This is a genomic window from Hyphomonas adhaerens MHS-3, from assembly GCF_000685235.1.
In the GTDB taxonomy this organism is placed as follows: Bacteria; Pseudomonadota; Alphaproteobacteria; order Caulobacterales; family Hyphomonadaceae; genus Hyphomonas; species Hyphomonas adhaerens.
On record NZ_ARYH01000001.1, the window covers coordinates 1,906,153 to 1,960,898 of the forward strand.

Here is a 54,746-nt window from a genome sequence, read left to right on the forward strand (position 1 = left end):
GCTTCCATGACGCCGCCAGAGGCCCCGAAGATCTGGGCGGCGCCGGTGCTTTCGCCGAGCGGGTTGTCGAAGCTGCCATCTTCATCCAGCGCGCCAAACGCGATGTCGCGGGACCGGATCATCCGGGCGAGTTCACGGGTGGTCAGAACATGATCCACGTCACCTGACATGCCCGGCCTTCGGGCCTCATCCTTTTTGGCCGTGCACGGCATGACGCTGACGACGTACGGCTCGGCCTTTCCGTCTGAGAACTCAGGTCCCAGCGAGCGCGCGAAATTACCTCGCTTGGTCATGGCGCCGTGCATCTGCTGGGGGGATTTCGTCGTGCTCAGATGCGCCAGCAGGTCGGGCCGGTTGAGTTCAATCCAGTTCACCCATCCCGGGCAGCAGGATGTGAACAAAGGCAGCCTTGTCCCGGCTTCGAGACGGGCCAGTAATTCCGACCCTTCCTCCATGATGGTGAGGTCGGCCGTGAAGTTGGTGTCGAACACATAATCGAACCCCAGCGCCCTCAGCGCATTGATCAGCCTGCCGGTGCTGACGGTTCCGGGCTTCATGCCGAATTCCTCGCTGATGGCGATGCGCGTGGCCGGTGCCACCTGGACCACGGAGACCCGTTTGCGGGAATCGAGGACATTCAGGACATCGTGCCAGTGAGGCGCTTCGATCAGGGCGCCGACCGGACAGACAAGCGTACACTGGCCGCAGGAAATGCAATTGGTTTCAGACAGGGGCGCGTCGAACACGGTGACAGGCAGCCGTTCATCGCCGCGTTCCGCAAATCCGATCACGTATTGCTGCTGGCCTGCTTCACCGCATGCTTCGGCACACAGGCCGCACTCGATGCATTTGGAAAGATCCCGCCAGATGCTGGGCGATGTGTGGTCAGACGAGACATGTTCGGGGTGGTCGCGAGACCCCGGCGGGACTTCCTCCCAGTGTTCCTCCCACTGGTTCTCGGCGACAAGGCGCTGCAGCCTGCATGTGCCGTTGACTTCACAGCGCATGCAGTCGTTCGGGTGCCGCGCCAGCAACCATTCCCCATTGCTGCGGCGGAACGCCCGGAGCGACTCCGAATCCGTTTCGACCACGTCGCCCTGTTTCGCCAGCGTGGTGCAGGCCGGTTGCGGTTTTTTCTCGCCTTCAACCTCGACCAGGCACATCCGGCAGACCGAATGAGATGGCAGGCCCGGATAGTGGCAAAGTGTCGGAACATGGATGCCCGCTTTCCGGGCGGCATCGAGCAGCGTCGCGCCTTCGGACAGTTCGACAGGACGTCCGTTGATCGTCAGTTCGATCATTCGAAGAAGGCCTCAAATGTCGCAGATGTCATATCGGCGAGTATAGGCGCGTGGTGCCGAATTAGACAGCCACAACTCAACGACGCATCAGAGGCCGTGCCGTTTTGCCGGGCCGCTTGTCCCGGCCGGCAGGGCTTTCGTGCAGGTTACGCCTCCACCCGCATGTCTTCCGCGTGCCAGCGCTGGGCGAGATCGTTGAGGCCTTCCAGAACGTCCTTCAGCTCAGCCCCGCGCGGGGTGAGCGAATAGGTGACGGCCGGCGGCACGGTCGGCTTGTAGTCCCGGTGGATGAGGCCAGCGCCTTCCAGCATGCGCAGCCGCTCGGTCAGCACTTTGGAGGAAATGCCGGGCATGCCGGCTTTCAGCTCACCGTAGCGTTGCGGCCCCTGAGAGCGCAGCAGCCACAGGATATAAGTCGTCCACGGCCCCATCAGCAGTTTCAGCAGGGAATCCATTGGGCAGGCCGTGTGATTTTCGTTCTGCGGTTTCGTTGTTCTGGTCATGGGGCACCTGTGAGCTGAGAAAAAGTCTGCCTGGCCCTTTAGTTACTATTTGGAACCTACTTTTTCAAGGGAACCGCTGACCTATATGGGCCAGGTCGGGCGCTATGAAGGGCCCCACGAAACACATAGCGGAGTAGGACACATGACAAAGATCGCAATCGTGTATTTCAGCGGCTACGGCCACACTCAGAAACAGGCGGAAGCCGTGCACGCCGGGGCCAGCTCGGTGGAGGGCGCCGACGTAAAACTGTTCCGGATCAATGAAGAAGGCGACCTCGGCGAAGGCGAATTCGAAGCGCTGGCCGGATATGACGCCATCATCTATGGCAGCCCGACCTATATGGGCGGCCCGGCCTGGCAGTTCAAAAAGTTCGCCGATGCCACGTCCAAGCCCTGGTTTACGCAGGAATGGAAAGACAAGATCGCCGGCGGCTTCACCAACTCCGCCTCTGTGAACGGCGACAAGAAGGCGACGCTCGACTATTTCTTCACCCTGTCGCAACAGCACGGGCAGGTCTGGGTCGGGACCGGCCTCCTGCCGGCGAACACCAAGGCCCACGGGCCGGACGATGTGAACTGGACCGGTGGATTCTCGGGCGCGATGGCCATTTCCCCGTCGGATGCTTCGCCCGAAGAAGCGCCGGGCAAGGGCGATCTCGAAACGGCCCGCCAATACGGTGTGCGGGTGGCGGAAGCCGCGAAACGCTGGGCACAATAAGCCATCGGGACGGGCGGCAGGTGCGATGCATCTGCCGCACTCCCATTTCTGCGCATTGCGCTCTATAAGACCCGCATGCGCGCACGCACTCGACGACTCTATACGTTTGGCATCGCCGCCGTCCTGCTGCTGGCCGCAGCGGGCCTTGCGTTCATGGCCCTGCGCCAGAATGCCAACCTGTTCTACACGCCTCACACGCTGGCCGAGAAAGGCCTGCCGAAAGAGGGACGTGAGGTGAAGGTCGGCGGCTGGGTCGAGCCTGGCTCCCTGACCTATTCGGCGGATGGCGCCACCATGATGTTTACCGTGATCGACAGCAGCGATGCCGACATCAAGGTGTCGTTCACCGGCATTGCGCCGGACCTGTTCCGCGAAGGGCAAGGCGTCGTCGCCATTGGCCAGTTCAATGCCGACCGGACATTCACCGCCCGCCAGATCCTCGCCAAGCATGACGAGAACTACCAGCCACGTGAATTGCGGCCCGAGGCAATCGGCGGATGATCGAAGCCGGGCACTTTGCGGCCTTTCTGGCGCTGGGCGCCGCGCTGGCGCAGACGGTCTTCGGCCTGAGGGGCGACCGCCGCTGGGCAGGCATGGCCGCCGTCACCGGTTTCGGCCTTATGGCGTTTTCCTTCCTGACGCTGGTGCATGCCTTTGCCGTGTCGGATTTTTCACTCAAATTGGTGGCCAGCAATTCCCACACGCTGAAGCCGATGCTCTACAAGATCGCCGGCACCTGGGGGAACCATGAAGGCTCCATGGCGCTCTGGGCGCTGGTGACATTTGCCTTCGGCGCCGCGGCGGCGGCCTTGATGAAGACCGGCCGGGAGCGTTTCGAGGCGCGTGCGCTCGGCGTGCAGGGCTTCCTGGCCGCGGGGGCGATGGGTTACCTGCTGTTTGCATCCTCGCCTTATCTGCGGCTGGATCCGGCACCGTTCCAGGGGGCGGGATTGAACCCGTTGTTGCAGGACCCTGCGCTGTCGTTCCACCCGCCGATGCTTTATCTGGGCTATGTCGGCTATTCCTTTGTCTTTGCGCTGGCCGCAGCGGGCATGATGGAAGGCCGGATCGACCGGGTGTGGGCCAAGGAGGCCCGGCGCTGGTCGCTTGCCGCCTTCGTACCGCTCACCTTCGGCATCGCGCTGGGATCATACTGGGCCTATTACGAGCTCGGCTGGGGCGGCTGGTGGTTCTGGGATCCGGTGGAGAATGCTTCGCTGATGCCCTGGCTGATCGGCGCCGCCTTGCTGCACTCCGTCATCGTCACGGAAAAGCGCGAGAACTTTTCCGCCTGGACCGCGCTGCTGGCCGTGCTGGCCTTCCTGTTCTCGATCATGGGCGCGTTCCTTGTGCGTTCGGGCGTGCTGACATCGGTTCACGCCTTTGCCGTCGATCCGGAACGCGGGATGGTCCTGTTGTTTGGACTGATGGTCTATGGCGTGCTCGCGCTCGGCCTGTTCGTCTGGCGCGGGCCGGTCCTGAAAGGCGCGAAGCCCTGGCTGGTCACCAGCCGGGAAGGCGCGCTGATGGCAAACAATATCGTGCTCATCGTGGCAGCGCTGACCGTCCTGCTGGGCACACTGTTCCCGCTGATGGCCGAAGCGGCGGGGCGTACAATGTCCGTTGGCGAACCATATTTCCGGCTGACCTTCGTGCCGATCCTGGCCATTCTCCTGATCCTGCTGCCCGTGGCGCAGAGCTGGGCCTGGGGCAAGGCCGACCTGAAACAATGGTCACGTTGGGCGATTGCAGGCGCCGCGCTGGTCGCCGTGTTCGCCGCGTTGGGCGTTGGTGTGTGGAATATCTCGCTGGGGGCAGCATTTGGGCTGGCCCTTGGCGTTTGGCTGATCGGCGGCGCCTTGTGGGAACTCCGGCGTCGCGCCGTCACGCTGAAGCGGGTGTTTCGTGTGTCACCGCGTGTCTGGGGCATGACGCTGGCGCATATGGGAATTGGCCTGTTCATCATCGGCGCCGTGATCGAGACGACCGGGCGCTACGAGACAACTGTCGCGCTGTCCGAAGGCGGGTCCGGCCAGGCGGCTGGCTGGACACTGACGCTGGATGATGTCGGCTCGATCGAAGGGCCGAACTGGTACGCCGACAAGGCCGTCCTGACAGCGGTGAAGGGCGGGGTGAAAACCGTACTGGAGCCGATGAAGCGTTACTATCCTGCCGCACGTATGCCGACGACGGAGACGGCAATCTACAAGACCGGCACGGGCGACCTCTATGCGGCGCTGGGCGAGCAACGCGTCGTGGACGGGCAGGCGCGCTGGGTGTTCCGGGTCTACTTCAATCCGCTGATCGATTTCGTATACTTCGGCGTGCTCCTGATTGGCCTTGGCGGCGCTCTCTGCATGGTGAAAGTGAAGCGATGAAAGCGCTGTTCCTGTCTCTCGTGATCGCACTGGCCGCCGACGTGCCGCTGGATAATCAAGCAGAGGAGGCGCGCGCGCAGGCCTTGATGCGGGAACTTCGCTGCGTGGCGTGCGAGAATGAGCCTGTGTCCCAGTCCGCGGCGCCGATTGCCGAAGACATGCGTATGCGCATCCGCGAAATGGTCGGGGAAGGATCTACCGACCAGGAAGTGCGTGACTGGTTCGAGAGCCGGTATGGCGAGTTTGTCCTGTTCCGTCCGAAGAGCAACAATCTCAGCGGCCTGTTGCTTTGGGTCGGCCCGTTCGTCCTGCTCGCCATTGGCGCGCTGATCGGTTTCCTCACCGCGCGGCGGAAACGGACGGTCGTGGACCAGATCGAACCGGAAGACGTCTGACTCCACCGTCCTGCCGAACGTCATCGCGAAATTGTGAGGGGTTGGGTTTGCCGGCGCCGACCCCCGTGGGAATAGCCGTCAGGCTGGGTGGGGACATTGCTTGACGTCTGAATGGGACTTCGCGTGCCACCTTGGCAGTAGGCAGGCAGTACGAAGTGGTGATTGACACCGGTAGGCCCGGGGATTGGGCCCTTCCAGCGCCGGCAACTGGCGTGAGGCGAAGGCGCGACGATGCAACTGCCTGTCAGGCATGCGGTTAATCAAGCGCACAAATCAGCCCCTTCTGATCTATAGTGAAGACTAGTATGTCTCGCAAACTGTAGTAATTCAAGGGCTTTTTCCATTTCTTGATGCACGCGGTATGAATAACCAAGAATACCCTTGGGGGTTTCAGATATCGTGCCGGAGGCCGGCTCTACCCGACCGAGAAGATGCTTTTTCCGCAAGGATACGACCTGGGCCATCGTCCCTGCCGACCCGCCTCTGACACATCCGGACGGACCGGGTGAGCTGTCGGCCGGCTGTCGACCGATTATGAAGCAGAAGGCTGATCTCCTGATTCCATTCGACTTACTGTCTTTTAATGACCACATTGCCGCTCGTATGATTATGTAACGTTCGATCGTACAAACGGCGATATTTCAGAGAGTTGGAGAGAGAATTCATGAAACTTGGCATTTCTCGGCAGGCACTGGTTGCAGCGCTTTTTGGAGCGGCGGCGGTTGGGACCCTGTCGATCGCGCCTCAGATTCTCAGTCCCGAGGCAGGTGCCCAGCCGATCGCCATTCAGGCGCCCGCTGGCGCTCCGATGAGCTTTGCCGATCTGATTGAGCGAGTCGAACCCGCCGTGGTCAGCGTGAACGTGGTGTCCGAGCGCAAGGTCAACAACACGGGAGACATGGAGGAGTTCTTCGAGCAGTTCCGAGGTCTTCCGGGACTCGATGAATTTCTGCAACAGCGGCGCCAGCAAGAAGAAGAAGGCGCAGAGCCGCAGACCCGTGAAGCGCGGTCGCTTGGCTCAGGCTTCTTCATCTCGCAGGACGGCTACATTGTGACCAACAATCACGTCGTCGAGAATGCCGTCCAGATCGAAGTGGTCAACAAGGATGGCGACGAGATGGAAGCCGAACTGGTCGGCACCGATCCTGACACCGATCTCGCCGTCATCAAGGTGAAGGAAAAGGGGCATTACCCCTATGTCCGGTTCGGCAACTCCCACAATCTTCGCAAGGGCGACTGGGTTGTGGCCCTTGGTAATCCCTTCGGCTTCAGCGGCACGGCCACTGCCGGCATCCTTTCCGCGGATGGCCGGGAGCTCGGCAATGACAGCCCGTATACGGACTTTCTTCAGATCGACGCCGCAATCAACCGCGGCAATTCCGGCGGGCCGACCTTCGACCTGCACGGCAATGTCGTCGGGGTAAACACGCAGATCCTGTCGCCGACCGGCGGCTCGGTCGGTATCGGTTTTGCCATTCCCGCAGAACTGGCCCAGGAAGTGACGCAGGCCATCATCAAGAACGGCCACGTCTCCCGCGGCTGGCTGGGCGTGCAGATCCAGGACCTGACCGAGGACATGGCCGAAGCCCAGGGCATGCCCAACAATGACGGCTCCATCATCGCCGACGTCACCGAAGACAGCCCGGCAGACAAGGGCGGCCTGCAGCGCGGCGATATCATCCTGTCCGTGAACGGGCAGAAGGTCAGCGACGCAACCACCACAACCCGCCTGGTCGGGCGCCTGATTGCCAACACATCGAACAAGTTCGACATCATGCGCGGCGGCAAGCGCCAGACGATCAATGTCGTCGTCGGAGAGCGGGGCGACAATCTGAGCGCCCAGCGTATCCCGGCCTCGGCCCTGTCCGAAGGTTCCGGCGAGAATGCCGACGAAGCGACCATGGACTCGCTTGGCGTCACCTTTGTGCCGCTTGATGACGAGATGCGCCAGCGTCTCGGCCTCGACGAGGACGAAGCGGGCCTTGTCATCCTGGAAGTCGAGCCGGGCGGTGCGATCGAAGAAGCCGGGCTTCAGCGTGGCATGGTCATTCTGGAAGCCAATAATGAGCCGGTCTCAAGTGTCGAGGTTCTGAAGAAAGCCATCGATGCGGCCAAGAAGGCGAACCGGACCAAAGTGCTGATTGCCGTCCGCGTGGGCCAGATCACGACCTACCGCACCATCGACATCAGTGAAGACAAGTGAGGCGCAAATGTTAGACACAGTTCAGGAGGATCCGATGCGTGTGCTGGTGATCGAGGACGATGCTGAAATGGCCGGCTTCATCGAAAAGGTCCTCATCGAGGCCGGGCATTCGGTGGACAAGGCGGACGATGGCGAACGTGGACTGGCGAAAGCGCGGTCGGAAGATTTCGACGCCATGGTCGTTGACCGGATGTTGCCGGAAAAGGATGGCCTGACGCTGCTGAAGGAATTCCGCGATGCGGGCGGCACCACACCGGCGCTGTTCCTGTCGGCGCTGGGCGATGTACAGAACAAGGTGCAGGGCCTGAAGGCCGGCGCCGAGGATTACCTGGCCAAGCCTTTCGCGCCGGCCGAACTGGCGGCGCGGGTCGAGGCCCTCGGACGCCGCCAGCCGGGACAGGAACCCCCGGTGACGGTGCTCAAGGCGGGCGATCTTGAAATGAACCTGCTGACCCGCAAGGTCACACGGGCAGGCCAGAAGATCGACCTGCAGCCGCGCGAATTCCGCCTGCTGGAATACCTGATGCGCCACGCTGGCCAGGTTGTGACCCGCACCATGCTTCTGGAGAAGGTGTGGGACTATAATTTCGATCCGCAGACCAATGTGATCGATGTTCACGTCTCGCGCCTGCGCGCCAAGATCGACAAGGAATTCGACGAGCCGCTGCTGCACACGGTCCGCGGGGCCGGATATCGGCTGCAGGGCTAGACGGACGGGTAGGGCGCTGGCAGTAGCGAGCCATGAAATTCGCCCTCCCGACTTTCCTGCGAACCACCACATTCAAGCTGGCGTTGCTCTACAGCGCCATGTTCGCGGCGTTTTCGGCAGCGTTGCTGGTCTATCTCTACTACTCGACCGTCTATTACATCCGCGCGGAATCGGACCGGCGGATGGACCTGGAATTCGAACAGCTCGGCAATGCCTATTTCACCGGCGGGATGGAACGTCTCAGCGAGTCGGTGTTCGAGCGGATGACCCGCAACGGGTCGACCTTTTTCTACTACCTTGAAGATGCCTCGGGCCGCCGGATCGCCGGGCATTTTCAGCGCATGCCGGCGCACAATCCCGACCTCGACGTCCAGACGGTTTATTTCGAAGTCACGCTGACAGAGCCTGATGGATCGGAAGTCGTCCGCCCCGTCGCCGGACGTATCGTGCGCCTGCGCGACAATGGCGGGGCGTTGCTTGTTGCCTTCGACACCGCGCAGCAGACGGCGATTGTGGGGCGAATCCAGAACGCAATCTTTATTGCGGCGCCGATCGGACTCGTCCTGTCATTGCTGGGCGGGCTCCTGATCTCCCGCGGGGCAGCCCGGCGCGCCGACGAACTGGCGCGAACCGCCGAAATGGTCATGGGCGGTGAACTCGGAAGGCGTGTGCCCGTGCGCGGATCAGGTGATGAGTTCGACCGGCTGGGCCAGCGCATGAACGCCATGCTCGACCAGATCGAGAAACTGGTGGAATCGACCCGCAATACCGGCAACGCCATTGCCCACGATCTGCGGTCTCCGCTGTCCCGGTTGCGGAACCGTCTGGAAATCGCCCTGTCGGAGCCGATGTCGCGTGAGAGCGCTGAAGCGACGCTGGAAGAAACGGTTGAAGAAGTTGACCGCGTGCTCGGCACATTCAACGCAATCCTGCGTCTTGCCCGTCTGGAAGCGGGGGCCGAGGGCGAACGGGTGCGCATGGATGTCAGCGAGCTGGCGGAACAGCTCGCGGAACTGTTCGAGCCGGCCTGTGATGAGGCCGAGCAAACCTTCCGCAGCCAGATATCGAAGAACCTCATGGTGCTGGGCGACCGGGACCTGATCGGACAGGCCCTGTCGAACCTGCTGGACAACGCCATCAAGTACACGCCCGCGGGCGGTACGATCAGCCTGACCGTGGCGCGCGGACCGTCAGGCATGATCGACCTGACAGTTGTCGACACCGGGCCGGGGGTTCCGCCGGATGCACGCAAGCGAGTGGTTCAGCGGTTCCAGCGGATGGATTCGGCGCGGACCCATCCAGGCAGCGGTCTTGGCCTCGCGCTGGTCGTATCGGTTGCAGAAATGCATGGGGGTGAGCTGATCCTTTCAGATGGGAACGGCCCGGCGGAATCGCCCGGACTGAAAGCAACATTGAGGCTGCCGCGGGCATAAGCATGCTGAACGTAAGACCCATCGCGCAAACCCCTGAGGCGGCACTGGAGCTGGCCTGCGAACGGGCGCCCTATCTGCGGCGCCTGGCGGGCCGGGATCTGGAAGACCGGGACTGGCGGGAAGCGATCGAAACGGTCCGTATGCTGCCCAAGCTTGGGCAAAAACCGATTGAAGAGGCGATGCGCGTCCTGCGGCGCGCCAAGCAGGCAACCCACCTCTCGCTGGCGGGGGAAGACCTGTCGGGCACACTGGATGTGATGGACGTCACCATGGTGCTGACCGAGCTGGCCTGTGAATGTGTCGACACTGCCCTGAAAGTGGCGCTTGCGCATTACGGCCTGTCTGGGGACGGCATCTTCGCCATTGCGCTGGGAAAGATGGGGGCATTCGAACTCAACTATTCCAGCGATATCGATTTCTGTATTTTTTACGATCCGGACGTGTTCGACGGAGGCGACCGCTCGCCCGGCGAGGCGGCCCAGCGCGTTGCGCGTGACATCGTGCGCATGTTCGATGACATGACAGAAGACGGATACGTCTTCCGCACCGATTTACGTCTCCGGCCAGATCCGTCCTCGACGCCGCTCGCCGTCTCCACCGCCATGGCGGAGATCTATTACGAGAGTGTTGGCCAGAACTGGGAGCGGATGGTCTGGATCAAGGCGCGCCCCGCCGCCGGCGACATTGCCGCGGCGAAGCGCTTTCTGAAGGGTATGGAGCCATATGTGTGGCGCCGGAACCTCGACTATTGGGCCATTGGCGACATTCAGGCCATCAAGCGGATGATCAACACGAAGGCCAAGGCGCATGAGTTCAATATACCGAACCCGGACATCAAGCTTGGCCCGGGCGGCATTCGTGAGATCGAATTCTTCGTTCAGACCCAGCAATTGATCCTTGGCGGCCGGCGTCCGGAGTTGCGGGACAATACCACGCTGGGCGCGATGGAGGCCTTGCGCGCGGGCGGGGTGGTCGAGGACGATACGGCCCGCGACCTGACCGAAGCCTATCGCCAGTTGCGCAATGTCGAACATCGCATCCAGATGCGGAACGATGAGCAGACACATACCCTGCCGAAGGACCCTGAAGCCCGTGAAGCCGTCGCCTTTCTCAGCGGCTACGGCAATCTTGAGGACTTCGACCGGGACGTTCTGGAAACGCGCCGCCTCGTGCAGTCGGCCTATGATGCCCTGTTCGCGGCGGAAGACCGTGCGGCCGGGGAAACCCGGTCAGGCAATTTCGTCTTCACCGGCGTCGACGATGATCCGGGGACGGTTGAAACGCTGCAGGACCTCGGCTTCAGCGATCCGAGCGCGGCCATTGAGACCATTCGCAGCTGGCACCGCGGCCGCGTCCCGGCCACGCGCACAGGGCGCGGACGGGAATTGCTGACGGCCATCCTGCCGCGGCTGCTGGAAGACATGGGCAAGACGGGCGAGGCGGACGAGGCATTCCGCTGGTTTTCCCGCTTCTTCGGTGGTCTGTCGTCCGGTGTGCAGACGCTGGCCATGCTGCTCGCGGAGCCGGATCTGCTGGACGATCTGGTCGCGACGCTGGCGCTGGCGCCACGTCTGGCCGAGATCCTGTCGCGCCGTCCGGACCTGTTGGAGTCGCTGGTCAGCGGGCAGGCGCCTGTCCGCCCCGAGATCGGACCGGATACGAGCTTCGATGGTGCGCTGGATGCCTGGCGCCGCTATCACCGTGACCAGCACTTCCTGACGGGGCACCGCCTGTTGCATGGCCTGATCCCGGCCCGCGACGCAGCGGAATACTGGACAGCGCTGGCCGACGACACGATCAGGGAAATGGCCGCGGCGGCGAAGTGGGAAACCGAGCGGCGCAACGGACCGCAGCCAGGCCAATGGGGCGTATTCGCCATGGGCAAGCTGGGTGGCAGGGAACTCACCGCCGGATCCGATCTCGACATTCTCGTGATTTACGATGCCGATCCGATGGAAGCGCAGAAATGGTACACCCGCTTCACCCAGCGCCTCATCACGGCCCTGTCGGCACCGACAGCGGAAGGTGCGCTGTACGAAGTGGACATGCGCCTGCGCCCCTCTGGCCGGGCCGGGCCTGTCGCGGTCAGCCTGCCAGCGTTCAAATCCTATCAGCACAAGGAAGCCTGGACGTGGGAGCATATGGCGCTGACCCGGCTACGCCCCGTTGTGGGCGATGAGGGGCTCGGCCAGGCTGTCATGGACATTGCCATAGATGCGATCACGGAACGTGCACGGACCAACGCGGATACGATCCCGGCGGATATTACCGACATGCGCAACCGGCTGTACCGCGAAAAGCCGGGCAAGGGGCTGTGGGATTTGAAAACGGCCGCGGGCGGATTGATCGACGTGGAGTTCATCGTCCAGCAGGACATGCTTCTGGGTGGCCAGCCGGAAGCGATCTGCGCCTCCACACAGGAGGCAATCCAGTGTTCGACATTCAATATCGAGGAACGCCTTCTGCTCGCCGATGGCCTGGGTCTTCTCCAGGCGCTGCAGCAGGTTCAGCGCGTGGCCATCGGTACGGAAACACGTTCGGATGTCATGCCGGCGGGCCTGCGTGACCGGCTCTGCCGGGCGGTGGAAGCGTCCACATTCCGCGACCTGGAAACCGAATTATCTTCCATAAAATCAAGGCTGCACCAGTTTGCTGTCGAAAAACTGCATCTCGGTGCGACGGAAAGCTGACCTCCTCCCGTTCTATAAACACTGGCTGCCTGGACACAATGGCGGCCGCTAAAGAGAGGAGCTACCCCCTTATGAAACGGATTGTTCTCGCGACAGCATCCCTGGCTGCCATTGCAGCCATCGCCCTTCCGGCCGCCGCTTATGGTGGACGCGGCGACGGCATGCAGCGCCATTCAGACATGATGAAAATGCTCGACACGGACGGTGACGGCACGGTCTCCGAAGCGGAAATCAAGGCGCACAAGGCCCAGATGTTCCCCGCAATCGACACCAATGATGACGGCGTTCTTTCACAGGAAGAATTGTCCGCGCATCAGGATGTCATGCGCGCCCAGATGAAATCGAAATTCGAATCGCGCCGCGGCGACCGCGTGGACAACATGTTCGACCGGTACGACACCAACAAGGATGGGTCGATCACGCGTGACGAAGTCGCGGCCGTTCAGGCGGCGCGGACAGCCAAGTGGGAAGCGAAAAAAGCTGAGCGCCAGGCCCAATGGGCCGAGAAGAGCGCCGAGATGCAGGCCGCGCGCTTTGCGAAGATGGACACGGACGGCAATGGCACGATCAGCCAGGAAGAGTTCGAGTCCGCCCCGATGGGCCCCGGCGGCCCTGGCAAGCGCGGCAAATACCGCGGGATGGGTCCCGGAATGGGCTCCGGTATGGTCATGGATGACATGCCGGCGCCCCCGGAAGACGAATAGGACACCGGGCTCAGGCCTGGTGGGCGGCATCGCACGCATTCGACACGTCTCACCGTATTGAGTGCGTGCATCCCGCCTTCAACGGAGTAAGCTCGGTTCCGTGGCTTTCGTATCGGATCTCGACCAGATCACACGGGCGGCGGCGGGTGACCCGTCTGCCGTCTCGTGGCTGGTCGACCGGTACTCACCGGGTGTTCTCGGCCTGGCAACACGGATGCTGGGCGACCGGATGGAAGCAGAAGACGTGACACAGGAAACATTCCTCCGCGCATGGAAAGCGCTGCCGGGCTGGGAGCCGCGGGCGAAGTTCTCGACCTGGCTGCATCGTGTCGCGCTCAACCTCTGCTACGATATCCTGCGCAAGCGGCGGGAATCGCTGCCCGGTGAATTGCCGGAGATGACGGACCCGGAATTGACGCCGCCTGAACGCCTGCTGCAAACCGAGCGGGTGAAAGCGATCGAAACCGCTATCGCTGCCCTTCCGGAGCGCCAGGCCGCTGCCTTGACGCTCTGCGCCCTGCAGGGACACTCTCAGGTGGAGGCGGCGGAGATCATGGAAACAAGTGAAGAAGCGCTGGAAAGCCTTCTGGCGCGCGCACGGCGCAGCTTGAGGGCGACACTGGCCGAACGGAGCGTGGCATGAAGGACCCAAGGATGACACCGACCTTGTCTGACGAACGGATCCTCGATCTGATCGAGGCCTATGGCGCCGATCCCGTTGCCTTTCCGGAGGCAGAACGTGACGCCGCCGTGCGCCGCATGAACGAGGCGCCCAGCCTGTTTGCGAAGGCGCTGGATGAAGCCCGCCGTCTGGATCAGTTCCTGGACATTGTACCGGAGACCGAAGTGCCGGCATCTCTGCGTGACAGCCTGCTGGCCAGCGCTCCGAAACCCGCGCGGACCGCCCGGCCGGAGCGTGGCCTGTGGCGATTCCTGCCAGGCTGGCTGCCTGCGGGCGCCGTGGCCTCACTGGTCATGGGTTTGATGATTGGTGTGAATGTTTCGCTGCCCGCTTCGGTGGCCAGCGCCCAGACAACGGACGAGACCGACGCCGTGATGTACGCGGCCCTCGGCTTCGGGGACCTGGACCTGATGAGTGAGACCGCAGAATGAGTGACATGTCTGATACCCCCCGCAGGTGGCCGTTTTGGCTGATCGTTTCGCTGCTGGCAAACATGATCCTGGTGGGACTTCTGGCAGGCTTTCTGTTGCAGGCCGGTCCGAGAGGAAAACCGGATGGTCCGCCGGCCGAACGCATATCCTGGGGATCGCGCGATGATGGTAGCCGCGAAGTCATGAGACGTGTTTTCCGGGAAGCCTTCAGGGCTTCCGCGGAGGAACGGACGGCCCGTGCCGACGTGCGCAAGCGGCTGGCTGAAACCGTGTCGGCTGACCCTTATGACGCCGATGCGATGCGGGAAGCATTCAAGGAATTGAGATCGGCGGACGATGCCGTGAACGCGGCCACGCATGAGGCGATGGTGAATTTGTTCGCCACCATGTCCGTGGAAGAGCGCCAGCATATGGCCAGGATCCTGAGGCATGGGCCGGGGGACCGCAGGTCGCGGCACAAGCGCGGTCCGGACGGCCGCAGCGGACCGGCGGGTGACGGACCGCCCCCGCCGCCACCTGACGTCGAGCCCTGAGCAGGGTTTCCTTTCGGCGCTTGCCGTTCCACAGTGATGGCAAAACGGGAGGGCCGAATGAGAGAATACACTGATTATGATGGACTGGGTCTGGCGGAGCTGGTCCGCAGCAAACAGGTCAGCGCCGGAGAGCTGCTGGATGCGGCGGTCACACGGGCGGAAGCGGCGCAGGAAACGCTGAACTGTTTCACCGCGCTTTATCCGGACCTCGCCAAATCGCAGCTGGACTCAGGCATCGGCAGCGGTCCGTTCGCAGGCGTGCCGTTTGTCACAAAAGACCTTGCCGTTGAGGTGAAGGGCGCGCCGCTGACCAATGGCTCGGTTGCCTGGAAGGGTAATGTGGCCCAGCGGGATTCGGTGCTGACCGAACGCTATCGCCAGGCAGGGCTTGTCTTCTTCGGCCAGACGACCAGCCCGGAATACGGCCTGACCACCACGACCGAATCCACGCTTTACGGTCAGACACGAAACCCGTGGGATCTGACGCGCACCTCGGGCGGCTCGTCCGGCGGGGCCAGCGCAGCCGTGGCGGCCGGTGTGCTGCCGGTCGCGCAGGCCAGTGATGGCGGCGGATCGATCCGTATTCCGGCGTCCTGCACGGGCCTGTTCGGCATCAAGCCGTCGCGCGGCCGGGTGCCGATGGGGCCGGGGCGGACCGAAGGCTGGAACGGCATGTCCACCGTCCACGCCGTCAGCCGCAGCGTGCGGGACAGCGCCGCCCTGCTGGATGCCTGCCATGGCCGTGAAACCGGCAGCCGCTATGTCGCCCCGCTGCCGGACCGTCCGTATCTGGAGGAAGTGTCCCGCGATCCGGGCAAGTTGCGGATTGCTCTGTGGCGCAAGGCGCCGAACGGGACGATGCCGGACGCCGATGCGGAGGCAGGTCTCGTCGCGACGGCGAAACTTCTGGAAGAGCTTGGCCATGACGTGGTCGAGACCGGACCGGAGTTCGACGGCGAACTGCTCGCCAAATATGCGCTGTTCACGATCTCCGCCAATATTGCCGCCGCCTTCGACGACCGCTCCGAGATGCTGGGCCGGCCAGTACGCGAGGATGAGATGGAGCTGATCACGGCGTCCATGGCCGCGCTCGGCCGTACGGTGCCGATGGTGGAACTGGCCAAGGCCAACAACCTCTTCAATTCGGTCGCGATCGACTATGAGCAATTCCTTATTGATGGCGGGTTTGACCTGACCCTCTCGCCCGTCACGCACCGTGCGCCCGACAAGCTGGGCACCATGTCGCTGGCGCAGGATGGCGATGCGATGGGCAAGGCGCTCGCCGGGTTCGGCGCGCATTGCCCGATCTTCAACCAGACCGGCTGCCCGGCCATGTCCGTGCCGCTGCACTGGACCGATGCGACCGAAGACGCGCCAGGCGGGCTGCCGATTGGCATGATGTTTGGCGGACGGCTCGGGTCTGAAAGTCTTTTGTTCCGTCTGGCTGGACAATTGGAACAGGCCCGGCCATGGGCAGGTAAACGCCCGCCGCACTGGGTGGGCTGAACCAGACGGACGAAAGACGATGAGTGAGCTGAAGACCCATTCCGGCGGATGCCATTGCGGCGCGGTGCGCTGGGAGGTCGACCTGCCGGATGCCTTCGAGGTGGAAGACTGCAACTGCTCCATCTGTGCGATGTCGGGCAATATCCACATCATCGTTCCGTCGAGCCGTTTCCGCCTGCTGCAGGGGAATGACAATCTTGCCGAGTACACGTTCAACACGGGCGCGGCGAAACACCTTTTCTGCAAGACGTGCGGGGTGAAGAGCTTCTACATCCCGCGGTCAAACCCGGACGGCGTCGCGGTGACCTGGCGATGCATCGATGACTGGCAGGATCTGAACGCCACGGTGAACAGGTTCGACGGGCAGAACTGGGAGCAGCACGCCCACACGCTGGCGCACAAGTCGAAAGCCTGAGGCGTCAGTCCAGACTGTCGAGGATGCGGTGCATTTCCTCGTCGGACCAGCCGAAATGGTGGCCGTATTCGTGGATGGTGACGTGGCTCACCAGCTCCTCCAGCGTGACATCGCCCCGCGCGGCCCATTCGAACAGGATGGGCAGGCGGAAGAGATAGACCAGCGGCGACTGCATCGACGGGTGTGTCACGCTCTCATGGATCAGCGGCACGCCAGAATAGAGACCGCTCAGTTCCAGCGCGTCCCGGATCTTCATCTCGTCGAGGATCTCGTCCTCGGCATAGTCTTCCACGATGATGCGCACCGCCCCTGCGGCGGTCTGCATATGCTGGGGCAGGCGGGCGATGCAGGCTTCGGCGAGGGCGAGAATATCCTCTGCCGTCGGAGCGGTCTGGTCCAGCATGCTCACGTGAGCGTCACCGCCGTGCCGGAGACCGCGACCATCATCATCGAGCCCGACTGGCCGATGACGGTGTAGTCGAATTTCGTGCCGACGATCGCATTGGCGCCCAGCTTCTTTGCTTCGTCCATCATTTCGGCCATGGCGTCGTCGCGCGTTTCGCGCAGCGTGCTTTCATAGGCCTCGGAGCGCCCGCCCACGAGATTGGTCAGGCTGGCCAGGATATCCTTGCCAAGGTGCGCCCCGATCACGACCTCGCCGCAAACGACGCCGAGATATTTGGTGATCTCATGGCCCTGAACCGTAGGCGTGGTGGTGACGAGCATATGGGGCAATCCTTTTAATTATCGAATAACGATATATTTGGGGAGTCTGGCCCGGCGTTTCAAGAGGGCTTTTCCAATACCAGCGCGGTCCATTCAACGCCCCGGGCCTTGTTTTCAGACATGATGGAGTTTCTGCGGACATGGCTGACGGGGCGGAGGCCGGAAGGCGCGGCGAGGGCGATGGTTTCTTCGCCTGTCACGTCGAACATGCGGCGTCCGTCCGGAATGGGCCCGTGCCGCAGGCTCATGAACAGCCGCCCGCCCGGCACCAACAGCGCAGCAACGCGGTCCATGCCGATGGCGCGTTCATCCGCTGTCAGGTGCATCCAGACGGCATTCATCATCACCATGCCGAACGCCTCGCCGCGGGCGCGTGTATTCACCAGTTCCGGCAGGCTGTCTTCCAGCCAGGTGATCTGAGGTTCCGGATGAAGCTTTGCCGCCCGCCGGCGCATTGTCTCGACGGGTTCCACCGCCAGCACCGAATGGCCCAGCGAGGCGAGCCAGGCCGCGTCGCGCCCGGTGCCTGCACCAATGTCCAGAGTGCGCACCGGAGGCGCCGGAAACAGATGACGCCAGTGCGCATGAGTCTCTGGCGCCGACAGCGCCTCATACCGCACGAACAGGTCATCCGCCTCTTCAGCGTATCCGGAGGTTGAGATCAGCTCGGCCATGGCGGAAGCCTATCAGATGCCTCCGCCCCGGCAATCGGCCGAGTTATTCCGCCGCCGTCTTCGCTCCATCATCCCCGCCGGTCAGGATTTCCAGCATCTTCAGGGCGCTGTCGGCGATGACGGTGCCGGGCGGGAAGATGGCGGAGGCCCCGGCGGCGTAGAGCGCGTCGAAGTCCTGCGGCGGGATCACGCCGCCCACGATGATGCGGGCGTTGGCCGCGCCTTCATTGCCGAGCGCGCGCTTCAGTTCCGGCACCAGCGTCAGGTGGCCGGCGGCGAGCGAGGAGGCGGCGACGATGTCCACGCCTTGTTCGCGCGCATCGGCGGCGGCTTCTTCCGGCGTCTGGAACAGCGGGCCGATCACAACGTCCCAGCCAAGGTCCATCAGCGCGGAGGCGACGACCTTCTGGCCGCGGTCGTGGCCGTCCTGGCCCATCTTGGCGATGTAGACTTTCGGCTTGCGGCCGTTCTGCTTCTCAAAGGCTTCGGCGAGGCTGATGGCTTCGTCGGCTTTTTCGGTGCCTTTCACGCCGCCGCCATAGACGCCCTTGATGGAGCGGATGATGGCCTGGTGGCGGCCCTGGCTGCGTTCGACGGCTTCGGAGATCTCGCCAACTGTTGCCTTGGCGCGCGCGGCATCCACGGCGAGCGCGAGGAGGTTGCCTTCGGTGCCAGCGGCAGCCTCGGCGATCGCGTCCAGCTTGGCGGTGACTTCGGCTTCATCGCGTTCGGACTTCAGGCGGGCCAGCTTGTCGAGCTGCATCTTGCGCACGGCGGCGTTGTCGACTTTCAGCACCGGCACGTCTTCGTCTTCGTCCAGCAGGAATTTGTTGACGCCGACCACGGTCTGCGTGCCGCTGTCGATGCGCGCCTGCGTGTTCGCGGCGGCTTCCTCGATGCGCAGTTTCGGCAGGCCTTCCTCGATGGCTTTCGCCATGCCGCCCATCTTTTCGACTTCCTCGATATGGGCGAGGGCCTTGGCGGCGAGGTCGTGCGTCAGGCGTTCCACATAATAGGAGCCGCCCCACATATCGACCGTCTGGCAGGCGCCGGCTTCCTGTTGCAGGAACAGCTGGGTGTTCCGGCTGATCCGGGCGGAGAAGTCCGTCGGTAGGGCAAGCGCTTCGTCGAAGCTGTTCGTGTGCAGCGACTGCGTCTGGCCGCCCGTGGCCGCGATGGCCTCAAGACAGGTGCGGATGACGTTGTTGTAAACGTCCTGCGCGGTCAGCGACCAGCCGGAGGTTTGCGAGTGCGTCCGCAGGCTGAGGGATTTCGGATTCTTCGGATTGAAATTCTCTTTCACGAGCTTCGCCCAGAGCAGGCGCGCCGCCCGCATCTTGGCGACTTCCATGAACGTGTTCATGCCAATCGCCCAGAAGAAGGACAGGCGCGGCGCAAACGCGTCGACGTCGAGGCCTGCGGCCACACCGGCGCGGATATATTCGATGCCGTCGGCCAGCGTATAGGCGAGCTCCAGGTCTGCCGTCGCACCGGCTTCCTGCATGTGATAGCCGGAGATCGAGATCGAGTTGAACTTCGGCATGTTCTGCGACGTATAGGCGAAGATGTCCGAAATGATCCGCATCGACGGCTTGGGCGGATAGATATAGGTGTTCCGCACCATGAATTCTTTGAGGATGTCGTTCTGGATCGTCCCGGCCAGCTTCTCCGGCCCGACGCCCTGTTCCTCAGCCGCCACAATATAGAGCGCGAGGATCGGCAGAACCGCGCCGTTCATCGTCATGGAGACGGACATCTTGTCCAGCGGAATGCCGGAAAAGAGGGTGCGCATGTCGAGAATGGAGTCGATGGCCACACCGGCCATGCCGACATCGCCCGACACGCGGACATGGTCTGAGTCATAGCCACGGTGCGTCGCCAGGTCGAACGCGACCGAGAGGCCTTTCTGACCGGCGGCCAGGTTGCGGCGGTAGAAGGCGTTGGAGTCTTCCGCCGTGGAGAAGCCCGCATACTGACGAACCGTCCAGGGCTGGTTCGTGTACATGGTCGGGTAGGGGCCACGGCCGAACGGGGCGAGCCCCGGAAAATCGTCCAGATAGTCCAGCCCGGCGCGGTCCGCCTCGGTATAGGCGGTCTTCACCGGGATGCCTTCCGGGGTATCCCAGGCTTCGCCGGTTTTCGGGGCGGCGGCCTTCGCGTGCGGGGCGCCGAGGTCGAGTTTTGTGAAATCGGGGAAGTCGGTCATCGGGACATCTCCAGATTAGCCGTCCATTCGGGGGTCGGCTGTTTCAGGATGAGGGTTTCGCCGGACGTGGCGACATAAGGCTTGCCGTTCTGGTCGACGGCGCCAAACACATAGCCCGACCGGTCGGCGGACCATTGTGCCTGCAGGATGATCACAGACACCCGGTCGCCATTGTCGCGCGTGAGCACGGCGGGCAGCGGGCAATCGACCGGGGCGACACTGTCCTCGCCTGATCCGGCCGTGGCGAAGATGGCGCGGTTTTCCCGCACATCCCGTTCAATTGCCGGGCGGCCCTTCACGCAAGGGTGGTGGGCCCAGTTATCGAGAGTGAATTCCAGCATCATGGCGATCACAGCCCCAGTTCTGCGTGGGCGAGTTTCAGATTGTGCAGCACGTCGCAGCCCATGAAGATCTGCGAGTCGATGCCGTCGCCTTCATGCTTGCCGGCGATCCAGACATGTTGCGCACCTGCCTCTTTCAGGGCCTTGGCAGCGGCGTCTGATTCGTCAGCATAACGGGCATCGCTTCCGCAGATGCAGGCGATGCGAAGACCGGACGCCTTGAACCCAGCCGCAATGTCGGCTGGGGAGGCGGGCGGCACCGGCGGCTCTTTCGCGGTGAGGCCGCCAGCGGCGAACAGGTTGCGGGCAAAGTCTGCGCGGCCGGTATATTCCGCGAGCGGGCCGAGCGTGGCGAGATAGATCGCCGGCGGCTTGGCGGCCGCGGCGGCGCTGTCGCGCAGGAGTTCGAAGTCGGCGCCGAGGTGGATCGGTTCCAGCGGCTCGGCGGTTGCGTCGTCGCCCGTCTCTGGTGGCAGGTCCGGCAGCAGCGCCTGCAGCGCTTCGTCCGTCAGTTCCGCGCCGCTGCGCAAATGCGGCGCATCGGCCACCGGGGCGGCAATCTCGTCCAGCAGCGGGAATTCGGAAACGCCCGTGACCGGGATCTTGCGCTTGGCGATGTCCTTGGCGCGGGCGTCGCGGGTCGCTTTCACGCGGCCCTGGAAGGCGCCGGACATCAGGGACGCAGCATAGCCGCCTTCGCCTTCGATCGTCTGGAATTCGGCCCAGGCCGCTTCGGCCAGTTCGCTGGCGAATGTCTCGGTGAACCAGGCGCCGCCCGTCGGGTCCGCCACGCGGCCGAGCTGGCTTTCTTCCATGGCGATCAGCTGGGTGTTGCGCGCGATGCGGCGGCCGAGTTCTTCCGGTGTGCCCAGCGGTTCGTTGAAGGCGCGGATGGTCAGGATGTCTGCGCCACCGACGGCACCTGCAAAGGCGGCCGCCGTGTTGCGCAGCATGTTCGTCCACGCGTCGTAACGGGTCAGCATGCGGGCAGAACTGTAGCCCTGAATGCGCATGGGCCGGGCCTCAAGGCCAAGTGCCTCTTCGACGCGGGCCCACAACCGGCGCGCGGCGCGCAGCTTGGCAACGCCGTTGCCGTAATTGGCGTCCAGGGAGAGGCAGAAGATGGTTTTCGCCACCACGTCCGCAGCATCCATGTGCGGCGCGAGGCGGCGCAGCGTGTCGACCGCAGAGGCGATCAGCGCGGCGAGTTCCTGCGCTTCCGATCCGCCGGCCTCATGTACGGCGCGGGCATCCATGCGGAACAGGTTCGCGGCGGGGTATTTTGAGGCCAGGACCTTGGCCAGCGCGCTTGCCTCGGCAAAGGCGGCGTCCAGACCACCGGCCAGCGTGCCGGTGCGGGCGAGGGCGCCCAGCGGGTCCATATTGAAGTCGAGTTTTGCGTCGGCCTTGTTCCGGGCCCACTCGGCCAGGAAGGCGGCTTCGCGCGTGCCGGAGGTCATGACCGGGTCAAGCGCTACGCCCGCGATGGTCGCGTCGACGCCATTCAAGGCAATGTCATAGTCCGGCATAGTCATGGCCTGGACACCGTTTCGGCCGGTCGGATCGACGCTCAATTCAACCGAACTCACGCCGCGTTCCAGGTCGCGCAGCACTTCCCCATGCGTGTGCGAGGGCGACGCATGGGTAAAGGCCTGCCGGATATCCCAGGGCAGCCACGGGTCCGGCGCCGCCGTCGGTCCACGCAGATAAGGCGCCACGCCGGGCGTGCCCAGCGGGTCCTCAGACGCGGGAAAATCGCTCTCACGGTAGAGCGGGCGGATCTTCAGCCCATCTGCCGTGGTGCGGGTGATTGTGTCGATGCCACGGCCCTTGAGGGCCTTTTCGACCGCAGCCATCCATTCGGCTTCGGTGGCGTCGGGAAATGTGCTGGAAAGCGGGAGGATATCGTCTGCCATGATGGGTCCGTTTATTGGCGGAAAGAATTGCAAAAGGGAACCACTTACTTGGCGGCATTCCGTAGCGGCCCGGAACGAGTTGACGCAAGCGTCTTTTAATGCGATTGAGAATTATTCGCAAAAAGGAGACTCCCATGAAACAAGCACGCGCGGTTCTGAGGCTCGTTTCCTGCGAAAACCCCGAAAATACAAGAGATTCCGGCACTCGTGAATCTGGCGCACGCCGGGCCGAAGCACGGCATGAAGGAAGTGCGGACCATCGTCCGGCGGACACTTCCTGTCCGTGCGGGCCGCTGCAAGGCGAGGGCGATGCAGCGCGCGGCGTGCGCCAGGACCTTCTGAAGGAGTGGATGGGGTCTCACACCCGAATCCTTGGCCTCTGGCTCGACAGGCTCCTGGAGGAGGGGGACGACGCCGACCTCGTCTCCATGATTCACCGCCAGCATGCCTGGCTGTCCATGATGCAGGCCCGGATGGAGCGCGGCTGACCTCACGTCCGGCTTGCGGTGCATTCGCGCGGCAGGTTTAGTTCCCGGCAGAACAAGGCCGGGAGGAAAGCCATGAGACTGAAAACACCGCGAATTGCCCCACTCACCGATTCGGAGATGGGCCCGGACGTGAAAGAAATGATCGCGGGCCGTTTCGGCGATGCCCCGGTCTTCAATGTCTTCCGCACGCTTGCCCGTGCCCCGAAGGCCTACAAGCGCTTCATGGGCTGGGGCGGATACATCCTGTCGAAATACAACGATCTCAGCGAACGGGACCGCGAACTCGTCATCCTCCGCGCCGGCTATAACTGGAAGTCCGGCTATGAATGGGCCCAGCACAAGCGCATCGGGCTGGGGTGCGGCCTGACGGAAGAAGAGATCGAGCGTATCAAGGCCGGGCCGGACGCGCCGGGATGGAGTGCGAACGACAAGGTCCTTCTGCAGGCAACCGACGAACTGACATCGGACGCCTTCATTACAGATGAGACCTGGGCTGCCCTGTCCGGCTTCACTGACAAGCAGAAGATGGACCTGGTCATGACGGTCGGCCAGTACACGCAGGTCTCAATGATGCTGAACAGTTTCGGCGTGCCGCTGGACGATGACCTGACTCTCGATCCGGACCTCGAAAAATGAGCCTCGCTGACGTGGCAGGGCGCTTGTCCGGCAAGGTCGCCATTGTGACCGGCGCCGGTCAGACGCCGGGCGAAACGATCGGCAATGGCAAGGCGATTGCCATGCTGTTCGCCCGGGCCGGTGCGCGCGTTATGTGCGTCGATCGGAGCATCGAACGCGCAGAGGCCACCGTATCGGACATCCTCGCCGAGGGCGGCACGGCGGAAGCATTTGCCGCGGACGTCAGCCAGCCGGCGGATGCCACCGCCATTGCTGACGCCGCCGAAGCAGCCATTGGCCCGCCGGATATCCTTATCAACAATGTCGGTATCGGTGATGGAGGGGACGGTCCGCCGCACAGGCTGACGGAGGAGGCCTTCGACCGCACGCTGAAGATCAATCTGAAGGGCGCCTGGCTGGTGACCAAGGCCGTCTTGCCCGGCATGCGGGAACGCGGCAGCGGGGCCATCGTCAACATTTCGTCGCTGGCGTCGCTCGCGGGCGGCTTCCAGATGGCGTACGAAGTGTCAAAGGCAGGCATGAACCGGATGACGCTCAGCGTCGCAAATTCCGGCGCATCGCGCGGCGTGCGGTGCAATGCCATCCTGCCGGGCCTGATGGATACGCCCATGGCGATCCGCGGCATCGCGAAGATGCGCGGCGTTCCGGAGGATGACCTGCGCAAGGAGCGGGCCGCGCGTGTGCCGATGGGATTCATGGGGTCCGGCTGGGACACGGCCCATGCGGCGCTGTTCCTGGCCAGCGATGAAGCGCGCTTCATTACGGGCGCTCTGCTGCCGGTTGATGGCGGTGGCAGCGCCCGGGTCGGCTGACCGGGGGCATTGAGCGCGGGGCGCAAGCTCTCTAGGCTTTGGTCTTCCTTCTTACTGCGCCGTTCTGGCGCTCATGCCGGCCGGGATCGTCCTGTGCCGGTTTCACCCTGTTGGCAGAGGCAAAGCGCGCCATGATCGAATTTTTCATCCTTCTCGGACTGATCGTGGTGAACGGTATATTCGCGATGTCGGAACTCGCCATCGTATCGGCACGAACCGCCCGTCTTCAGGCGAAGGCGGACCGGGGCGATGTGGGGGCGAAAACCGTGATCGGCCTGCAGGACGATCCCTCCCGTTTCCTGTCGACCGTGCAGATCGGCATCACGCTCGTCGGAATTGTCGCCGGGGCCTATGGTGCCACCGCCATTGCAGACGAGCTGTCGCCCGTGATTGCGAAACATGTACCCGCCATTGAGGCCGAGGCCGGAGAAATCGCCTTCGGGCTCGTGATCGTTTTCACCACATTCCTGTCGCTGGTCATTGGCGAACTCGTACCCAAACGCATCGCCCTGATTGCGCCGGAAGCCATCGCCACGATCATGGCGCCGCCCATGGCGTTCATTTCGCGGCTGGCCTTTCCGGTCGTCTGGCTGTTGCGCGTTTCGACAGACGGGCTGCTCAGCCTGCTGGGCCTGGCAGGTATCCGGCAGGAGCCGGTGACGGAGGAAGAAATCCACGCCATTCTCGACGAGGGCGCGACCAGCGGGGTCATCGACCTTGAGGAACAGCGAATGATGCGCGGCGTCATGCGGCTGGCTGATCGTGACATCCGTTCGATCATGATCCCGCGGCCAGATATTGTCTGGATCGATACGGACGATCCGTGGCCAGAGATCAAGCAGGAGATCCTCGACAGCGGAAAATCGCGGTTCCCGGTGGCGGATGAACGGCTCGATCGGGTGTTCGGCGTGGTTCAGACCAAGGACCTCCTCGACTGTGACCTGAGCGGAGATGGGCCGGACCTGAGACAGGTGGCCCGGCCTGTGACCTTCGTGCCGGAAACGCTGTCGGTCATGCGGTTGCTGGAGTCGATGCAGGAAAGCGAAGTGCGCATGGCGTTGGTGGTGGACGAGCATGGCAGCATTCAGGGCATGGTCACGGCGGCAGACCTGCTGGGCGCCATTGCAGGCGATAGCGCCTTCTCCCCCAGCGAAGGCATAGACCGGCCGGCCCGGCGGACCGACGGATCCTGGCTGATCGATGGCCTGATGCCTGTGGAGGATCTGGAAATCCTGCTCTCTGCACCGGATTTCGGCGAAGCTGATGGCGGCGCCACAACTGTGGGCGGGATGATCATCCACCAGCTACAGCGCCTGGCCAATGATGGCGATGTCGTTCACATCTCCGGCTACCGTTTTGAAGTCATGGACCTGGACGGCCGCCGGGTCGACAAGGTGCTCGTCACGCCGCCCGGTGCCGGCGAGGATCGCCCCTTCACCTGACGTAATGGCTTGCCCATGGCGGTCAGATCGTTAGATTCAGCGCGAATGTAAACACTGTTCACTTTAAGGGGAAAACGCCCATGGCCCTGCCGCCCGTGCTCCAGAACCTCCGACTGCCGCTGATCGGATCGCCTCTGTTCATCATTTCCGGTCCGGAACTGGTGATCGCCCAGTGCAAGGCGGGCATCGTCGGGAGTTTTCCGGCGCTCAACGCCCGTCCCGGCCCGGTGCTGCACGAATGGCTGGACCGGATCACGACAGAACTGGCCGAGCATAACGAGAAGAACCCCGACCGCCCGGCCGCGCCGTTCGCCGTAAACCAGATCGTTCACAAGTCGAACGACCGGCTGCAGCACGATGTCGAGGCCTGTGTGAAGTTCAAGGTGCCGCTGGTCATCACATCGCTGGGCGCGCGCAAGGATGTGAACGACGCCATCCACTCCTATGGCGGCGTCGTCCTGCACGATGTGATCGATACATTCTTTGCCAGGAAAGCGCTGGAGAAGGGCGCTGACGGCCTGATCGCTGTGTGTACCGGAGCGGGGGGGCACGCCGGCCAGCTTTCGCCGTTCGCGCTGATCCAGGAGATCCGTGAATTCTTCGACGGCCCGTTGGCGCTGTCGGGGGCCATTGCGAATGGCGGGGCCATCGCTGCGGCGCAGGCCATGGGTGCAGACCTTGCCTATATGGGCTCAGCGTTCATTGCCTGCGACGAAGCCAATGCCATGGAAGGTTACAAGGAAGCCATCGTGTCCTATGGCGCGGAAGACATCGTCTACTCGAACCTCTTTACCGGCGTGCACGGGAACTATCTGAAGCCGTCGATCGAGGCAGCCGGGCTTGATCCGGACAATCTGCCTGAAAGCGACCCCAGCAAGATGAACTTCGGGTCCGGTGGCAACACCAAGAGCAAGGCCTGGAAAGACATCTGGGGCTGTGGTCAGGGGATTGGCGCCGTGAAGCGCCGCGGGCCGGTTGCGGATTATGTCGACCAGCTGGAATCGGAGTACAAGGCAGCGATCGACAAACTGAACCAGCCGCGCACCTGGGGCGCCGCACCTGCGACAGCCGGCTGATTCAAGCTGATTCAGGGGGGATAAAGCCGGGCCTATCCGACACCGGCAACTGGCGCGGCCTGCGGTGACACGGGCCGCGCTCTTCTGTTCAGGCCCATTCTATCCACCCGATAAGTCATGCGCGCAGACTTGTGTGCATGCTGATCGAAAATGTCTCTGAATTTGATGCGGACGGCTGGCGCTGGCCGCATTTCACGCCTGCGGAACTGGCTTGCCGATGTGGTGGCCGGTTCTGTGCGGGCGAATACTGGCACGCGCCTGATTTCCTGGATGCGCTGGAGGCGCTGCGGACAGACGCAGGTCATCCGCTGGTGATCAATTCCGGCCATCGCTGTGCGGTCTGGAATACATATGTCGGCGGTGTCCGGTTCAGTCTCCACAGGTCCATCGCGGTGGATATCTCGCTCGCCGGGCACGACCGCCATGTCTTGCTGGCGGCCGCAGAACGGAAAGGCTTCACTGGCTTTGGCCTCGGAAAGACCTTCCTTCACCTGGACCGGAGGCCGCGCCCGGCCCGCTGGTTTTATCCGGGGAGCGACGCATCATGGCGGACATAGCAGGACTGGCGGCAAGCGCAGCGGGCGGCGGCCTGTTCGGTCTTGTTGGCACGGCCATCGGGCGGATCGCCGGCATGGTCGAGGCCCGGCAGGCGCAGGCGCATGAGCGAGCGCGCTGGCTGCATGATGCCGAGATGCAAAAGTTACGCATCGAAGCCGATGCGGCTGGACAGGCGGCGGAGCTGCAGAAAGCGGAAACGTCCGGCGCCTGGGCAGGTCTGTCCGCCTCCATGGCGGCGGAGGCGGCCATCGGGGAGAGCTACAGATGGGTCAATGCCGTGCGCGCGCTGACCCGGCCCATGCTGACGGTGCTGCTGTGGGGTATCACGGGGGCGGTGTTCCTGAAGGCGGACGCCGCCGGTCAGGCCGGCATTGTGGACACGGCCACCTTCGCCGCGACAGCCGCCACGCTCTGGTGGTTCGGCGACCGCGCCCCACGCCGGGAGGTACGTTGAAGGCGCCGCGTTGACGGCATTGGCCAGACCGGTCCATCCTTCTGGAAAATCCCGGAGGAACAAATACATGGCTGATGGTATCCTTGTGATCGATGAGGGGACGACCTCGACGCGGGCCATCGTGTTCGACCGGGACTTCAATCAGGTGTCCCTGTCACAGCAGGAAGTGCCGCTGGCTTATCCTGCTGATGGCTGGGTCGAACAGGATGGCGAGACGATCTGGGAGAAGACCGTTGAGGTCTGCCGTGCGGCGCTCTCTGAAGCCGGAGGGATCGATCGGGTCGCGGGGATCGGCATCACCAATCAGCGCGAGACGACGCTGGTGTGGGATCGCAAGACCGGCAAGCCGCTGGCGCCTGCCATCATCTGGCAGGACCGGCGCACGGCCAGTGCCTGCGACGCCTTGAAAGCGGCCGGGCATGAAATGGCAGTTCAGGCGGAAACCGGCCTGCTGATCGATCCCTATTTTTCCGGCACGAAAATCGCGTGGATTCTGGATGCGGTCGAAGGCGCCCGAGACCGCGCTGAGGCAGGGGAACTTGCTTTCGGCACCGTCGAGACGTTCCTGATCTGGCATCTGACGGCGGGACGTGTTCATGCAACCGATGTGTCGAATGCCTCGCGTACCTTGCTCTATCGCCTCGGGCTTGGCGATCAAGGCGGCTGGAGCGAGGTTATGTGCAATCTGTTCCGTGTGCCGATGAGCATGCTGCCGGAAGTAAAACCCAATGCGGCAGACTTCGGCATTTGTGATGAAGGACTGTTTGGAAATGCGCTGCCGATCCTGTCTGCGGCAGGCGACCAGCAATCGGCCTTGGTAGGTCAGGGCTGTCTTTCGCCCGGCATGGCCAAGATCACCTATGGCACGGGCGCTTTCCTTGTCGCCAATTCCGGCACGGAAAAACCGGACTCGAAACACCGGCTGCTGGGCACGGTTGGCTATGAGACGGCCGAAGGCGGCGCGATGGCGCTGGAAGGGTCGATCTTCAATGCCGGGACGGTTGTGAAATGGTTGCGCGACGATCTGGGGCTGATCTCCGACGCAGCTGAAAGCGAGGCCATGGCCGGGGCGCTGCCGGGCAATGGCGGGGTCTACATCGTGCCCGCCTTTACGGGGCTTGGTGCACCGCACTGGAATGCCGACGCGCGCGGCACGATCAGCGGCATTACCCGCGCGACCACAGCCGCGCATCTCGTGCGTGCAGGGCTTGAGGCCGTCGCCTATCAGACGCGGGATCTGCTGGACGCCTTCGAGGCCGATGGCGTGGAGATCCGGGAGCTGAGAGTCGATGGTGGCATGGTGGCCAATGACTGGCTGATGCAGTTCCTGGCGGATATCTGCGCGCGGCCGGTCGTGCGGCCCGACTACCGGGAGATGACGGCGCTTGGCGCAGCGGCACTGGCGGCGATGCAGCTCGGCTGGGTGGATGCGGCTGGCTGGCAGGCGCGTGACGTCCAAGGGACGCGGTTCGAACCTCAGATGGACGACAAACAGCGAACAGCCTTGCTGAAAGGCTGGTCTGCCGCGCTTCGCCGTACGCTGGCCTGATCAGGTTCGGATTATCGAGTATTTGGGGCAGGCCGGGCGGTCTGCCCTTTTCGATTTGGGATTGCCGGTCCGGAATTTCTGTTTAAAACTTGAGAATAATTTGAACAATGTGGGCCGCATGGTTGCCTGCTGCGGTGATCGTGCTGATATAATGTTACGAATCTTCCGAAGGTGGCAGCCCCCGATCCGCTCCCCCAATGCGCCCTTGACCCCGCAACTTCCAGTCAGGACCTGACATGACCCGTACCAGAACTTTCCTGTCCTTTATTCTCGGTTCCACGATGATGACCGCTTGTGCCGGTGTGACGCCGGATGTCGCCGAAGCCGGTGACCCGGTCGAACTGGCGGGAGGTTCCGGCACATCATCGGAAGCTGCGCCAGAAGCGGTGGATGAAGCGGCGGCGGAAGCGGCCTGGAGCCCCGGCGATGTTTTCACCGGCCCCTATGGCGGCGTGCCCGCCTTCGACAAGATGGATATCGCGCTGATCGAGCCGGCTCTTGAACAGGGCATGACGGCCCAGCGGGCGGAGATCGATGCCATTACAGCAAATCCGGATGCGCCGACGTTTGAAAACACGATTGCGGCCATGGAAGACACCGGCCGCCAGCTGAACCGTGTCCTGACATATTATTATCTCTGGGGGTCAAATCTTTCGAGCCCGGAGTTCCGTGAAATCGAAACCCGCATGGATCCGGAGATCCAGGCCTTTTATGACTCAATCAATCAGGACCAGGCGCTGTTCGCCCGGGTCGATGCGGTTCGCAAAGGTGCGGAATATGACACGCTGGCACCGGACCAGCAGCGGCTGACAGAAATCATCCACCAGCGCTTCACCCGCAATGGCGGCACGCTGACGGGAGAGAAGGCAGAGCAGTTCGCGGCCATCAACAAGGAACTGGCAGGCCTGTACGCGGAATTCTCGGGCAATCTCCTGGCGGACGAAGAAGGCTGGGTCACCTATCTGACGCCAGAACAGACCAGCGGCCTGCCGGACTCCTATCTCAGTTCCGCCGCCGCCGCTGCTGAGGCGCTGGGCAAGCCGGGCATGTACGCCGTGCGCAACACACGCTCGTCCATGGACCCGTTCCTGACTTTCTCCACGGAACGTGACCTGCGTGAACAGGTGTGGCGCAATTATTATAACCGCGGTGACAATGGCGATGCGCACGACAACAATGCCATCATCGCGAAGATCCTGAAGCTGCGCGATGAGCGGGTCGAACTGCTCGGGTATGACAATTTTGCTGCGTGGCGCCTGGAAGACCGGATGGCGAAGACGCCGGACCGGGCGTTCGACCTGATGCTGCAGGTGTGGAAGGCCTCCGTTGCACGCGTGCATGAGGAAGTCGCCGACATGCAGGCACTGGCAGACGCGGAAGGCGCGGACATCAAGATCGAGCCGTGGGACTACCGTTTCTATGCGGAAAAGGTCCGCAAGGCGAAATACGACCTGAATTCACAAGAGGTGAAGCAGTACCTGCAACTCGACAATCTGCGCCTCGCCATGTTCGATGTGGCCGGACAGCTGTTCGGCTTCGAATTCGTGCCGATCACCGATGGCTCTGTACCTGTTTTCCATCCGGATGTGACCGTCTATGAGGTCAACGACAAGGCCACCGGCCGGAATGTGGGCCTCTGGTATTTCGACCCGTTTGCGCGCGACGGCAAACGTTCAGGCGCCTGGGCGACGACCTACCGGTCGCACGAAAGCTTCCGGGGTGAAAAGAACGTTCTGGCCGCCAACAATTCCAACTTCGTGAAGCCGGCGCCGGGTGAGCCTGTGCTGCTATCATGGGACGATTCCGAGACCATGTTCCACGAGTTCGGCCATGCGCTGCACTACCTGTCGCTGCAGGTGGCGTATCCGGACCTGACCGGCGGCCTGCGTGACTATACCGAATTCCAGTCGCAGCTGCTGGAGCGCTGGCTTTCGACGGACCATGTCATCGACACCTATCTCGTCAGTGCAGAGACGGGCGAACCGATGCCGGAAGAGCTGGTCGAGAAGATCCGCAAGGCGTCCACCTTCAATCAGGGCTTCGCGACGACGGAATACCTGGCTTCGGCTCTGATCGACATGAAGCTGCACATGGCCGACCCCGACGGACTCGATCCCGACAAGTTCGAGCGGGAGACGCTGGACGAACTCGGCATGCCTTCCGAACTAGTCATGCGTCACCGTACGCCGCAATTCGGGCATATCTTCTCGGGAGAGGGCTACGCCGCCGGGTATTATGGTTACATCTGGGCCGACGTGCTGACGTCAGACGCCGCAGAGGCCTTCGCCGAAGCGTCCGGCGGCTTCTATGATCAGGATGTCGCCAGCGCGATGGTGAAATACCTGTTCGCTGCCGGCAACTCGATGGACCCGGCAGAGGCTTACCGCCTGTTCCGTGGCCGCGACGCCGAAATCGGCGCCCTGATGCGTGACCGCGGCTTCGCGGAATAGGGCAGAGCTCTAGGCCTCCGCCGTTACACTTTCAGCCGGAACCGGATTATCCTCTGGTTCCGGCGTTTCAACTGCGCCCACGCCCTTTGGCGACACGATGCGGCAGAGCACGAGATCGCCGGTCACGTTCACCAGTGTGCGGGCCATGTCGAGGATCCGGTCTACGCCCATCACGAGTGGCAGGCCGACGAGGGGCACACCAAAGCTGGCCGCGGTCGCTGCAAGGATCGCGATGCTTGCGCCCGGCGCAGCGGGTGCCCCGATGGAGGCGCCGGTCAGCGTCACCATGACAAGCGCCAGATCACCCGGGGTCAGCGGCGTGCCTGCGATGTCGGCCAGGAACATGATCGCGACGGACTGGTAGAGCGCCGTGCCCGCCATGTTGACCGTCGAGGCCAGCGGCACCACCGCCCCGGCCAGCGAAGCGGGCGTCTTCAGCTTGTCGATGGCGGTTTTCATGGTCAGCGGCATCACGGCCGCCGAACTCGATGTCGAGAAGGCGAGCAGCTGCACCGGCGCCACCGCGCGGACGAAGGTCACCGGATTCATTCGTCCGAACACGGTAACAATCACCAGATACATGACCAGCAGGCAGGCAAGGCCCGTCAGCACGATGGCGCAATAGGTGGCCAGATCCACCAGCGTGCCGATGCCATTGGCGGAGATCGTCTCCGCCATCAGGCCGAACACGGCCAGCGGCGCAAACCGCATCGCGGTGCGGATGACCGTCATGCTGACTTCCAGCATCGCCTCCGTCAGGGCGACCAGCGGGCGCGTGAGTTCCTTCTTGTCGGCGCTCACCATGGCGATGCCGACGAACAGAGAGAACACGACAATGGCCAGCATGTCCTGTTCCAGCAGGGAGGCGGTGATGTTCTGCGGGATCAGGCCGGTGATCAGGTCCGGCAGCTCCCGCGTGATCCCCTCCAGCGGAGACGGGTCCGGCGTTGCCAGCTGCAGGTTATCCGGCTTCAGGCTCGGCGGCAGGGGCAGGCCTTCTTCCAGCGACCGCCCCGGCCGGATGAAGCGTGACAGCGTCACGCCGATCATCGTCGCTGCCACCGTTGTCAGCAGGACATAGACAATCAGCTTCCGGCCAATCGTCCGCAGCGCTTCACCGCCGCCTGTGCCCGCAATGCCGAGGATGATGGAGCTGGCCGCCAGCGGGATGATTACCATCCGGATCAGCGCCAGAAACAGATTGCCCGGCAGACCCAGCCAGCCGCCGATCAGGTCGGCGCGGTCACGTGGCAGCAGCGCAAGGTCAGGCCCCAGCAGCAGGCCGACCCCCACACCGAACACCATGGCCAGGATCACCTGAAGCCACAGCTTGCCTTTCACCAGCACATCAAGGCGCCGGTTCAGGCGATTATAGGTAAAACGGGGCTTCTTCACGGAGGCCATGGATTCGCGTCTCTTGGGTTGGGTATTCATCCCATATGAGCCCGGCTCAGGGAAGGAAAGCCGTACGGGCCCGTGGTCGACGCTGAATTTCCGGGGAATCTGCTGGTGCCGCGAGGGAGAATTGAACTCCCGACCTCATCATTACCAATGATGCGCTCTACCACTGAGCTACCGCGGCGTTTGCAGTTGCAGAATGCGGCGTTTAGCTTAAGCGATCCGACATGAAAAGACAGTTTCGCCGCGAATTACACCTGACATGACAGACAAATCCCCACCGAAGGACGAGAAAGCCGAACGGCTCGCCGCCGCCTTGCGCGCCAACCTGCGCCGCCGCAAGGCCGCCGCGCGAAAGCCTCCGGCTGAATCCGCCATGAAACCAGACGCCAAACCAGGCAAGGGCAAGTGACGTTGTCCCTCTCATCGCGGGCGTATCTGGCCGCGCCGCATGAGACGCTGGCGGCGATCGTGGCCGACAAAGCCTGGTACCGGGCCCGAATGCCGATTCTGGGTGAAATCGACCTTGTGACGCGCCACGCGGCCATTCATGCCCTGTTGAAGGACAAGGAGCGCTTCGTCGTCGACGCGCGCCATGCGGGGCACAAGGCGGCCTTCGGCATGCCATTCCTGCCGAAGTCCCTGAAGATCATGGCCGACAATGTCCTGTCCATGGACGATCCGGACCATGCGCGCCTGCGCCGCCTCGCAGACGCCCCGTTCCGCCGGGCTGCGATCCTCACCCAGCGCCGGAAGATCCATGCCTGTGCGCATGAACTGCTGGACCTCATGGAAACGGATGGCAACACGGACCTGGTCTCAGGCTTTTGCCGTCCACTCCCCCTGAAAGTCATTTACGGCTTGCTCGGCTTCCGGCCGGAAACGGAGGCGAAGCTCTCCCGTACGCTCAGCAACCTGACGGCCACCGATTCGCCATTCACCATGCTGTGGGGCCTGTTCCGGCTCGGCCACATCCAGGACCTGCTGCGCGAGGAATTCCGCGCGCTGCACGAAAATCCGCGTGAGGGCCTTGTCTCGGAACTGGTCCATGCCGAGGCCGATGGCCAGAAGATGAGCGAGAACGAGCTACTGGCCATGGTCTTCGTCCTGTTCGTCGCCGGGCACGAGACGACGACACACCTGTTGTCGTCCGGCATCTGGACGCTGCTGACCCATCCTGGCGCCGCCGACCGTGTGCGCGCCATGGATGAAGAGGCCCGACTGATCGCGGTGGACGAACTGATGCGCTACTGCACGCCCGTCCAGATGACCAAGCCGCGCTTCGTGAAAGAGGATATTGAGTTCGAGGGCAGGGCGCTGAAGCGGGGCGACCGCGTCTTCGGCTTCCTTGCTGCCGGGAACATGGACCCGGCCGAGTTCGACGATCCGCTCAGGCTGGACCTCGCCCGCCGTCCGAACCGGCATGTCGGCTTCGGCTCGGGGGCCCACGTCTGCCTCGGCATCCACCTCGCCCGGCTGGAAGGCGAAGTCGCGCTGGACGTCCTGCTCAGCCGCTATCCCGGCCTCGCCATCGAGGGCGGCGCGGACAATGTAAAGTGGATCTCGCGCGCCGGCCTCCGCGGTCTGAAGCGGTTGCCATTGGCGCTCCGCTGAAACCCGCTGAAAATCAACACATTCCGGCCCTCCCAAAACCGCGAAGCGCGGTATAAGAGCCCCCATGGACAGACTCGTTATACAAGGTGGCCACAAGCTGAATGGCCACATCCCGATCTCCGGCGCGAAGAATTCGGCGCTGAAGCTCATGGTCGCCTGCCTGCTGACCGACCAGCCCATCACGCTCACCAACATGCCGAGCCTGGCAGATACGCGCTTTCTGGCGCAGCTGCTGGAGACGCTCGGCGTGGAAGTCTACTGGCCGAAGGGCAGCGCGACCTGCCATTTGAACGCCGCTGAGCTGAAAAGCACGATCGCGCCGTATGACCAGGTGCGGAAGATGCGGGCGAGCTTCAATGTGCTGGGGCCGCTGATCGCGCGCTCCGGCCATGCCACGGTCTCGTTGCCCGGCGGCTGTGCCATCGGCGCCCGTCCGGTCGACCTGCACCTGCAGGCGCTGGAGGCCATGGGTGCGGACCTGAAAGTCGAGCAGGGCTATGTGAAGGCCGCCGCCATCCATGGCCTGAAGGGCGCACACATCAACTTCTCCATGCCGAGCGTCGGGGCCACCGAGCACGCCATGCTGACCGCCACGCTGGCCAAGGGCGAGACCATCCTCGAAAACGCCGCGCGCGAGCCCGAGATCGAAGACCTGGCCGACTGTCTGAACGCGATGGGCGCGGATATCACCGGCGCCGGCACGGCCGTCATCCGGATCAAGGGCGCAGAGAGCCTGACCGGCACGACCCATGCCGTCATGGCCGACCGGATCGAGGCGGGCACCTATGCCATCGCCGCGGCGGCTGCAGGCGGGGACGTCACGCTGGACGGCTGCCCGGTTGAGGCGCTGGGCGCCATGATCGCCAAGCTGCGCGAGGCAGGCGTGACCGTGGACGCCGACGAGGCCGCCCATACGCTGCGCATCCGCCGCAACGGCACACACCTGAAGGCCGTGAACCTGTCGACTCAGCCGCACCCCGGCTTCCCGACGGATCTGCAGGCCCAGTTTATGGCCCTGATGGCGATTGCCGACGGCACCAGCGTCATCCGCGAAACGATTTTCGAAAACCGCTTCATGCACGCGCCGGAGCTTTCCCGCCTTGGTGCGGACATCACCGTGCGCGGGCAGGAAGCCATTGTGAAAGGCGTGCGCCAGCTCACCGCTGCGCCCGTCATGGCGACAGATCTGCGCGCATCGGTCTCTCTGGTGATTGCGGGGCTTGCGGCGGAAGGTGAAACCGTGGTGAACCGGATCTACCACCTCGACCGGGGGTTTGAGCGGCTGGAAGAAAAGCTGACCGCGTGCGGCGCGCAGATTGAGCGCCGCTCCGAGGATGAAGAATAGGGGCTGTCGCGAAAGGGGCTGGCATGTCTGAACTGAAACCACTCCGGCTTCTTGCTGAAGAGGCAGAGGATCTCGAGATCATCTCCGCCGCGGTGCAGGATTCCGTGGTGAAGGCCGAGAACCTCAATTACGAGGCGCGCATCCGCCGTTTCTCGCTGGAGATCAACCGCTACCGCTGGGAAGAGGGCGTCACCAAGCGCCGCGACGGCGAACGCGTGCGTTCCCTCCTGGCCTTCGACGGCGTGCTGGGCGTGAAGACCCGCGCCGTGACCAAGGCGGACCCGGAACTGATCCTGTCATTGCTTCAGGTGACCTTCACGCCGGACGAAGAACCGCCTGGCGGCAAGATCACGCTGCTGTTCGCTGGTGATGGCGAAATCGAACTGACGGTGGAGGCGCTCGACGCGACCCTGCTCGACAGCGACTACATCTGGAACACCCGCCACACGCCCAGCCACGAGCGGCGGAAGCGGTAGGCCTTTGGCTTAGCTATGGCTTCGCTCGATCCACTTCACCTTGTTCGTAATCCTGCCGGGTATGCCAACTTAGTTTGGTGATGATGGGGGTGGCCCTCAGGACCCGATCAAGGGCCGACAAGAATGATGAGAATCCGGCGCGTTTCTGAAACAGCCCCATGGGTTCGCAGATTAAAAGCCAAGAAGAACCCGCCTGCAGGAGTAACCAATACTTGCGTTGCTTCTGGCGGACAAAGAATGCCCAGCCGTAATACTCGTGTTGCTCCGGATTATTGGTTTGCCAGCCCGCCGCATTAAGCCGGCTCGCCAGAATTTGAACCAATGCATGGCCGCCGGGAATACTAATGTCTCCGGTCTCTGAAAATACAATGTCGTCTGGTAGGTCGGCATCGAAGACCGCGAAATTACGTTCATATTCTATCGAGTTTGCCATACACTTACCCCTTCGCCCGGTGGCAGAGCGCCTCCATGAGCGCCGCCCAGAAGGGCTTCACAGCGGCCCAGTCATTGGTGCCGAGGGTGACATGGCTGAACATTGAAGAGCCTCCCAAACCGTGCCGGAAGGGCCAGCCTAAGCCGGGAAGCTAGGGCGGCCAAGCCTGCCAGACTCGATGCGCCGACTCAGCGCCTTGCCAGCGGCGGATGGAGAGTCCATGAAGCGGGGTTCAGACACACCAATCCTGCTTGGGAATTCCGCGCCAATGGCCCGTACATTCAACACATCCGCACCGGATTTCGAAACCCGGTTCAGCCGCTTCCTTGGGGAACAGCGGGCGGATGGACATGATGTCGGCGGGATCGTCGCGAAGATCCTGGACGAGGTGGAGGCCCGCGGCGGTGAAGCCGTGGCCCGCTATACGGCCCAGTTCGACGAGCTGCAGATCGACCCGACCACGCTGCAGTCAGACAATGTCGACCTCGCTGCGTTGGCCGCTGACTGCCCGGCTGACCTGAAAGCCGCCATCGATTTCGCGCATGACCGCATCGCCGCCTATCACAGCGCACAGCGCCCGTCAGACCATTCGTTTACGGATGAGGCCGGCGTCGAACTCGGCTGGCGCTGGACGTCGCTGGAGAGCGTCGGCGTCTACGTGCCGGGCGGGCGGGCGAGCTATCCGTCCTCGGTGCTGATGAACACCGTCCCGGCCAAGATTGCGGGCGTCGACCGGATCGTCATGGTTGCCCCCGCGCCGAAGGGCGAGATGGGCCCGGCCGTGGCCTATGCGGCGCTCCGTGCGGGCGTTGACGAATTCTATCCGATCGGCGGGGCGCAGGCCGTCGGTGCGCTGGCCTTCGGGGCAGGGCGCCTCGCGCCGGTCGACAAGATTGTCGGCCCCGGCAATGCCTTTGTGGCCGAAGCCAAGCGCCAGGTGTTTGGCCGAGTCGGCATCGACACGATCGCGGGCCCGTCGGAAATCCTCGTCATCGCTGATGAGACTGCCAATCCGGATTGGATCGCGGCTGACCTGCTGAGCCAGGCCGAGCATGACCCGTCCTCCCAGTCGATCCTGATCACTGTGAACGAAGCTGTGGGCAGGGCTGTGGATAACGCTGTGGATAAGCAGTTGAAAACGTTGGCCACCGGCGAACGCGCAGCCCGCTCCTGGTCGACCCATGGCGCGATCATCTTTGTCGCGGATCTCGATCAGGCTGCCACCATTGCCAACCGCATCGCGGCTGAGCACGTCGAGCTCGCTGTCGCCGATCCCGATGGCATGCTGCCGAAGATCCGCCATGCCGGCGCAGTGTTCCTGGGGCACCACACGCCGGAAGCGCTGGGCGACTATGTCACCGGCTCGAACCACGTTTTGCCAACCAGCCGGGCGGCGCGGTTCTCCTCCGGCCTTGGCCTTTATGACTTCCTGAAACGCATGAGCGTGCAGCGCGCGAGCCCCGCCGGATTTGCCGCGCTGGCCCCGGCTGCTCTGCGCCTTGCCGAGGCAGAGCGCCTGCCGGCGCATGCCCGCTCCATCTCCATCCGCTCGAATGCAGTCCAGGATCCTGGGACGGGCGATGACGGATAAGAACCGCCTCATCGCCGTCGAGATCGACGAAGATACGCTGGGCGCGTCTGGTCCGGACGCCGAGCATGAGCGCCGTGTCGCCATCTTCGACCTGATCGAGCAGAACAGTTTTGCTCTGCCGGAACATGGCGAGGGCCCGTTCATCCTGACCCTGTCCAAGGTCGAGCGGCGCCTGGTGTTCGCGGTCAAGGACGAGCACGGCAAGGACGTGCACACCTTCATCCTGTCGCTGAACCCGTTCCGGGGCGTGATCCGCGATTATTTCATGATCTGCGACAGCTATTACGATGCGATCCGCACCCAGTCGCCGCACCAGATCGAGGCGATCGACATGGCCCGGCGCGGCGTTCACAATGAAGGCTCGGAACTTCTGGCAGACCGCCTGAAAGGCAAGGTTGAGGTCGATTTCCTCACCGCCCGGCGCCTGTTTACCCTGATCTGCGCTCTCCATGCCGGCCAGGCGAGGGCAGCGGGCTAGACGGCCGGCTCAGCAGACCTTTTCGACGCCGAGTTCGCAGGCGCGGGTCTTGTAATGGGCGAAGCCCTTGTCCGCTGTTCCGGTCGCGCGTTTCTTCACGATCAGGAAGGCGGCATTGTAGCAGCCATCGCCAATGTCCAGTCCGCAGGCCTTGTCATAGCTGGCGAACGCGCCCGCATCGTCAACGTCTCCGCCGATGCCCTGCATCTGCATGTTTCCCGCATTGAAGCAGGCAAATTGCTGCCCGATCGAACAGGCCTTGAGGTAATAGTTCCGCGCGCCTGTCAGGTCCTGTGCGCCGCCCCAGCCTTTTTCGAGCGCCAGGGCGTAGTTGAAACAGGCATCCCCCGGATTTTTCCCGCCATATTTCCCATCGCAGCCTGTCTGGAACAGCGGCCGCGCCCTGGACATGTCTTTCGGGCCGCCTTTGCCATTGGTCCAGAGAATTGCGAGATTGTGGCAGGCGGCGGCCACGCCCCATTGGCAGGCCCGGTCGAGATGAACACGCGCTGTCTCGAATTCCTCCGCCTCGAGCGCGGCCATTCCCGCATCGAATTCGGCGAGCGCGCCTTTCCCGTCAAGAACGGTCTGGGCCAGGGCTGGCGAGGCGAAGAAGAGGGTGGCAATGGCCGCGAGTCGAATACGATTCAGCATTCTGGCACTATATATCGCGGGGCATGGGCAAGTCACTTCTCGGACAAGGCTGACTTCCAAAGCTTGCCGGAATCCCTTCAAAAGTATATGGCGCACCCTAAATGAACGGGTGGCGGCACATTGGCCCGTCCTGATTTGGAGACTGCATGTCGAAGGAAGAACTGATTGAATTCGAGGGAACGGTGGTGGAATTGCTGCCGAACGCGACCTTCCGCGTGAAACTCGAAAATGACCACGAGATCATCGCCCACACGGCCGGCAAGATGCGCAAGAACCGCATCCGCGTGCTGACCGGCGACAAAGTCATGGTCGAGATGACGCCCTATGACCTGACCAAGGGCCGCATCACCTACCGCTTCAAGTAAGCGTCATGGCGTCCACCGGGGCCGCGCGGCTCATCCTTGCCAGCGCCAGCCCCCGGCGGCAGCAGCTGCTCGCCCAGATCGGCATCGTGCCGGACGCCATCTGTCCCACAGACATCGACGAATCCCGCCGCAAGGACGAGAGCCCGCGCGCGCTGGCCGAACGGCTTGCGCGCGAAAAGGCGCTGGCCTGCCCGGAAGCGGGCTATGTTCTGGCCGCCGACACGGTCGTCGCGCTGGGCAGCCGCAATCTCGAGAAGGCGGCGGACGAGGGCGAGGCCGAGGCTTTCCTGCGGCTCCTCTCCGGCCGGTCGCACCAGTGCCTCACCGGTGTCGCCGTACGCGCGCCGGACGGCCGCTTCAGCGCCCGCACCGTGCTCGCCCGTGTGAAGTTCAAACGCCTCACCGACCGGGACATTGCCGATTACGTCGCCAGCGGCGACTGGAAGGGCAAGGCGGGCGGCTACGGCATCCAGGGCGCCGCCGGCGCCTTCGTCACCGCCATCAATGGCAGCTACACCGCCATCGTCGGCCTGCCGCTGTATGAGACGAAGGCTTTGCTTGAAGGGATGGGGTGGCGGGCACCCTGAGCGCTTGCTCTTGGACCTGCCTCGGGAACCGGCTTAACCAGTCCGTCACGGCTTGCCGCTAGTGTCATGACAGCGATTTGGCAGTTTGGGGCGGGGCCATGCACGGAATCAAAATCTGGGGAGCCATTGCGCTCTGCGCCTTCGCCGTCAGCTGCGACGATATCAGCAATGAGGCGGTTTCCTTCAAATGTGAGGCGAGCGAGCAGGCCTTGCCGCGCCTGGGCAGGAAGGTTCGTTTTTACCACGAAGGCGGCTTCCTCTTCGTTCAGAACACTGCAGGCCGGGCAGATAATGTCTGCTCCCAGAAGGGTATGCTGACGTGTGATGTGAGGATGACGTCCAAAAAGCTGACCCTCCGTCAGGAGATTGAAACACCTGCGTGTGAATGGCGCCGGACGGCGAAAACCACGCTCGATATTGACCGTCACACCGGCGCATTTGAGTTCACGCAGGACCTGTGTGACCTGACCGCAAAGATGGAAGTCAAAGGGACCTGTGAGATGCACCCGGGCAAGTGATTGCAGGATCCTGCTGAAAAGCCCTAGCCCATTTGCATCTGGCTTTAGGCCTGATCTGGGGATGTACTATGCCTCATCCCACTCCGACACCTTTGCCGAGACGTCCGATGAGAAAGCAATACCATTTCCGCCCCAGCCCGAACGGTTTCTATGCCTGGGATGTGGACCGCCTTGTGGCGCTGTCCGCGGCGCTTCCTGTCGAAACCATCGCATTGTCTGACATAAGCGAACTGGATGAGCCTTATTGGTTCACCGGCGATGACCGCCCGACATGCCGGCGAATTGCGGAGCATTTCAAACTCATGCAGGCGGCAGACCTCCAATATCCGATCATCCTCTGTGCCGAGGGCCGGGTGATGGATGGCATGCACCGCGTGACCAAAGCGCTGGCGGAGGGGCAGACCAGCATGGCTGCGGTGCGCTTCCCGGAAACGCCCAAGGCCGATTTCGTCGACGTCCAACCCGGCGATTTGCCTTACTAGCGTTTGGGCCTGGCCACAGGGCCTGTCGATTCCGGTCCGGAACTCTGTCAAAGTAAGTGCAGATAAATCGGAGGGAGGGTCAGGATCATGGCGCATGAAGAATATGGCTGCCCGTGTTGTCAGGCGGGATTGGGCAATCTCTTTGCCTACAACCCTGCCGATGCAACTGCTGCGGAAATAAGGATTCTCCCCATCGGCCGCCGCAAGTTCATGGCCGGGGCGTCCGCCCTTGCCAGCACGGCCGCGACGACCGCGTGCGGAACCAGCTTCTTTTCTGAAGCCCCCATTGCCCCCGAGATGGAAACCCGCACCAGAATCTACACCGGGGGAACGATCATGACGGTTGATCCCGGCTTTTCCAGACCCGAAGCCATGGCGGTGAAAGGCAATCGCATTCTGGCAACCGGCAGTCTGGAAAACGTCCAGGCCGCAGCAGGCGAAGACGCGGACATCATTGACCTCAAGGGCCGCACCGTCATGCCAGGCCTGATCGATCCCCATACGCACATCCTCATTGGTGCCCTGATGGATCAGGCGATGGACTATGTCGGCATCACGCGCTTTTCCACAACGGCAGAAATCCTGGACTACATCCGGCACCTGGATTCGGAGCGCCCGGAAAACGAGTGGATCGTCTGCCGCAACTATTATCCGATGCTGCAGGCATTTGAGGAACCGCTCGGATTTTCCTCGCTCGACAAGATTTCCGGCATCCGCCCTATCATGGTTCTGAATGCGTCCGGCCACATCGCCTATGCCAACCGGGCCGCGTTCAAGGCGGCTGGCGTTCCGGACGATGTCGCCAACCCGTCCGGCGGCGAGTTTGTGCGGGATGCGAACGGGAACCTGACCGGCGAGATGCGGAACCAGACGACCTATTCCAAAGTGCTCGGCGCCCGCCCCAGCGGGGCCGGCTCTGCGCCTGCCGATGCGGTCCTGAAAACTTGTGAGAGATTTGCCTCGCTCGGCCTGACGACCGTGTCAGAGCTCGGGCTTGGCGGACTTCTGCGCGGTGCGGGGGACTGGGAGGTTCTGAAACAGGCAGGCGCGACAGGACGCTTGTCGCAGCGCATTCGTGCTTACCCGATGTATGTGTTCGATGACGCCTGGGATGAAGCGGGGCTCCGCCCCGGCGAGGGGGACGACCTCGTGCGGATTGCGGGTTACAAACTGATCGCCGACGGCTCCAATCAGGGATTCACGGGCCTTCAGCGTGAGCCTTACTACACAGTCGACTCGACCGGGATTGCCTATATGGCGCCGGAAGAACTGACCGCGCTGATGCGCAAGAGGGCCGCACAGGGCTGGCAGATCGCCGTGCACGGAAACGGTGACAAGGCGATCGACAATATACTCGACGCCGTCGAACAGGTCGCCTCGGAAGGGATCGACGTCAGATCCCTGCGTATACGAATTGAACACTGTTCCATTCTTCATGACGAACAGATCGAACGCATGAAGGCCCATGGCGTGTCGGCGAGTTTCCTCATCGGCCACGTGCATTATTGGGGCGTTGCCATGCGTGACAGGATTTTCGGACCCGACAAGTCACGCCTTCTTGACCGCTGCGCCAGCTGCGAGCGTGCGGGCGTCGGCTACACAATTCATTCGGACTTCTTCGTGACCGATCCGAACCCGCTGCACATGATCGAGATGGCCGTGACCCGCCAGTCATGGAAGGAACCGGACTTCGCCCTTGCGCCCGAAGAGTGCGCCAGCCGCGAAACCGCGATCCGCGCCATGACCTCAGAAGCGGCCTGGCAACTGGGATCCGATCACGAAATCGGCAGCCTGGAGCCGGGCAAATTTGCGGACTATGTGATCCTGGATGGCGATCCGTCGTCTGTGCCTGCGGACGAAATCAAGAACATCAAAGTTCTGGAAACCTGGATGGGAGGCGCGCAGACTTTCCAGGCCTGATGCGAGACAAGATTCGAGGATCGTGTGCCGGGGACAGATTCTGCGCTATTCACCCCCTGAACCCAATGACCACGCTGCATCCGCGCATCTGAATTCGACGGACCTCCATGGCGCTCATTCTTTCGGGCATGGATGAGACAGGCGATTTCTTTTCAGGGGCGGTGAATACGGCGCGGGATGTGCTGGCCGAACTGGTCACGCGGGCCGGGCTGCATTTACGGCCCGAAATCCTGTCGCGGGGCATGGCCCGGCAGTGCCGTGTGCGCCTCTCTTTTCTGATGAACTATATCCGCCAGCTGATCTTCCTGATGGCGGCCGGCATGATCGATACGTTGCCGCCGGTGAAACCGCAGGCAGGGGCAACGCGCACGATGTTGCCCGATGGCGTGGAAGACGTGACGGCCAGTTTCGTCGCTGCGTCCGGCCCGCGCCCATGGCGTTTTGCGCTCGCGCCTGCCCAATATGTCCCGATGCCCGACATGCCGGAAATTCCAGGCAGACTGGCCCGGGATGACGTGCCAGCAGGTCGCTTTATAGAACAGGTGATCGTTCTCGGCGGCATTCTTGCGGACCCGGCCCCGCATGCGAAACGCATGGCGCGGGCGCTGCGCCGCTGGCGGACGGCCGGGGAAATGGCACCCGTCAGCCTGCAAGCCGTCCCACGCTTCCGCGCCGGGCGGCTGGCCGAGAGCTTCGCGCAGGTCCTCAGTGTACGCTTGAACGATGCCCTCGCTGTCGCGTGGAACGATACGGGCTGAGCCTTGCCTGAATTCAGGATTTTACCGGAGCGCGACAGTGTGTCCGGGTAAACGTGCTGGAAGAGATTTCAGGTCCGCTCCGGAGCGGGCTTCCCGAAGGCTTTCCTCATATTGATCCCGGTGGGAGAAAAGCCCGTGCTCCGGTAAAGCCGCTGCGCAATCTCATTGTCTGCGGCGACCCGCAGCCGGACTTCGCTATGCCCGGTTTTCGAAAAGTGTTCTTCCAGCGCGGCCAGGGCTGTCTTGGCATGGCCGTTTCCGCGATGGGCCGGGAGGATGCAGAAGTCGCTGATGAAGACACACGGACCGGCCTCATCGGGTTTGCACCAGAGATAGCCGATGGGAGAGTCGGTCGTGTCTCCCTCTTCGACGATGCAGAGAAGAACCTGACCGGGAGTCTCAACGCCCTGTGCCAGATCCGTCTCGACGTCCTGTTTCGCTTTGGCCAGCGCGCTGGCCATATCCTGATCGTAATTGGCAGATATTTCCGCGGCATAATCGGGGACGAAATAGGCGACATAGGCCGGAAACTCACTGGACCGCATCGGGCGGAGTCGGATCATTCTTTCACTCCGGCCATCTCTTGTGGAGGTTATCAGGTTCGTTCCAGCGCCGTGACGGCGGCGACGCACAGACCAACCACAGCGGCGATGCCGAGCCAGAGCGGATCGGTGCTGGCCAGCAGGCCGGCTTGTTGCTGGGCGGAGGAGATCGTGTTGACCACCGTATTGTCCAGCATGGTCCAGTCACCCAGCAGGCCCGGCAGTTGCAGCGCGGCGACCACGGCGCCTGCACCGCCCACCGCCAGCAGGACGCCCCGGCGCACAAGGGAGCGGCGGCGCACCTTGCCCATCACACCGTCCACGAACGGCTTTGCTTCAAGCGCGCGGTCTTCAGCTGCAAACAGACTGGACAGATCCTGGAAGGTGTCTTCTTCGCGCATATTTCTACTCCATCACGCCACTTCGGGCTTCGCAAGGTGTTTGCGGAGGGCTTCGACCCCCCGCAGCACATGGGATTTCACAGTGCCAAGCGGCCAACCTGTGGCTTCGGCCGCTTCGCGGTGGGTGAGGCCGGCGGCGACGCACATGACGACACAAACCCGCTGGGCCTCGCTCAGTTTTTCCAGCGCCCGGCTGAGGTCCATCCGGTCATCCTGCTGGTCGGTCGGCCGTGACCCATGAGCGCCAAAGGGGATGATCTCCGCGGTCTCGTCGAATTCGATCTCCGGCCGGGTCTTGCGGCGGACCTGCAGGAACTCCCGCCAGCAGATGGCGCAGATCCAGGCGCTGAAGGTACCGCCGGCATAGGTGCCGATCTTCTGCCAGGCCGTCAGGAAGGTGGCCTGCGCAATATCGTCACCGGCGGCCGGCGATCCGGTCAGGCGCCGGGCCATGCCGCGCACGCGGGCCTGGTGGCGGCGGACGAGTTCGGCAAATGCCGCCTCGCTGCCGCGTGCTGCCTCTGCAGCCAGGTCCGGATCCGTGCGCATGTCCCGTCCTTCGTCCGTGACCAGAAAGAGGTCAGGCTTTCCGTTCATTGCGACCCGACACCCAGAGGCCAAGGTAGGCAACACCCAGGAAGACCGGGAAGGCGGCAACGCCCAGCATTGGACGGATCGCTTCGCCTTCTTCCATGCCGATCATCGTGCCGAGGAAGGCAAAGGCAAGGCCTGCCGCGATGAACAACACGCCGCGGCGCAAATCGGCCCGCACCGGGTCGTTGGCCAGCGACAGGCGCACCATCATGTCGTCAGACAGGACCTGGCCCTGGTCGATGGCATGGCGCAGCGTTTCGTGGACCGTCTTGCGCTTGCGGGCGTTGAAATAGCTGACCAGCCACACAATCCCGACGATAGACCCGAACAATATGCCGGGGACAAAGATTTCTTCGCCCATCTCAGGCTCCTTCTTGCAAACTCGTGCGGCGGAATTGCCGCTGTTTGATTGTCAGATGCAGTGAAGGGCGCGTTTGGATGCAGCGCGATGTGATTTTTTTGTAGGGAGGCGGCGTCAGTCCTGCCCGCCGACCGGGATGGCGAGGTCGGCGACCTCGGTTTCGGTCTTCACCTTGTAGGGCGGCAGAGCTTTCTCGCCGCGCTTGGTTTGCGGGGCGAAGCGATTGAGCAGGCGGATTTCGATCTCGGGATCGGCCGGCAGGGGCTGGTCCAGCGGAACGATCAGGTTCCGCGTGCCTTTATCCGGCACGATCACATCTTTCAGATCCTGCGCCAGCACGATTTCTGTGCCGCTGCGGATTTCTATGACGCCGTCCAGCCGCGCATGGGCGTTGCCGGTATTGGCGAGGTCCAGTCCGATGGCCGGATCGCCGCTCGCGGTGACGGTCAGGCGGCTGGCCATGATTTTCGGGTACGAACGCGCCTTTCCGGCTGTCAGGCTGAACAGGGAGGCGATCCGGTGCTTCTGCCAATGGCCGGCTTCGTCCTTCATGACGGAAGAGGCCAGCAGGGCGACGCGATAGTCTCCTGTCCGGACCAGCGGCTCTGGCGTGGAGAGATTGATGACCACCTGCTTTGACTGTCCGGGGGCGAGCGAAACCGTCGGCGCGCGGTAGCGGGTCCAGGATGCGGCAGAGGAGTCGCTTTCTCCGGCGGGCGTGAAGACCGGCGCGCCGTCTTCATCATAGGCCCAGTCGGCGAGCGCCAGGGAAACGGAAACGGGATGGGCGGGATCGAGGTTCGCGACGGTCACGACCTGCCGCATCGGCTCGCCGGGGTCGAGTTCCAGTTCCACGCTGGCGGGCTGAAGTCCTATCCGGCCCTCTGCCTGTGCCAGGAACGCAGCGCTCCCGGCGGCGAGGACAGCCGCAAGGAAGCTACGAAATGGCAGTCTGGCAGGCATGGCGCACGTCCCTGAAGGGCCAGCAATTCATGACATGATCGTAAAAGAACCTTACCACCCGGTTTAGATTTCCCTGCGAGCCAGCGCTTGATGGAAACCGGGGGGAAGGCTAATCGCGAAGCTTCATGGTGAAACTGACTCCCAAGGCAAAGCGCAAGAAACGCAAGCACATCGCTGCCGACCTCTCGACCCGCGAGGGTCGGGCGCGGGCGCGGCGCGAAATGGTCTGGCAGGACCACGGGTTCCTGCGCGCGATCTACCAGAACCTCCACCAGATCTCGCCGGACATGTACCGGTCCAACCAGCCGTCTCCCGCCAAGGTGATGAAATACGCCCGCGAGCTCGGCCTGCGGACCATCCTCAATCTCCGGGGCGAGAGCACCAAGGGCTATTACCTGCTGGAGAAGGAAGCCTGCGAACAGGCCGGCATCACGCTGATCGATTTCCAGGTTTTTTCCCGCGATACGCCGACCCGTGAAGCAATCTTCGCGGCGCGCGACCTGTTTGAGACGATCGAATATCCGGCCCTGATGCACTGCAAATCCGGCGCGGACCGGGCCGGGCTGATGGCTGTGCTCTACATGCTGCTCAAGGAAAAAGTGCCGTTCCATCAGGCGACTGAACAGCTTTCCTTCAAATATCTGCACATCAAGCACGGCAAGACCGGGATGCTGGATGCCTTCTTCCAGGCCTATGCCGATTTCAATGAAGGCCGGCCGGAGGACGAGTGGAAGCCCTTCCTCGACTGGATTGCCGAGGACTATGACCGGCTGCAGGTGAAAGAGGACTTCCTGCGCGATTTCGGCAAGGGCGTTCAGGTCGACAAGATCCTGCAGCGCGAGTAGCCGGCAAACCGGAACGCTTCCCCCACAGCGGGATTCATGCTTCGCTCAGCCCTGATACCGGTGAGGGAGACGCCGATGCGCACGATCACGCTTGCGGGGCTGGCATTTGCCGCCGCGCTGACCGGATGTGGCGGTTCGAAGGACAGTCACGACCAGCTGGTCGACACCTGCATCGCCGAAGGCGAAGCACCGGAAACCTGCGCCTGTATCGTTGATGCCATGGAGGCCAAGCTCAGCCCGGACCTGTTCAAGCGCTCCGCAGTGGCGATCTCCCGCGAAAAGCGACCGGTTGGCGAATATATTCTCAGCCTGTCGGACGATGAAAAGATGCAGTTTTTCGACGCCGAGCAGGAAATGGAAACGTGCGAATTGTCGGCCACAGAGGACGAGTAAGCGCGCAGGATAGTGCAAATCTGCACCAGCTGGGGCGGGTCAGGTTCGTTTCTGACGAGTATTTGCGTGACGAACAGGGTTAATCCCCTTAGATTCCGATTTGCTCCAGAAAGGGGAAGACCATGAAGTTCTTTATTATCAACAGCTTCCGTACGATGATCTACGTGGCCTATATCGCCGTCATCGTATCGGGGATCGCGCTGGGCATTTACAACAAGGGTGAATTCACGGGCGAACTCGTGGGCCTGACGGGCACGCTGGCCCAGGTGGCGGATTTCGCGGTGTTCACCGTGGGCGGCTGGATCGCAGCCAGCCTGATCTGCGGCCTGATCGTGACGCTGCTCGACATCCGGGACGATATCAACGACCGGCTGCCGGATGCGCGCCGGGACGACTGATCAAGTCCTTGCGGGGGATCACAGGGCCGCCGGCGGAAACGCTGGCGGTCTTTCATTTGGGAAGGAACGGATATGAATTCGACACAGGTGGCCGCGCTTTATGTCGGGGTGAACATTGCGCTTCTGGTTGTGCTGGCCGTGTGGGTGATGATGCACCGGCGGTCCGCGCAGGTCTCGGTCGGTGATGGCGGGAATGACACGCTGGCGCTGCGGATCCGGACGCATGGCAATGCCAGCGAATACGTTCCGGCCTTCCTGGTCGGCCTGTTCATGACGGCGGCCCTGGGCAGTTCGGCCATGCTGGTCCATGCCCTTGGCGCGAGCTTTACGGCGGGCCGCCTGTTGCATGCCGTTGGCCTGTCGGCATCGATCATGGCGTCCCGCGCGCTGGGCATGCTGCTGACCTGGGTTCCGATGCTGATCGTCGCCGGGCTGCTGATCTGGCAGGGCAGTTTCTGACACGGGGAGTTGCGCCTGCAGAAGCCGCAGGCCATCTAGCGCGCATGGCTGATTTTAAAACCCCGCCGGCAGATCTCCTCGCCGGCCTTATTGAGCAGTGCCGCAAAGCTGGCGCAGACGCAGCAGATGCCCGTATCGGCGAGACGGATGGCGTCGGCGTTGCAGTGCGGGACGGCAAGCTGGAAAGCATTGAGCGCGAGGAGAGCGTCTCGGTCGCGCTGCGCTGCTTCTACGGAAAGCGCCAGGCGCATGTGTCCAGCGCCGACCTGTCGCCCGATGGGCTGAGACTGCTGGCCGAACGCTGCGTGGCGATGGCGAAAGCCGTGCCGGAAGACAAGTATTGCGGCCTGCCGGACGCCTCCATGCTCGCCAAAGGCGATCTCGACATGGACCTGTCCGGAGAGCCGGAAATGCCGGCTGAGGCGCTGGAAGAGCGCGCATTGGCCGCCGAGGCGGCTGCGCTTGGCACGCCGGGGATCAAGACGGTGGCCGGGTGCGGCGCCTCCTGGAACCGCTCGAAGCGCTGGGTCGCTGCCTCCAATGGCTTTGCCGCATTCAAGACCGGATCGTCCACCAGCCTGGGCCTGTCCGCCGTGGCGGAAAAGGACGGCAAGATGGAGCGGGATTATGATTCCTGGTCAGTCCGCTTCCTCAATAAAATGCCGTTGCCAGAGGAAGTGGGCAAAACGGCGGGCGACCGGACCATCGCCCGTCTCGGCGCGCGCAAGCTTGGGACGCAAAAGGCCGCCGTCATCTATGACCGGCGCGTTTCGGCCAGCCTGATTGGCGCCTTGCTGGGTGCCATTTCCGGGCCGTCCATTGCGCGCGGCGTCTCTTACCTGAAAGAACGGATGGGCGAGCAGGTGTTCGCCAAGGGGGTCTACATCACCGACGATCCGTTCCGGGACATGGGCATGGGTTCGCGCAGTCATGATGGCGAGGGCCTGCCCGTTCATGAGACGCACCTGATCGAAGATGGCCGGCTGACCGCCTGGCTGCTGAACACGCCATCGGCAAAACAACTGGGCCTGCAGCCGAATGGCTTTTCCGCCCTGGGCTTCGGAGATCCGCCGGGGGTGACCACATCCAACATCTATTTGCGGGCCGGAGAGAAAACGCCGGAAGAACTGATGGCCGGAGTCGGCCAGGGCCTGTTGGTGACCGATATGTTCGGCCCGTCCATCAACCCCAACACGGGCGATTATTCCGTTGGTGTGGCCGGCTTCTGGTTCGAGAATGGCGAGATCGCCTATCCGGTGTCCGAAGTGACCATCGCCGGGGACCTGCCATCCATGTTTTCGCGTCTTGTGCCGGCGTCCAATCTGGAATTCCGCGGCACGCGGGATGCGCCAAGTATTCTTGTGGAAGGGATGAGTCTTGCGGGCAGCTGAGCGGACGCTCCTCGAAGACCTGGACACAATGCGGGCGCTTGCCCGTGAGGCCGGCGAGCTTGCGGTCTCCTATCAGCGCGGTGGGCAACCAAACCGCGTCTGGCACAAAGCCGGGGGCAGCCCGGTCACCGAAGCCGATATCGAAGTGAACCGGCTCTGCGCGGCGCATCTTCAGCGCGCGCGGCCTGAATATGGCTGGTTGTCCGAAGAGACGACCGACAGCCTTGAGGCGCGCCGGAAGCAGCGCTGCTGGGTGGTCGATCCGATCGACGGCACGCGCGCCTATATGCGCGACGATCCGAACTGGTGTGTCGCGCTGGCCGTGATCGAAGAAGGCCGCGCCGTGGCTGGTGTGCTCTATGCACCGAGGCTGGACCGTTTTTACGAGGCCTGGCATGCGGGCGGCGCCTTCCTGAACGGGCAGGCGATCCGCGTATCGGCCTGTTCGGAAGAGACCGGCTGCCGCCTGATCACCAATGAAGGCATGCTCGAGCATCCGGCCTGGCCGGAACCCTGGCCCCAAGTGGTGATCGCCCGGCCGAAACCCAACTCGACCCTGCTGCGCATGGCGCTGGTTGCGACCGGCGAATGGGATGCAACCGTGACGCTTGCGGGCAAGTCCGATTGGGACCTTGCCGCCGGGACAGTGCTCGTCGAACAGGCGGGGGGAGTCGTCTCCACCCACCGGGGTGAACCCCTTGTGTTCAATCAGGAAGTTCCTGCGCAGCGCAGTGTCATAGCGGCTGGCGCCGGGCTTCACCCTCTGTTAGTGCGCAGGACAGGATTTGTGGGTATACCTGACCCACAGGAAAGGGCGGCCAGCGCCGCCACAACCACGGAGCAGAAGAAAATGGGCGACGCCCCGAAAAGCCAGCAGCAATTGCTGCACATCGTGTTTGGCGGTGAGCTGAAGGACGTGACCGGAATTGAGTTCGAAGACTTGTCCAAGATGGACTTTGTCGGTGCCTTCTCGAATTACAAAGATGCCTATGACGCCTGGAAATCAGCGGCGCAGCGCACGGTGGACCACGCCGAAATGCGCTATTTCATCCTGCATGCCCACAAGCTGCTGGATCCGCTGACGGGGGATCACCATCACGTCTGATCAGGAGCACCCGAAGGCGCAGCGGGGGAGCCTGCGGAGATTGTTCGCGGCCTATTTCCGGCCGCACCTCGGCTGGTTCATCGGCGGCACGCTGATGGCGCTGGGCACATCCTTGTGTGCCATGGCCTATACTTATGTCCTGAAGCTGATGGGCGACCGGCTGGAAGCGAGCTTTGGTGCCACCGGATCAGCTGATTCCGGCTGGATCCTGCACATCGGGGCGGCAATTGTCGCCTTGGCGGCGGCACGCTCGCTGACCATGTACCTGATGACGCTGCTCAACAATACCGGCGTCCAGCGCGGCCTCGTCAGCATGCAGGCGCATGAGTTCGAATCGCTGATCGACGGCGACTTTGCGCGGTTTTCAGAAGATGCGTCCGGCGGCTTCGTTTCGCGCTTTATCAATGACGTGAACGCCATCCGCGACGCGGCCCTGCGCTTTGCCAACAATTTCACCAAGAGCACAGCCACCACGATCGGCTGTCTTGCCGTGATGGCCTGGATCGACTGGCAGCTGACCCTGCTGATCCTCGTCGCCTATCCGATTGCTTTCGCCCCGGTCATCAGCCTCGGCAACCGGGTGCGCAAGCGCTCCCGCCGGGCCCAGAAACAGGTCGGCGAGATGACGTCGCTCCTGTCTGAAGGTTTTCAGGCGGCCCGCGTGATCAAGGCGTATGGCCTCGAATCCTACCAGAAAGGCCGCGCGCGCAGCGGCTTTGCCGAACGTTCGCGCCTGTTCCTGAAAGTCCTGGCCGACCGGGCCGCTGTCGATCCGATCCTCGAAATTGCGGGCGGTGTGGCGCTGGCCGGTATTCTGGGCTTTGCGGCCTGGCGGATATCGCTGGGCCAGATGTCCCTCGGCGACCTGCTTGCCTTCATCGCCGCGCTGGGCGTTGCCTCGCCGGAGATCCGCGCGCTGGGCACGCTGAACTCGGTCGCGCAGGAAGGCGGCGCTGCGGCGGACCGCGTGTTCGAGATCATCGAAGCCAAACCCGTGATGGCCGACCGGCCGGGGGCAGGGCGCTTCGGCAAAGTGTCTGGCGATGTCTCTTTCGAGGACGTGGTCTTCTCCTATCCGGACGGGACGCCCGCCCTGAAAGGATTGAGCTTCAAGGCTGAACCCGGGGAGACGGTCGCCATCGTTGGCCCGTCCGGTGCCGGCAAGTCCACGATCTTCAATCTGCTGCTGCGCCTCTACGACCCCGTTTCCGGCGAGATTCGCGTCGATGGGCAGGACATCCGTACGATGACCGGCGAAAGCCTGCGCGCGAACATGGGCCTCGTCGCGCAGGATTCGGCCCTGTTCGACGACACGGTCCAGGCAAACATCGCACTCGGCCGCCTGGGCGCCACCAAGGCGGAGATCGAAGTCGCCGCCCGCGCAGCGTTCGCGCACGAGTTCATCATGGCCTTGCCGCAGGGCTATCAGTCTCCGGCGGGCGAGATGGGGCGGAACCTGTCCGGCGGCCAGCGCCAGCGCATTGCGCTTGCCCGGGCCATCCTCCGCAGCGCGCCGATCCTGCTGCTGGACGAAGCCACCTCCGCCCTCGATGCCGAAAGCGAGTCCCGCGTTCAGCAGGCGCTCAGCGATTTCAGCCGCGGGCGGACCGTTCTGATCATCGCCCACCGCCTGTCCACCGTTCGCGCCGCTGACCGCATTCTCGTGGTCGAGGATGGCCGTGTGGTCGAGCAGGGGACGCATGACAGCCTGCTGGCCTGGGATGGCGCCTATGCCCGCCTCGTGAAGCTGCAGCTCAGCTAAAGGCGAGTTTAGCCAAGTCCACCTACCTGTTTTCCAAATTGCCGGCGTGCAATCGTCCCCGCAGGGCGGTCCGGGATGTGGCCTTGCCCGATATCCTGTGAAGCGACAGATGCCGGGGCGCCAAACAAAAACCCCGCGAAGCGAACTTCGCGGGGTTTTCTGTATCGTTTGCCTGAAGCGCCTTAGTTGGCCAGCGCCTTCTCGACCTCGCGGGCAGCGTTCTCGAACTGGTCGACCGCGGTGTCGCTGGCGAGCAGGCGGCGGGCCGCTTCGGTGGCGGCGTCAGCGGCTGCGCGGCGCACTTCTTCGGTTGCTTCGACTTCAGCGCGGGCAATCCGCGCTTCCGCGAGGGCTTCACGGCGTGCGAGACGCTCGGCGATATCCTTGCGGGTCTCTTCCATGATGCGCTTGGCGTCGGCCTTGGCCTGTTCGATCATGGCCTCGGCTTCCTTGTCGGCGTCCTGGGCCTTGCGTTCAGCGGCAGCCAGGGCGTCAGCGGCCTGTTCGCGCAGGCTGGCGGCTTCTTCCAGTTCCTTGCGGATGGCATCAGCGCGGGAGTCGAGACCGCCGATCACGGTCTTGAATGCGCCCATGCGCCAGGCAATCGCAACAAAGCCGAGGAAGGCCAGGAAGGCGGTGAATGTGACGGGGTCCGTCGCGGCATAAGCCAGGCCGCCAAGGAAGCCGCCACCGCCATGACCGCCAGCGGCGCCATGTTCGGTTTCAGCGGCAAAAGCAGGCAGGGCCGATGCGGCGATAGCGGAGAAGAGGACGATGCGTTTCATGGTCTTACTTCTTCTCCATCGCGGCCGAGACGGCAGACTTCAGGTCACCGGCAGAAGCTTTGAGACCGAACCGGGCTGTCATGGCCTCGGCGGTATCGACAGCGATCTGCTCGACATTTGCCATTGCGCTTGAACGAAGCGTCGCGATGCGGGCATCGGCCGTTTCGAGTTTCTTGGCGATCTCGGCATCGACGCGAGC

General features: G+C 63.1%; 60 protein-coding genes and 1 tRNA gene (2 of these 61 only partly in view). 42 read left to right on the top strand and 19 right to left on the bottom strand.

Features of this window, described 5'->3' with window-relative positions:
* Both HAD_RS09400 and HAD_RS09405 read right to left on the bottom strand, forming a co-directional pair.
* A protein-coding gene (locus HAD_RS09400) for a [FeFe] hydrogenase, group A (RefSeq protein WP_035570686.1) crosses the window boundary here: on the bottom strand, positions 1 to 1,301 show its 5' portion. It extends 772 nt beyond the left edge of the window; only the first 1,301 of its 2,073 coding nucleotides appear in the window; it begins with the start codon at positions 1,299 to 1,301; its stop codon lies off the left edge, out of view.
* Between the two features lie 146 nt (positions 1,302 to 1,447).
* Entirely contained in the window at positions 1,448 to 1,804 is a 357-nt protein-coding gene (locus HAD_RS09405) for a winged helix-turn-helix transcriptional regulator (RefSeq protein ID WP_206741249.1), read from the bottom strand.
* A gap of 142 nt (positions 1,805 to 1,946) precedes the next feature.
* On the opposite strand from HAD_RS09405, the gene HAD_RS09410 reads away from it, so the two are divergent.
* The 14 genes from HAD_RS09410 to HAD_RS09475 all read left to right on the top strand — a co-directional run bounded on the left by HAD_RS09410 (position 1,947) and on the right by HAD_RS09475 (position 16,601).
* Positions 1,947 to 2,522 (top strand): flavodoxin family protein, encoded by a 576-nt coding sequence (locus HAD_RS09410; protein ID WP_035570689.1) that lies wholly within the window; start codon positions 1,947 to 1,949, stop codon positions 2,520 to 2,522.
* Positions 2,523 to 2,597: 75 nt separating this feature from the next.
* Complete coding sequence (locus HAD_RS09415; protein WP_035570692.1) at positions 2,598 to 3,023, top strand: cytochrome c maturation protein CcmE; 426 nt, start codon at positions 2,598 to 2,600, stop codon at positions 3,021 to 3,023.
* Positions 3,020 to 4,900, top strand: coding sequence for a heme lyase CcmF/NrfE family subunit (locus HAD_RS09420; RefSeq protein ID WP_035570693.1), 1,881 nt, complete (start codon positions 3,020 to 3,022; stop codon positions 4,898 to 4,900). Before HAD_RS09415 ends, HAD_RS09420 begins: the two co-directional genes overlap by 4 nt.
* Positions 4,897 to 5,295 (top strand): cytochrome c-type biogenesis protein, encoded by a 399-nt coding sequence (locus tag HAD_RS09425; RefSeq protein ID WP_035570694.1) that lies wholly within the window; start codon positions 4,897 to 4,899, stop codon positions 5,293 to 5,295. The genes HAD_RS09420 and HAD_RS09425 overlap by 4 nt, the downstream gene beginning before the upstream one ends.
* A gap of 664 nt (positions 5,296 to 5,959) precedes the next feature.
* On the top strand, positions 5,960 to 7,498 hold the full coding sequence (locus tag HAD_RS09430; protein WP_035570695.1) for a Do family serine endopeptidase: 1,539 nt from the start codon (positions 5,960 to 5,962) through the stop codon (positions 7,496 to 7,498).
* Positions 7,499 to 7,532: 34 nt separating this feature from the next.
* Complete coding sequence (locus HAD_RS09435) at positions 7,533 to 8,207, top strand: response regulator transcription factor (RefSeq protein ID WP_035570696.1); 675 nt, start codon at positions 7,533 to 7,535, stop codon at positions 8,205 to 8,207.
* A gap of 32 nt (positions 8,208 to 8,239) precedes the next feature.
* The gene (locus HAD_RS09440) at positions 8,240 to 9,640 is read left to right on the top strand and encodes a sensor histidine kinase (RefSeq protein WP_035570698.1); all 1,401 of its coding nucleotides are present in this window, start codon (positions 8,240 to 8,242) and stop codon (positions 9,638 to 9,640) included.
* 2 nt (positions 9,641 to 9,642) lie between these two features.
* Positions 9,643 to 12,330 (top strand): bifunctional [glutamine synthetase] adenylyltransferase/[glutamine synthetase]-adenylyl-L-tyrosine phosphorylase, encoded by a 2,688-nt coding sequence (locus HAD_RS09445; protein WP_051596080.1) that lies wholly within the window; start codon positions 9,643 to 9,645, stop codon positions 12,328 to 12,330.
* Between the two features lie 71 nt (positions 12,331 to 12,401).
* Positions 12,402 to 13,034 carry an EF-hand domain-containing protein gene (locus HAD_RS17965; protein WP_051596081.1) on the top strand — a complete coding sequence of 211 codons (633 nt, stop codon included), beginning with the start codon at positions 12,402 to 12,404 and terminating at the stop codon, positions 13,032 to 13,034.
* Positions 13,035 to 13,134: 100 nt separating this feature from the next.
* Positions 13,135 to 13,677 carry an RNA polymerase sigma factor gene (locus HAD_RS09455; RefSeq protein WP_035570700.1) on the top strand — a complete coding sequence of 181 codons (543 nt, stop codon included), beginning with the start codon at positions 13,135 to 13,137 and terminating at the stop codon, positions 13,675 to 13,677.
* Positions 13,674 to 14,147 (top strand): hypothetical protein, encoded by a 474-nt coding sequence (locus HAD_RS17970; protein WP_156942214.1) that lies wholly within the window; start codon positions 13,674 to 13,676, stop codon positions 14,145 to 14,147. Before HAD_RS09455 ends, HAD_RS17970 begins: the two co-directional genes overlap by 4 nt.
* 5 nt (positions 14,148 to 14,152) lie before the next feature.
* Positions 14,153 to 14,680 (top strand): periplasmic heavy metal sensor, encoded by a 528-nt coding sequence (locus tag HAD_RS09465; RefSeq protein ID WP_035570703.1) that lies wholly within the window; start codon positions 14,153 to 14,155, stop codon positions 14,678 to 14,680.
* A 57-nt stretch (positions 14,681 to 14,737) separates the two neighbouring features.
* Positions 14,738 to 16,186 (top strand): amidase, encoded by a 1,449-nt coding sequence (locus HAD_RS09470; RefSeq protein ID WP_035570704.1) that lies wholly within the window; start codon positions 14,738 to 14,740, stop codon positions 16,184 to 16,186.
* Positions 16,187 to 16,205: 19 nt separating this feature from the next.
* Positions 16,206 to 16,601: a GFA family protein gene (locus HAD_RS09475; RefSeq protein WP_035570705.1), complete on the top strand. Its 396-nt coding sequence runs from the start codon at positions 16,206 to 16,208 to the stop codon at positions 16,599 to 16,601.
* A gap of 4 nt (positions 16,602 to 16,605) precedes the next feature.
* On the opposite strand, the gene HAD_RS09480 is transcribed toward HAD_RS09475, so the two are convergent.
* From HAD_RS09480 to HAD_RS09505, 6 genes are read right to left on the bottom strand one after another with little or no spacing between them, the layout of a single operon-like run.
* Entirely contained in the window at positions 16,606 to 17,004 is a 399-nt protein-coding gene (locus HAD_RS09480; RefSeq protein WP_051596083.1) for a metallopeptidase family protein, read from the bottom strand.
* A gap of 2 nt (positions 17,005 to 17,006) precedes the next feature.
* On the bottom strand, positions 17,007 to 17,327 hold the full coding sequence (locus HAD_RS09485) for a YbjQ family protein (protein WP_035570707.1): 321 nt from the start codon (positions 17,325 to 17,327) through the stop codon (positions 17,007 to 17,009).
* Positions 17,328 to 17,386: 59 nt separating this feature from the next.
* The gene (locus HAD_RS09490) at positions 17,387 to 18,001 is read right to left on the bottom strand and encodes a class I SAM-dependent methyltransferase (RefSeq protein WP_035570708.1); all 615 of its coding nucleotides are present in this window, start codon (positions 17,999 to 18,001) and stop codon (positions 17,387 to 17,389) included.
* A 43-nt stretch (positions 18,002 to 18,044) separates the two neighbouring features.
* A complete protein-coding gene (gene scpA, locus HAD_RS09495) occupies positions 18,045 to 20,207 on the bottom strand; it encodes a methylmalonyl-CoA mutase (protein ID WP_035570710.1) in 2,163 nt (720 codons plus the stop codon).
* A complete protein-coding gene (locus tag HAD_RS09500) occupies positions 20,204 to 20,548 on the bottom strand; it encodes a hypothetical protein (protein WP_162177491.1) in 345 nt (114 codons plus the stop codon). Before HAD_RS09500 ends, scpA begins: the two co-directional genes overlap by 4 nt.
* 8 nt (positions 20,549 to 20,556) lie before the next feature.
* Complete coding sequence (locus tag HAD_RS09505; protein WP_035570713.1) at positions 20,557 to 22,464, bottom strand: methylmalonyl-CoA mutase family protein; 1,908 nt, start codon at positions 22,462 to 22,464, stop codon at positions 20,557 to 20,559.
* Positions 22,465 to 22,598: 134 nt separating this feature from the next.
* Between HAD_RS09505 and HAD_RS09510 the strand changes: the two genes are divergently transcribed.
* The 9 genes from HAD_RS09510 (at position 22,599) to HAD_RS09550 (ending at position 31,929) form a co-directional block, all read left to right on the top strand.
* The gene (locus tag HAD_RS09510) at positions 22,599 to 22,952 is read left to right on the top strand and encodes a hypothetical protein (RefSeq protein WP_035570716.1); all 354 of its coding nucleotides are present in this window, start codon (positions 22,599 to 22,601) and stop codon (positions 22,950 to 22,952) included.
* Between the two features lie 72 nt (positions 22,953 to 23,024).
* On the top strand, positions 23,025 to 23,588 hold the full coding sequence (locus HAD_RS09515) for a carboxymuconolactone decarboxylase family protein (RefSeq protein ID WP_035570718.1): 564 nt from the start codon (positions 23,025 to 23,027) through the stop codon (positions 23,586 to 23,588).
* Complete coding sequence (locus HAD_RS09520; RefSeq protein WP_035570720.1) at positions 23,585 to 24,400, top strand: SDR family NAD(P)-dependent oxidoreductase; 816 nt, start codon at positions 23,585 to 23,587, stop codon at positions 24,398 to 24,400. Before HAD_RS09515 ends, HAD_RS09520 begins: the two co-directional genes overlap by 4 nt.
* A gap of 131 nt (positions 24,401 to 24,531) precedes the next feature.
* Positions 24,532 to 25,842, top strand: coding sequence for a hemolysin family protein (locus HAD_RS09525; RefSeq protein WP_035570721.1), 1,311 nt, complete (start codon positions 24,532 to 24,534; stop codon positions 25,840 to 25,842).
* Positions 25,843 to 25,922: 80 nt separating this feature from the next.
* Positions 25,923 to 26,918 (top strand): NAD(P)H-dependent flavin oxidoreductase, encoded by a 996-nt coding sequence (locus tag HAD_RS09530; RefSeq protein ID WP_035570722.1) that lies wholly within the window; start codon positions 25,923 to 25,925, stop codon positions 26,916 to 26,918.
* A 137-nt stretch (positions 26,919 to 27,055) separates the two neighbouring features.
* Complete coding sequence (locus tag HAD_RS09535; protein ID WP_051596084.1) at positions 27,056 to 27,475, top strand: D-Ala-D-Ala carboxypeptidase family metallohydrolase; 420 nt, start codon at positions 27,056 to 27,058, stop codon at positions 27,473 to 27,475.
* Positions 27,463 to 27,930 carry a hypothetical protein gene (locus HAD_RS09540; protein WP_035570723.1) on the top strand — a complete coding sequence of 156 codons (468 nt, stop codon included), beginning with the start codon at positions 27,463 to 27,465 and terminating at the stop codon, positions 27,928 to 27,930. The genes HAD_RS09535 and HAD_RS09540 overlap by 13 nt, the downstream gene beginning before the upstream one ends.
* 67 nt (positions 27,931 to 27,997) lie before the next feature.
* Positions 27,998 to 29,479: a glycerol kinase GlpK gene (gene glpK / locus HAD_RS09545; protein WP_035570724.1), complete on the top strand. Its 1,482-nt coding sequence runs from the start codon at positions 27,998 to 28,000 to the stop codon at positions 29,477 to 29,479.
* A 284-nt stretch (positions 29,480 to 29,763) separates the two neighbouring features.
* The gene (locus tag HAD_RS09550; RefSeq protein WP_084331943.1) at positions 29,764 to 31,929 is read left to right on the top strand and encodes a M3 family metallopeptidase; all 2,166 of its coding nucleotides are present in this window, start codon (positions 29,764 to 29,766) and stop codon (positions 31,927 to 31,929) included.
* Positions 31,930 to 31,938: 9 nt separating this feature from the next.
* Here the strand turns inward: HAD_RS09550 and HAD_RS09555 are convergent, their stop codons facing one another.
* Together HAD_RS09555 and HAD_RS09560 are read right to left on the bottom strand one after the other, a co-directional pair.
* Positions 31,939 to 33,333 (bottom strand): dicarboxylate/amino acid:cation symporter, encoded by a 1,395-nt coding sequence (locus tag HAD_RS09555; protein ID WP_162177492.1) that lies wholly within the window; start codon positions 33,331 to 33,333, stop codon positions 31,939 to 31,941.
* A 103-nt stretch (positions 33,334 to 33,436) separates the two neighbouring features.
* Positions 33,437 to 33,511: transfer RNA gene (locus tag HAD_RS09560), tRNA-Thr, on the bottom strand.
* 78 nt (positions 33,512 to 33,589) lie between these two features.
* On the opposite strand from HAD_RS09560, the gene HAD_RS18730 reads away from it, so the two are divergent.
* From HAD_RS18730 to HAD_RS09575, 4 genes are all read left to right on the top strand, one after another.
* Positions 33,590 to 33,739: a hypothetical protein gene (locus tag HAD_RS18730; protein WP_199285848.1), complete on the top strand. Its 150-nt coding sequence runs from the start codon at positions 33,590 to 33,592 to the stop codon at positions 33,737 to 33,739.
* Complete coding sequence (locus HAD_RS09565; protein ID WP_035570728.1) at positions 33,736 to 34,941, top strand: cytochrome P450; 1,206 nt, start codon at positions 33,736 to 33,738, stop codon at positions 34,939 to 34,941. The genes HAD_RS18730 and HAD_RS09565 overlap by 4 nt, the downstream gene beginning before the upstream one ends.
* Positions 34,942 to 35,005: 64 nt before the next feature.
* The gene (gene murA, locus HAD_RS09570) at positions 35,006 to 36,286 is read left to right on the top strand and encodes a UDP-N-acetylglucosamine 1-carboxyvinyltransferase (protein ID WP_035570729.1); all 1,281 of its coding nucleotides are present in this window, start codon (positions 35,006 to 35,008) and stop codon (positions 36,284 to 36,286) included.
* A 23-nt stretch (positions 36,287 to 36,309) separates the two neighbouring features.
* The gene (locus tag HAD_RS09575; protein ID WP_051596085.1) at positions 36,310 to 36,762 is read left to right on the top strand and encodes a DUF2948 family protein; all 453 of its coding nucleotides are present in this window, start codon (positions 36,310 to 36,312) and stop codon (positions 36,760 to 36,762) included.
* A 13-nt stretch (positions 36,763 to 36,775) separates the two neighbouring features.
* Here the strand turns inward: HAD_RS09575 and HAD_RS09580 are convergent, their stop codons facing one another.
* Entirely contained in the window at positions 36,776 to 37,195 is a 420-nt protein-coding gene (locus HAD_RS09580; RefSeq protein WP_035570733.1) for a hypothetical protein, read from the bottom strand.
* Positions 37,196 to 37,463: 268 nt separating this feature from the next.
* Here HAD_RS09580 and hisD point away from each other — a divergent pair, with 268 nt between their 5' ends.
* Both hisD and HAD_RS09590 read left to right on the top strand, forming a co-directional pair.
* Positions 37,464 to 38,786: a histidinol dehydrogenase gene (gene hisD / locus HAD_RS09585; RefSeq protein ID WP_035572023.1), complete on the top strand. Its 1,323-nt coding sequence runs from the start codon at positions 37,464 to 37,466 to the stop codon at positions 38,784 to 38,786.
* Positions 38,776 to 39,264 (top strand): UPF0262 family protein, encoded by a 489-nt coding sequence (locus tag HAD_RS09590; RefSeq protein ID WP_084331860.1) that lies wholly within the window; start codon positions 38,776 to 38,778, stop codon positions 39,262 to 39,264. The genes hisD and HAD_RS09590 overlap by 11 nt, the downstream gene beginning before the upstream one ends.
* Positions 39,265 to 39,273: 9 nt before the next feature.
* Here the strand turns inward: HAD_RS09590 and HAD_RS09595 are convergent, their stop codons facing one another.
* Entirely contained in the window at positions 39,274 to 39,918 is a 645-nt protein-coding gene (locus HAD_RS09595; protein WP_035570734.1) for a tetratricopeptide repeat protein, read from the bottom strand.
* 146 nt (positions 39,919 to 40,064) lie between these two features.
* Here HAD_RS09595 and infA point away from each other — a divergent pair, with 146 nt between their 5' ends.
* From infA to HAD_RS09625, 6 genes are all read left to right on the top strand, one after another.
* A complete protein-coding gene (gene infA, locus HAD_RS09600) occupies positions 40,065 to 40,283 on the top strand; it encodes a translation initiation factor IF-1 (RefSeq protein ID WP_011646371.1) in 219 nt (72 codons plus the stop codon).
* Positions 40,284 to 40,288: 5 nt separating this feature from the next.
* Complete coding sequence (locus tag HAD_RS09605) at positions 40,289 to 40,870, top strand: Maf family protein (RefSeq protein ID WP_035570736.1); 582 nt, start codon at positions 40,289 to 40,291, stop codon at positions 40,868 to 40,870.
* A 98-nt stretch (positions 40,871 to 40,968) separates the two neighbouring features.
* Positions 40,969 to 41,388: a hypothetical protein gene (locus HAD_RS09610; RefSeq protein WP_035570737.1), complete on the top strand. Its 420-nt coding sequence runs from the start codon at positions 40,969 to 40,971 to the stop codon at positions 41,386 to 41,388.
* A 107-nt stretch (positions 41,389 to 41,495) separates the two neighbouring features.
* Entirely contained in the window at positions 41,496 to 41,870 is a 375-nt protein-coding gene (locus HAD_RS09615; RefSeq protein ID WP_035570738.1) for a hypothetical protein, read from the top strand.
* Between the two features lie 87 nt (positions 41,871 to 41,957).
* A complete protein-coding gene (locus HAD_RS09620) occupies positions 41,958 to 43,790 on the top strand; it encodes an amidohydrolase (protein WP_035570739.1) in 1,833 nt (610 codons plus the stop codon).
* Between the two features lie 107 nt (positions 43,791 to 43,897).
* Positions 43,898 to 44,548, top strand: coding sequence for a hypothetical protein (locus HAD_RS09625; RefSeq protein ID WP_035570740.1), 651 nt, complete (start codon positions 43,898 to 43,900; stop codon positions 44,546 to 44,548).
* Between the two features lie 68 nt (positions 44,549 to 44,616).
* Here HAD_RS09625 and HAD_RS09630 read toward each other — a convergent pair whose 3' ends face one another.
* The 5 genes from HAD_RS09630 to HAD_RS09650 form a co-directional block, all read right to left on the bottom strand.
* On the bottom strand, positions 44,617 to 45,111 hold the full coding sequence (locus tag HAD_RS09630; protein ID WP_035570741.1) for a GNAT family N-acetyltransferase: 495 nt from the start codon (positions 45,109 to 45,111) through the stop codon (positions 44,617 to 44,619).
* 32 nt (positions 45,112 to 45,143) lie between these two features.
* On the bottom strand, positions 45,144 to 45,491 hold the full coding sequence (locus HAD_RS09635) for a hypothetical protein (RefSeq protein WP_035570743.1): 348 nt from the start codon (positions 45,489 to 45,491) through the stop codon (positions 45,144 to 45,146).
* Between the two features lie 12 nt (positions 45,492 to 45,503).
* Positions 45,504 to 46,088: an RNA polymerase sigma factor gene (locus tag HAD_RS09640; protein WP_084331861.1), complete on the bottom strand. Its 585-nt coding sequence runs from the start codon at positions 46,086 to 46,088 to the stop codon at positions 45,504 to 45,506.
* Positions 46,072 to 46,446, bottom strand: coding sequence for a DUF6249 domain-containing protein (locus tag HAD_RS09645; protein ID WP_035570747.1), 375 nt, complete (start codon positions 46,444 to 46,446; stop codon positions 46,072 to 46,074). The genes HAD_RS09640 and HAD_RS09645 overlap by 17 nt, the downstream gene beginning before the upstream one ends.
* Positions 46,447 to 46,560: 114 nt before the next feature.
* Positions 46,561 to 47,409 carry a hypothetical protein gene (locus tag HAD_RS09650; protein ID WP_035570748.1) on the bottom strand — a complete coding sequence of 283 codons (849 nt, stop codon included), beginning with the start codon at positions 47,407 to 47,409 and terminating at the stop codon, positions 46,561 to 46,563.
* Between the two features lie 125 nt (positions 47,410 to 47,534).
* Between HAD_RS09650 and HAD_RS09655 the strand changes: the two genes are divergently transcribed.
* The 7 genes from HAD_RS09655 (at position 47,535) to HAD_RS09685 (ending at position 53,762) form a co-directional block, all read left to right on the top strand.
* Complete coding sequence (locus tag HAD_RS09655; RefSeq protein ID WP_051596087.1) at positions 47,535 to 48,254, top strand: fused DSP-PTPase phosphatase/NAD kinase-like protein; 720 nt, start codon at positions 47,535 to 47,537, stop codon at positions 48,252 to 48,254.
* A gap of 75 nt (positions 48,255 to 48,329) precedes the next feature.
* A complete protein-coding gene (locus tag HAD_RS09660; RefSeq protein WP_035570750.1) occupies positions 48,330 to 48,647 on the top strand; it encodes a hypothetical protein in 318 nt (105 codons plus the stop codon).
* Positions 48,648 to 48,769: 122 nt separating this feature from the next.
* Positions 48,770 to 49,045 (top strand): hypothetical protein, encoded by a 276-nt coding sequence (locus tag HAD_RS09665; protein WP_034768723.1) that lies wholly within the window; start codon positions 48,770 to 48,772, stop codon positions 49,043 to 49,045.
* Between the two features lie 72 nt (positions 49,046 to 49,117).
* A complete protein-coding gene (locus HAD_RS09670) occupies positions 49,118 to 49,504 on the top strand; it encodes an MAPEG family protein (RefSeq protein WP_035570752.1) in 387 nt (128 codons plus the stop codon).
* 44 nt (positions 49,505 to 49,548) lie between these two features.
* A complete protein-coding gene (locus HAD_RS09675) occupies positions 49,549 to 50,895 on the top strand; it encodes a TldD/PmbA family protein (protein WP_035570753.1) in 1,347 nt (448 codons plus the stop codon).
* Positions 50,882 to 52,000 (top strand): inositol monophosphatase family protein, encoded by a 1,119-nt coding sequence (locus HAD_RS09680; protein ID WP_241765338.1) that lies wholly within the window; start codon positions 50,882 to 50,884, stop codon positions 51,998 to 52,000. The genes HAD_RS09675 and HAD_RS09680 overlap by 14 nt, the downstream gene beginning before the upstream one ends.
* Positions 52,001 to 52,040: 40 nt before the next feature.
* Complete coding sequence (locus HAD_RS09685) at positions 52,041 to 53,762, top strand: ABC transporter ATP-binding protein (RefSeq protein ID WP_241765339.1); 1,722 nt, start codon at positions 52,041 to 52,043, stop codon at positions 53,760 to 53,762.
* A 182-nt stretch (positions 53,763 to 53,944) separates the two neighbouring features.
* On the opposite strand, the gene HAD_RS09690 is transcribed toward HAD_RS09685, so the two are convergent.
* Positions 53,945 to 54,547, bottom strand: a complete 603-nt coding sequence (locus HAD_RS09690; RefSeq protein ID WP_051596088.1) for a F0F1 ATP synthase subunit B family protein — start codon at positions 54,545 to 54,547, stop codon at positions 53,945 to 53,947.
* A gap of 4 nt (positions 54,548 to 54,551) precedes the next feature.
* On the bottom strand, positions 54,552 to 54,746 hold the 3' portion of the coding sequence (locus HAD_RS09695) for a F0F1 ATP synthase subunit B family protein (RefSeq protein ID WP_035570757.1). It continues 357 nt past the right edge of the window; the window shows 195 of its 552 coding nt (coding positions 358–552); its start codon lies off the right edge, out of view; the stop codon is at positions 54,552 to 54,554.

Excerpts from the sequence above, each read along its gene's own strand:
- HAD_RS09405 (WP_206741249.1), bottom strand. The coding sequence starts at position 1,804 with ATGACCAGAACAACGAAACCGCAGAACGAAAATCACACGGCCTGCCCA.
- HAD_RS09410 (WP_035570689.1), top strand. The coding sequence starts at position 1,947 with ATGACAAAGATCGCAATCGTGTATTTCAGCGGCTACGGCCACACTCAG.
- HAD_RS09415 (WP_035570692.1), top strand. The coding sequence starts at position 2,598 with ATGCGCGCACGCACTCGACGACTCTATACGTTTGGCATCGCCGCCGTC.
- HAD_RS09420 (WP_035570693.1), top strand. The coding sequence starts at position 3,020 with ATGATCGAAGCCGGGCACTTTGCGGCCTTTCTGGCGCTGGGCGCCGCG.
- HAD_RS09425 (WP_035570694.1), top strand. The coding sequence starts at position 4,897 with ATGAAAGCGCTGTTCCTGTCTCTCGTGATCGCACTGGCCGCCGACGTG.
- HAD_RS09430 (WP_035570695.1), top strand. The coding sequence starts at position 5,960 with ATGAAACTTGGCATTTCTCGGCAGGCACTGGTTGCAGCGCTTTTTGGA.
- HAD_RS09435 (WP_035570696.1), top strand. The coding sequence starts at position 7,533 with ATGCGTGTGCTGGTGATCGAGGACGATGCTGAAATGGCCGGCTTCATC.
- HAD_RS09440 (WP_035570698.1), top strand. The coding sequence starts at position 8,240 with ATGAAATTCGCCCTCCCGACTTTCCTGCGAACCACCACATTCAAGCTG.
- HAD_RS09445 (WP_051596080.1), top strand. The coding sequence starts at position 9,643 with ATGCTGAACGTAAGACCCATCGCGCAAACCCCTGAGGCGGCACTGGAG.
- HAD_RS17965 (WP_051596081.1), top strand. The coding sequence starts at position 12,402 with ATGAAACGGATTGTTCTCGCGACAGCATCCCTGGCTGCCATTGCAGCC.
- HAD_RS17970 (WP_156942214.1), top strand. The coding sequence starts at position 13,674 with ATGAAGGACCCAAGGATGACACCGACCTTGTCTGACGAACGGATCCTC.
- HAD_RS09465 (WP_035570703.1), top strand. The coding sequence starts at position 14,153 with ATGTCTGATACCCCCCGCAGGTGGCCGTTTTGGCTGATCGTTTCGCTG.
- HAD_RS09470 (WP_035570704.1), top strand. The coding sequence starts at position 14,738 with ATGAGAGAATACACTGATTATGATGGACTGGGTCTGGCGGAGCTGGTC.
- HAD_RS09475 (WP_035570705.1), top strand. The coding sequence starts at position 16,206 with ATGAGTGAGCTGAAGACCCATTCCGGCGGATGCCATTGCGGCGCGGTG.
- HAD_RS09480 (WP_051596083.1), bottom strand. The coding sequence starts at position 17,004 with ATGCTGGACCAGACCGCTCCGACGGCAGAGGATATTCTCGCCCTCGCC.
- HAD_RS09485 (WP_035570707.1), bottom strand. The coding sequence starts at position 17,327 with ATGCTCGTCACCACCACGCCTACGGTTCAGGGCCATGAGATCACCAAA.
- HAD_RS09490 (WP_035570708.1), bottom strand. The coding sequence starts at position 18,001 with ATGGCCGAGCTGATCTCAACCTCCGGATACGCTGAAGAGGCGGATGAC.
- scpA (WP_035570710.1), bottom strand. The coding sequence starts at position 20,207 with ATGACCGACTTCCCCGATTTCACAAAACTCGACCTCGGCGCCCCGCAC.
- HAD_RS09500 (WP_162177491.1), bottom strand. The coding sequence starts at position 20,548 with ATGCTGGAATTCACTCTCGATAACTGGGCCCACCACCCTTGCGTGAAG.
- HAD_RS09505 (WP_035570713.1), bottom strand. The coding sequence starts at position 22,464 with ATGGCAGACGATATCCTCCCGCTTTCCAGCACATTTCCCGACGCCACC.
- HAD_RS09510 (WP_035570716.1), top strand. The coding sequence starts at position 22,599 with ATGAAACAAGCACGCGCGGTTCTGAGGCTCGTTTCCTGCGAAAACCCC.
- HAD_RS09515 (WP_035570718.1), top strand. The coding sequence starts at position 23,025 with ATGAGACTGAAAACACCGCGAATTGCCCCACTCACCGATTCGGAGATG.
- HAD_RS09520 (WP_035570720.1), top strand. The coding sequence starts at position 23,585 with ATGAGCCTCGCTGACGTGGCAGGGCGCTTGTCCGGCAAGGTCGCCATT.
- HAD_RS09525 (WP_035570721.1), top strand. The coding sequence starts at position 24,532 with ATGATCGAATTTTTCATCCTTCTCGGACTGATCGTGGTGAACGGTATA.
- HAD_RS09530 (WP_035570722.1), top strand. The coding sequence starts at position 25,923 with ATGGCCCTGCCGCCCGTGCTCCAGAACCTCCGACTGCCGCTGATCGGA.
- HAD_RS09535 (WP_051596084.1), top strand. The coding sequence starts at position 27,056 with ATGCTGATCGAAAATGTCTCTGAATTTGATGCGGACGGCTGGCGCTGG.
- HAD_RS09540 (WP_035570723.1), top strand. The coding sequence starts at position 27,463 with ATGGCGGACATAGCAGGACTGGCGGCAAGCGCAGCGGGCGGCGGCCTG.
- glpK (WP_035570724.1), top strand. The coding sequence starts at position 27,998 with ATGGCTGATGGTATCCTTGTGATCGATGAGGGGACGACCTCGACGCGG.
- HAD_RS09550 (WP_084331943.1), top strand. The coding sequence starts at position 29,764 with ATGACCGCTTGTGCCGGTGTGACGCCGGATGTCGCCGAAGCCGGTGAC.
- HAD_RS09555 (WP_162177492.1), bottom strand. The coding sequence starts at position 33,333 with ATGGCCTCCGTGAAGAAGCCCCGTTTTACCTATAATCGCCTGAACCGG.
- HAD_RS18730 (WP_199285848.1), top strand. The coding sequence starts at position 33,590 with ATGACAGACAAATCCCCACCGAAGGACGAGAAAGCCGAACGGCTCGCC.
- murA (WP_035570729.1), top strand. The coding sequence starts at position 35,006 with ATGGACAGACTCGTTATACAAGGTGGCCACAAGCTGAATGGCCACATC.
- HAD_RS09575 (WP_051596085.1), top strand. The coding sequence starts at position 36,310 with ATGTCTGAACTGAAACCACTCCGGCTTCTTGCTGAAGAGGCAGAGGAT.
- HAD_RS09580 (WP_035570733.1), bottom strand. The coding sequence starts at position 37,195 with ATGGCAAACTCGATAGAATATGAACGTAATTTCGCGGTCTTCGATGCC.
- hisD (WP_035572023.1), top strand. The coding sequence starts at position 37,464 with ATGGCCCGTACATTCAACACATCCGCACCGGATTTCGAAACCCGGTTC.
- HAD_RS09590 (WP_084331860.1), top strand. The coding sequence starts at position 38,776 with ATGACGGATAAGAACCGCCTCATCGCCGTCGAGATCGACGAAGATACG.
- HAD_RS09595 (WP_035570734.1), bottom strand. The coding sequence starts at position 39,918 with ATGCTGAATCGTATTCGACTCGCGGCCATTGCCACCCTCTTCTTCGCC.
- infA (WP_011646371.1), top strand. The coding sequence starts at position 40,065 with ATGTCGAAGGAAGAACTGATTGAATTCGAGGGAACGGTGGTGGAATTG.
- HAD_RS09605 (WP_035570736.1), top strand. The coding sequence starts at position 40,289 with ATGGCGTCCACCGGGGCCGCGCGGCTCATCCTTGCCAGCGCCAGCCCC.
- HAD_RS09610 (WP_035570737.1), top strand. The coding sequence starts at position 40,969 with ATGCACGGAATCAAAATCTGGGGAGCCATTGCGCTCTGCGCCTTCGCC.
- HAD_RS09615 (WP_035570738.1), top strand. The coding sequence starts at position 41,496 with ATGAGAAAGCAATACCATTTCCGCCCCAGCCCGAACGGTTTCTATGCC.
- HAD_RS09620 (WP_035570739.1), top strand. The coding sequence starts at position 41,958 with ATGGCGCATGAAGAATATGGCTGCCCGTGTTGTCAGGCGGGATTGGGC.
- HAD_RS09625 (WP_035570740.1), top strand. The coding sequence starts at position 43,898 with ATGGCGCTCATTCTTTCGGGCATGGATGAGACAGGCGATTTCTTTTCA.
- HAD_RS09630 (WP_035570741.1), bottom strand. The coding sequence starts at position 45,111 with ATGATCCGACTCCGCCCGATGCGGTCCAGTGAGTTTCCGGCCTATGTC.
- HAD_RS09635 (WP_035570743.1), bottom strand. The coding sequence starts at position 45,491 with ATGCGCGAAGAAGACACCTTCCAGGATCTGTCCAGTCTGTTTGCAGCT.
- HAD_RS09640 (WP_084331861.1), bottom strand. The coding sequence starts at position 46,088 with ATGAACGGAAAGCCTGACCTCTTTCTGGTCACGGACGAAGGACGGGAC.
- HAD_RS09645 (WP_035570747.1), bottom strand. The coding sequence starts at position 46,446 with ATGGGCGAAGAAATCTTTGTCCCCGGCATATTGTTCGGGTCTATCGTC.
- HAD_RS09650 (WP_035570748.1), bottom strand. The coding sequence starts at position 47,409 with ATGCCTGCCAGACTGCCATTTCGTAGCTTCCTTGCGGCTGTCCTCGCC.
- HAD_RS09655 (WP_051596087.1), top strand. The coding sequence starts at position 47,535 with ATGGTGAAACTGACTCCCAAGGCAAAGCGCAAGAAACGCAAGCACATC.
- HAD_RS09660 (WP_035570750.1), top strand. The coding sequence starts at position 48,330 with ATGCGCACGATCACGCTTGCGGGGCTGGCATTTGCCGCCGCGCTGACC.
- HAD_RS09665 (WP_034768723.1), top strand. The coding sequence starts at position 48,770 with ATGAAGTTCTTTATTATCAACAGCTTCCGTACGATGATCTACGTGGCC.
- HAD_RS09670 (WP_035570752.1), top strand. The coding sequence starts at position 49,118 with ATGAATTCGACACAGGTGGCCGCGCTTTATGTCGGGGTGAACATTGCG.
- HAD_RS09675 (WP_035570753.1), top strand. The coding sequence starts at position 49,549 with ATGGCTGATTTTAAAACCCCGCCGGCAGATCTCCTCGCCGGCCTTATT.
- HAD_RS09690 (WP_051596088.1), bottom strand. The coding sequence starts at position 54,547 with ATGAAACGCATCGTCCTCTTCTCCGCTATCGCCGCATCGGCCCTGCCT.